Annotated in this window: 45 protein-coding genes and 1 pseudogene (1 of these 46 only partly in view); 41 read left to right on the forward strand and 5 right to left on the reverse strand. The window is 31.7% G+C overall.

Features of this window, described 5'->3' with window-relative positions; all coding sequences use genetic code 11:
- Window positions 1–91 precede the first annotated feature (91 nt).
- The 21 genes and pseudogenes from surE to N508_RS10515 all read left to right on the forward strand — a co-directional run bounded on the left by surE (window position 92) and on the right by N508_RS10515 (window position 23,327).
- On the forward strand, window positions 92–847 hold the full coding sequence (gene surE / locus N508_RS10420) for a 5'/3'-nucleotidase SurE (protein WP_040637271.1): 756 nt from the start codon (window positions 92–94) through the stop codon (window positions 845–847).
- On the forward strand, window positions 841–3,582 hold the full coding sequence (locus tag N508_RS10425) for a tetratricopeptide repeat protein (RefSeq protein WP_023276641.1): 2,742 nt from the start codon (window positions 841–843) through the stop codon (window positions 3,580–3,582). Before surE ends, N508_RS10425 begins: the two co-directional genes overlap by 7 nt.
- Window positions 3,583–3,596: 14 nt before the next feature.
- Window positions 3,597–4,205: a MotA/TolQ/ExbB proton channel family protein gene (locus tag N508_RS10430; RefSeq protein ID WP_023276642.1), complete on the forward strand. Its 609-nt coding sequence runs from the start codon at window positions 3,597–3,599 to the stop codon at window positions 4,203–4,205.
- 18 nt (window positions 4,206–4,223) lie between these two features.
- Window positions 4,224–4,628 carry an ExbD/TolR family protein gene (locus N508_RS10435; protein ID WP_023276643.1) on the forward strand — a complete coding sequence of 135 codons (405 nt, stop codon included), beginning with the start codon at window positions 4,224–4,226 and terminating at the stop codon, window positions 4,626–4,628.
- 3 nt (window positions 4,629–4,631) lie between these two features.
- Entirely contained in the window at window positions 4,632–5,501 is an 870-nt protein-coding gene (locus N508_RS10440; RefSeq protein ID WP_023276644.1) for a hypothetical protein, read from the forward strand.
- 491 nt (window positions 5,502–5,992) lie between these two features.
- Window positions 5,993–9,772: a phosphoribosylformylglycinamidine synthase gene (locus N508_RS10445; RefSeq protein WP_023276645.1), complete on the forward strand. Its 3,780-nt coding sequence runs from the start codon at window positions 5,993–5,995 to the stop codon at window positions 9,770–9,772.
- A gap of 19 nt (window positions 9,773–9,791) precedes the next feature.
- Window positions 9,792–11,177: a nitronate monooxygenase gene (locus N508_RS10450; protein WP_023276646.1), complete on the forward strand. Its 1,386-nt coding sequence runs from the start codon at window positions 9,792–9,794 to the stop codon at window positions 11,175–11,177.
- 270 nt (window positions 11,178–11,447) lie between these two features.
- Window positions 11,448–11,531 (forward strand): annotated as a pseudogene (locus N508_RS11015) (hypothetical protein); the annotation flags it as partial.
- A 279-nt stretch (window positions 11,532–11,810) separates the two neighbouring features.
- A complete protein-coding gene (locus N508_RS10455; protein ID WP_433962230.1) occupies window positions 11,811–12,665 on the forward strand; it encodes a branched-chain amino acid ABC transporter permease in 855 nt (284 codons plus the stop codon).
- Window position 12,666: 1 nt separating this feature from the next.
- A complete protein-coding gene (locus N508_RS10460) occupies window positions 12,667–13,503 on the forward strand; it encodes a branched-chain amino acid ABC transporter permease (protein ID WP_023276648.1) in 837 nt (278 codons plus the stop codon).
- A gap of 15 nt (window positions 13,504–13,518) precedes the next feature.
- Entirely contained in the window at window positions 13,519–14,292 is a 774-nt protein-coding gene (locus N508_RS10465; RefSeq protein ID WP_023276649.1) for an ABC transporter ATP-binding protein, read from the forward strand.
- Between the two features lies 1 nt (window position 14,293).
- Entirely contained in the window at window positions 14,294–14,998 is a 705-nt protein-coding gene (locus N508_RS10470) for an ABC transporter ATP-binding protein (RefSeq protein WP_023276650.1), read from the forward strand.
- A gap of 224 nt (window positions 14,999–15,222) precedes the next feature.
- A complete protein-coding gene (locus N508_RS10475; protein ID WP_023276651.1) occupies window positions 15,223–15,948 on the forward strand; it encodes a hypothetical protein in 726 nt (241 codons plus the stop codon).
- 136 nt (window positions 15,949–16,084) lie between these two features.
- A complete protein-coding gene (locus N508_RS10480; protein ID WP_143815591.1) occupies window positions 16,085–16,591 on the forward strand; it encodes a hypothetical protein in 507 nt (168 codons plus the stop codon).
- A gap of 97 nt (window positions 16,592–16,688) precedes the next feature.
- Complete coding sequence (locus tag N508_RS10485) at window positions 16,689–17,417, forward strand: IS3 family transposase (protein WP_143815590.1); 729 nt, start codon at window positions 16,689–16,691, stop codon at window positions 17,415–17,417.
- A gap of 127 nt (window positions 17,418–17,544) precedes the next feature.
- A complete protein-coding gene (locus N508_RS10490) occupies window positions 17,545–18,000 on the forward strand; it encodes a methylglyoxal synthase (RefSeq protein WP_023276654.1) in 456 nt (151 codons plus the stop codon).
- 81 nt (window positions 18,001–18,081) lie between these two features.
- Window positions 18,082–18,510: a hypothetical protein gene (locus N508_RS10495; protein ID WP_023276655.1), complete on the forward strand. Its 429-nt coding sequence runs from the start codon at window positions 18,082–18,084 to the stop codon at window positions 18,508–18,510.
- A 110-nt stretch (window positions 18,511–18,620) separates the two neighbouring features.
- Window positions 18,621–19,706, forward strand: coding sequence for an LptF/LptG family permease (locus tag N508_RS10500; protein WP_023276656.1), 1,086 nt, complete (start codon window positions 18,621–18,623; stop codon window positions 19,704–19,706).
- A 76-nt stretch (window positions 19,707–19,782) separates the two neighbouring features.
- Window positions 19,783–20,718 carry a lysylphosphatidylglycerol synthase transmembrane domain-containing protein gene (locus tag N508_RS10505; RefSeq protein WP_023276657.1) on the forward strand — a complete coding sequence of 312 codons (936 nt, stop codon included), beginning with the start codon at window positions 19,783–19,785 and terminating at the stop codon, window positions 20,716–20,718.
- The gene (locus tag N508_RS10510) at window positions 20,708–21,913 is read left to right on the forward strand and encodes a glycosyltransferase family 9 protein (RefSeq protein ID WP_023276658.1); all 1,206 of its coding nucleotides are present in this window, start codon (window positions 20,708–20,710) and stop codon (window positions 21,911–21,913) included. Before N508_RS10505 ends, N508_RS10510 begins: the two co-directional genes overlap by 11 nt.
- Entirely contained in the window at window positions 21,906–23,327 is a 1,422-nt protein-coding gene (locus N508_RS10515; protein ID WP_023276659.1) for an ArnT family glycosyltransferase, read from the forward strand. Before N508_RS10510 ends, N508_RS10515 begins: the two co-directional genes overlap by 8 nt.
- 1 nt (window position 23,328) lies before the next feature.
- Here N508_RS10515 and N508_RS10520 read toward each other — a convergent pair whose 3' ends face one another.
- The 5 genes from N508_RS10520 to N508_RS10540 form a co-directional block, all read right to left on the reverse strand.
- The gene (locus N508_RS10520) at window positions 23,329–25,017 is read right to left on the reverse strand and encodes a ComEC/Rec2 family competence protein (protein WP_023276660.1); all 1,689 of its coding nucleotides are present in this window, start codon (window positions 25,015–25,017) and stop codon (window positions 23,329–23,331) included.
- Window positions 25,018–25,346: 329 nt separating this feature from the next.
- Window positions 25,347–26,498, reverse strand: coding sequence for a DUF2974 domain-containing protein (locus N508_RS10525; RefSeq protein ID WP_023276661.1), 1,152 nt, complete (start codon window positions 26,496–26,498; stop codon window positions 25,347–25,349).
- Window positions 26,499–26,588: 90 nt separating this feature from the next.
- Window positions 26,589–27,389, reverse strand: a complete 801-nt coding sequence (locus tag N508_RS10530; RefSeq protein ID WP_023276662.1) for a MetQ/NlpA family ABC transporter substrate-binding protein — start codon at window positions 27,387–27,389, stop codon at window positions 26,589–26,591.
- Window positions 27,390–27,411: 22 nt separating this feature from the next.
- Window positions 27,412–28,083, reverse strand: coding sequence for a methionine ABC transporter permease (locus tag N508_RS10535; RefSeq protein ID WP_023276663.1), 672 nt, complete (start codon window positions 28,081–28,083; stop codon window positions 27,412–27,414).
- Between the two features lie 2 nt (window positions 28,084–28,085).
- Window positions 28,086–28,826, reverse strand: a complete 741-nt coding sequence (locus N508_RS10540) for a methionine ABC transporter ATP-binding protein (protein ID WP_023276664.1) — start codon at window positions 28,824–28,826, stop codon at window positions 28,086–28,088.
- A gap of 428 nt (window positions 28,827–29,254) precedes the next feature.
- Here N508_RS10540 and modA point away from each other — a divergent pair, with 428 nt between their 5' ends.
- The 20 genes from modA to N508_RS10640 form a co-directional block, all read left to right on the forward strand.
- The gene (gene modA, locus N508_RS10545; protein ID WP_023276665.1) at window positions 29,255–30,010 is read left to right on the forward strand and encodes a molybdate ABC transporter substrate-binding protein; all 756 of its coding nucleotides are present in this window, start codon (window positions 29,255–29,257) and stop codon (window positions 30,008–30,010) included.
- 20 nt (window positions 30,011–30,030) lie between these two features.
- A complete protein-coding gene (modB, locus tag N508_RS10550) occupies window positions 30,031–30,744 on the forward strand; it encodes a molybdate ABC transporter permease subunit (protein WP_023276666.1) in 714 nt (237 codons plus the stop codon).
- Complete coding sequence (gene modC, locus N508_RS10555) at window positions 30,744–31,829, forward strand: molybdenum ABC transporter ATP-binding protein (RefSeq protein WP_023276667.1); 1,086 nt, start codon at window positions 30,744–30,746, stop codon at window positions 31,827–31,829. Before modB ends, modC begins: the two co-directional genes overlap by 1 nt.
- Window positions 31,830–32,537: 708 nt before the next feature.
- Window positions 32,538–34,847 carry an ATP-binding protein gene (locus N508_RS10560; RefSeq protein ID WP_023276668.1) on the forward strand — a complete coding sequence of 770 codons (2,310 nt, stop codon included), beginning with the start codon at window positions 32,538–32,540 and terminating at the stop codon, window positions 34,845–34,847.
- A gap of 19 nt (window positions 34,848–34,866) precedes the next feature.
- Entirely contained in the window at window positions 34,867–35,952 is a 1,086-nt protein-coding gene (gene ribB, locus N508_RS10565; RefSeq protein WP_023276669.1) for a 3,4-dihydroxy-2-butanone-4-phosphate synthase, read from the forward strand.
- 84 nt (window positions 35,953–36,036) lie between these two features.
- Complete coding sequence (locus N508_RS10570) at window positions 36,037–36,219, forward strand: hypothetical protein (RefSeq protein ID WP_023276670.1); 183 nt, start codon at window positions 36,037–36,039, stop codon at window positions 36,217–36,219.
- A 132-nt stretch (window positions 36,220–36,351) separates the two neighbouring features.
- Window positions 36,352–38,352 (forward strand): flagellar hook-length control protein FliK, encoded by a 2,001-nt coding sequence (locus N508_RS10575; protein WP_023276671.1) that lies wholly within the window; start codon window positions 36,352–36,354, stop codon window positions 38,350–38,352.
- Between the two features lie 15 nt (window positions 38,353–38,367).
- Window positions 38,368–39,147, forward strand: a complete 780-nt coding sequence (locus N508_RS10580; protein WP_023276672.1) for a flagellar hook assembly protein FlgD — start codon at window positions 38,368–38,370, stop codon at window positions 39,145–39,147.
- Window positions 39,148–39,233: 86 nt separating this feature from the next.
- Complete coding sequence (locus tag N508_RS10585; RefSeq protein WP_023276673.1) at window positions 39,234–42,626, forward strand: flagellar hook-basal body complex protein; 3,393 nt, start codon at window positions 39,234–39,236, stop codon at window positions 42,624–42,626.
- Between the two features lie 745 nt (window positions 42,627–43,371).
- Window positions 43,372–47,010: a molybdopterin-containing oxidoreductase family protein gene (locus tag N508_RS10590; RefSeq protein ID WP_023276674.1), complete on the forward strand. Its 3,639-nt coding sequence runs from the start codon at window positions 43,372–43,374 to the stop codon at window positions 47,008–47,010.
- 11 nt (window positions 47,011–47,021) lie between these two features.
- Window positions 47,022–47,657: a 4Fe-4S dicluster domain-containing protein gene (locus N508_RS10595; RefSeq protein ID WP_023276675.1), complete on the forward strand. Its 636-nt coding sequence runs from the start codon at window positions 47,022–47,024 to the stop codon at window positions 47,655–47,657.
- 43 nt (window positions 47,658–47,700) lie between these two features.
- Window positions 47,701–48,387, forward strand: a complete 687-nt coding sequence (locus N508_RS10600) for a TorD/DmsD family molecular chaperone (RefSeq protein ID WP_023276676.1) — start codon at window positions 47,701–47,703, stop codon at window positions 48,385–48,387.
- A 17-nt stretch (window positions 48,388–48,404) separates the two neighbouring features.
- A complete protein-coding gene (locus N508_RS10605) occupies window positions 48,405–49,940 on the forward strand; it encodes a hypothetical protein (RefSeq protein WP_023276677.1) in 1,536 nt (511 codons plus the stop codon).
- Window positions 49,941–49,949: 9 nt separating this feature from the next.
- Window positions 49,950–50,441, forward strand: coding sequence for a hypothetical protein (locus N508_RS10610; protein ID WP_023275303.1), 492 nt, complete (start codon window positions 49,950–49,952; stop codon window positions 50,439–50,441).
- Between the two features lie 357 nt (window positions 50,442–50,798).
- Window positions 50,799–50,996 (forward strand): YqaE/Pmp3 family membrane protein, encoded by a 198-nt coding sequence (locus N508_RS10615; RefSeq protein ID WP_023276678.1) that lies wholly within the window; start codon window positions 50,799–50,801, stop codon window positions 50,994–50,996.
- Window positions 50,997–51,454: 458 nt separating this feature from the next.
- Window positions 51,455–51,964, forward strand: coding sequence for an Hcp family type VI secretion system effector (locus tag N508_RS10620; protein WP_023276679.1), 510 nt, complete (start codon window positions 51,455–51,457; stop codon window positions 51,962–51,964).
- A gap of 85 nt (window positions 51,965–52,049) precedes the next feature.
- The gene (locus tag N508_RS10625) at window positions 52,050–52,391 is read left to right on the forward strand and encodes a hypothetical protein (RefSeq protein ID WP_023276680.1); all 342 of its coding nucleotides are present in this window, start codon (window positions 52,050–52,052) and stop codon (window positions 52,389–52,391) included.
- A 40-nt stretch (window positions 52,392–52,431) separates the two neighbouring features.
- Window positions 52,432–54,852, forward strand: coding sequence for a type VI secretion system Vgr family protein (locus N508_RS10630; protein WP_251930617.1), 2,421 nt, complete (start codon window positions 52,432–52,434; stop codon window positions 54,850–54,852).
- A 13-nt stretch (window positions 54,853–54,865) separates the two neighbouring features.
- Window positions 54,866–56,131 carry a hypothetical protein gene (locus N508_RS10635; RefSeq protein WP_251930619.1) on the forward strand — a complete coding sequence of 422 codons (1,266 nt, stop codon included), beginning with the start codon at window positions 54,866–54,868 and terminating at the stop codon, window positions 56,129–56,131.
- Between the two features lie 9 nt (window positions 56,132–56,140).
- Window positions 56,141–57,671, forward strand: the 5' portion of a protein-coding gene (locus N508_RS10640) for an N-acetylmuramoyl-L-alanine amidase (protein WP_251930621.1). Its footprint extends 1,751 nt past the window's final position; 1,531 of the gene's 3,282 nt are visible here — the first part of the coding sequence; the start codon lies at window positions 56,141–56,143; its stop codon lies off the right edge, out of view.

The following is a 57,671-nucleotide window of genomic DNA, read 5'->3' on the forward strand; positions in this document are numbered from 1 at the left end:
CTAAATAAAAAATATAGGAAGTATTTTTTATTATTATTTATAAGGATTGCAAAATAAAATAAATAATGGTATAAACTATAATGGTAGAATTATGAATATACTTATAAGTAATGATGACGGCATATATGCAGACGGTATCCAAAGCCTTGCAAAAGCCTTAAAAAATATTGCTAATGTTACAGTTGCAGCACCTTTATATGAAAGAAGTGGAGCAAGCCAGTCTTTAACAATTCACCAGCCTGTGCATGTAAAAGAAGTGGTTAGAAATGGCGAATTTTTAGGCTATGGCATTAATGGCAGCCCTGCCGACTGTATAAAACTTGCTCTTTTTGATATATGCAGAGAAAAGCCTGATTATATTATTTCTGGTATTAATAAAGGTCCAAACAATGCATGTAATATACATTATTCCGGCACAGTTGGTGCAGCGGCAGAAGGTGCAGTTAATGGTATAATGTCATTTGCTGTAAGTTTAACAGGCTACCACCATAAAGATTATTCTGTCAGTGCTGATTTTATGAAAGATTTTATACAAAAAGCACACCTTATACCAAAAGCAAGCCTTTTGTATAATATAAATATTCCACCATTAAAAAGGGAAGAAATAAAAGGTGTCAGGTGGACTTATGCTTCCCAGTATTCATATCTTTTAAATTATGATAAAGGCATAGACCCTTTTGGAGAAAATTTTTACTGGCTTGCAGATTTCCGTGAGCCAGAACATATTGATAAATGGACAGATGACGGTGCATTAAGTGAAGATTATATATCTATTACTCCACTTTTAATGGACAGAACAGATTATAAAGCATTAGAACAGATACAAAAATTAGGAGATATATGGTGATAAATAGACTCCTTTCTTTTATATTTTTATTTTTATTAGTGTTTGCAGTCAGCAGTTTTGCTCAGGTTACTGTGCCAAACTATGCGTTTACTGGGCAGGAAATAACTAATTTTAAAGTCCGACCAAGCTATACTGCTATCCAGTTTAATTTTAGTATGCCAAGCCAGATGGATATTTATCTGCAAAAACGAAAAGAAGAATTATCAAGCGGCGATAAAAGAGATTATATGTCTGATGAGCCGGGCTTTATATATAAAGACCCAAATTCTGCACGGTTTACATCTTTATTTGTAGGAGCAAAAGCACTTCGTAATAATGTTGTAAAATCTTTTTTAAATAAATCATATATAGATACAGTCAATTCTTATCTTCGCTTTGAAAGCAAACTGCAAAAAAGTGAATATGCAGTAGAAACAAGATTTTTGTATGGATTAAGCCTTTTTTATACAGGCAGTCAGAAAGAAGCAGTAGATGTGCTTTTAGAAGTGCTTAAAACGGAAGGTGAATATTCTATACTTGCTCAAGATGCTTTATTTTTAATATCTTCTGAGCTTAAAAGGTATAGTATAATGGAAGAAACTGCATCTCTTGTTAATGATTTTACAGAGTATTCTATTTCTAAATGGATAGAGTATCTTTATTCAAAAGACAGGTTTGAAGATATTATTCAGCTGTTAAATAATTATCCTGTATTAGAAGCAGATTATCCAGTTTATAAGAATATCCGTATTACATGTTATTACTTTTTAAAACAGTATAAGAATATTGAAAAAATTGCAGATAATATTACAGATACTAATATTACACCTATTATTGCAGATAGTTTTATTATGAGCGGTAAAAATAACAAAGCTAAAAATTATATTAAGGAACTGCCGAAAAATGATATTTACTATCTGCTGACTGCTAAAATGGATATATCAGATGGCAGGCTTGCAAATGCCAGTGATAAGATTATGAATATTAAAAGTGATAATGAAAAGTTATCATTACTTTTTTATGCAGTAAGTGATAAGTTTGATAAAGTAACACCTGCATTTTTACAGAGTTTTAAGTTTAAAGACAGGGTTAATAATGACTATGTATATTTTTATACAGGTCTTAAATATTTTGAATATAAAGACTATGCAAACTCTATGCTTTTCTTTTCCATGATAGGCTTTAATAAAGAATTGATTAATTCATCATACTTTTATCAAGGTATGGCAAGCCTGCAGTTAGATATAAACAGAGCAGAGTATAATTTTAATAAGTTTGTAAATACTGGAAGCGATACTGAAAAACTTATGCTTGCAAAATTTATGCTTTCCCAGATTTATTTCTTAAAATCTAAATATGATGAAGCACTTATGCTTGTAGATGACTGCACGGCTCAATACTGCGAAGTGTTAAAAGGCGATTTATATCTTGCTTTAAATAATGAAGAAAAAGCATTTGAATATGTAAAAAATAAAACTGATGACAGGTCAAGGCTTATTAGAGCTAATGTTTACTATAATGATAAAAAATATAAAAGTGCTGTTGCAGAACTTGTAAAAATTAAAAAATCAACACCAGATTCTGAATTTTTACTTATGATGAGCCTTTTTAAAGAAAAACGAGTGCTGGATGCAGAAAAAATTATGAAAAACAATAAAGAGGATATTCGCATATTTTCTAATGGTATTCAGCAGCTTATATTAGCAGGGGAAGGCAGGAAAGCTCTTGCTTATATGGAAGGTTTAAAAGATTTATCGCCAGAATTTAAGCTTGAAAGAGCAAAACTTTTAGCAGCATATAATAAAATAAAAGAAGCAAAAGCAGATTATAACTCACTTATTATATCAGGCAGCTATCTTTATGAATCATTAAATGGACTTTTTGAAATTGCTAAAAATGAGAAAAAAGGCAAGTCATTTATAGATGAAAAACTGAGCTTTATAGAAAAAAGCAGTGAATTTGAAAATAAAGATATGATTATTTCTAAGTTTGCTGCTTATTCTTTGGAAGTCAATTCGCCAAACACCGCTATTGGCTATGTAAACTTTTTTATGGATAATTATCCCCAGTCTAAATATTATCCAGATGTTCTTGAAACAAGGGCAAAACTTTTCCGCTTAACAGGCAGATATGACAACTGTATTGCTGATGCAGATAAAATCATCTCAAAAGGTGGAGATATGGCAGAAGATGCTTTATTTATGAAAGCAGAGTGCATGGAAAATATTAATAAAAATAAGGCTATGGATATATATAAAGAAGTTGCAAAAACAAGCAAAAGATTTTCAAAGCCAGCTTACAGCAGAGTGGCAGGGCTTAGTAATAGTGCAGAAGATGTGCTTTGGGCATCAGAAAATTTAAAGCAGGGCTCACCAAATCTCTGGCAGGCAGGGTATTTAAGGTTTATAGATTTATCAGATAAAAAAGACTTTGATAAACATGCAGCATATATTGAAGAAATGGCAAAAACATCCACACCAGCAGTCCGCTCTGCATCATTATGGCGTATTGGAAAAAATCAGTTTGAAAATGGCAAAGTGGAAGATGCGGCAGCTAGTTTTATGAAAGGCTATTATCTTTTTCCTAATGAAAAATATGCTGCGGAGAACTTAATTGGTGCAAAAGCATCTTATACAAAAAGGAAAATGAAAAAAGAATTAGCAGTTGTAGAAAATATGCTGAAAAATTATAATATAAAAAATGAAAAGTCTACTTCAAATCAAAAAGTGAATATTAGTAGAAAAAATAATAAATAATTTAGGAGGATAAGATGTGGGAATTAATACAGAAAGGTGGTATTACAATGTATCCCATCATATTACTTTCTGTTATAGCTTTGGCAGTGTTTTTAGAAAGACTTATTAGTCTTCGTAAAGAAAAATATGTCCCTAAAGCATTTTATGAACAGCTTGTTAGTCTTTTAAAAAAGAGAAATATAAATGAAGCAGTAGAAGTATGTAAAGCTGATAAATCAGCTCTTGCAAGAATATCTGAAACTATTATAACTAATACTGATTTACCATTATCAAGGCTTTTAGAAGTGGCAGAAGAATCTGGCAGAAATGAGGCAGCAAAGTTAGATAAATTTCTGCCATCATTACAGACTATTGTTGCTATTGCACCACTGCTTGGTCTTTTAGGCACAGTTTTAGGTATGATTAAAATATTTGATGTAATAGCATTGCAGGGCACAGGAAATGCAGAAGCATTATCATCAGGTATTGCAGAAGCTCTGCTTACTACTGCTGCCGGGCTTGTTGTTGCTATTCCAGCACAAATTTTTTATTTTATTGCAAAAGCCAGAGCAGATGCAATAGGGGTGGCATTAGAAAAAGCATCATCAGAAGTAATGAACCTGCTTTTTAAAGAACATGAATAATAATATTTAGGTTAGTATATGCGTTTTCGTAATGAAAAAAAAGATACAAATATTATGATTAATATTACTTCACTAATTGATGTAGTCTTTATTCTGCTTATATTTTTTGCAGTAACTACATCATTTGTTACACCATCATCTATTAAGGTGGATTTACCAAAAGCAAAAGGCGAGGCAGTGGAGGAAAAGAAAAATATCCGCATAGCTGTTGACAGCACTGGTGCTTTATTTTTAGATGGTGAAGCTGTAAAAGATGAAGAACTTGAAAGCAAACTGAAAGTATTAAAAGATGTAAATCCTGAAGCACTTATAGTTATAGAAGCAGATGAAAAATCTCTCCATGGTAAAGTAGTATTTGTAATAGATAAGGCAAAAAGTGCAGATTATACAAGGTTTGCAATAGCTACTGAGGAAGTAAAATAGGCTGTGCGTTTACTTGCTGTTTTATTAGTTGTATCACTTGCTGTTCATTTAGGTTTACTTGCTGTTCCTTTATCTGAAAAAAAACTGGAAAAAAAGGAAGTAATACCAGTATCTATTGTGGACTATAAAACATTAGAGCAGAAAAAAGAACAGCCAGAAAAACAGAAGAAACCAAAGCCAAAACCTGTAGAGAAAAAGGCTGAAACAAAAAAAGATGTGAAGCAGGAGCCTAAAAAAGAAGTAAAAAAAGAAACTGCCAGTGTGGAAACTAAAAAGGCGGCAGATGCAAAACAGCAGGTAGAAAATAATAAAATACAGGAAAAACCTTTCCGTCCGCAAGGTGCAGATGACCCACTTGTGCTTCCAGATATTAATGTGCCGCTTACACCAAATAAAACTCTGCCAGAAATAGCTGTGCCTGATGTGCCAAAACCAAATATTAACAAGCAATTAGAAACAGCAGAAAACAAAAAAAATATTGATATATCAAAAGAACTTTCATCTTTAAGTGAAGCACAAAAAGAAATGCAGGTAGAAAATAGTATTGCGAGTGAAGTGCAGAAAGAAACAGTAAAGGCAGAAGATGCTGTAAAAGGTAATATTTATAATTTTGATATTGCACCAGCAGGAAACAGAAAGGTTGTTTATCTTCCGCCAGACCCTGTTTTTGCCCTTGCAAATGATACAAAAGTTACAGTCCGCTTTAATATAGATAAGGCAGGGAATACATTTAATATTATTTTTATTACACGCAGTTCCATAGATGTGGAAAAATTAGCTTCTGACTATGTAAGCCGTATGAAGTTTGATGCAATTATTGAAAACAGGGAAGATTTTGCACAAATTACAATGCAGTTTAAAGTTCAAAGATAATATTCTTATTTATTTTAAGCATTATATCAAATGTATAAATGCAAAATTATCACTTATTGCAGTTATTTTGAGCCTGTTTTTCAAGGTGAAAAATCTAGATTATTTATATTACAGCAGTGTATAATATATTTAAATTATCTAATTGCAGATACTTCGCTTAAAAATCAAGCTCAGTATGACTAGTGTAGGGACAGGAAGTCCCGTCTGAAAGTAAGCGAAGGGGCATTTACTGCTACCAAGCGTGTTTTAAAAAATACAGGGATGTATTTTTTAAGAAAATATAAATTTATTTACTTAGCCTTATCACTCTGAATATGATTTCATTTTATATCTGCATGTTATATAATTCAATAAATTAAAAATTGTTTTTATAATTTATAAAAATACCTGTTATTTTTATTTTCTATTTGAAAAAAAATAAAAATATCATTATAATACCTTTTTTAAAAAAATGCTGAAAATATTATTAAATAATATTGGGAGTATATATTATGGCTGTCAATCGTATCTATGTTACAAAAAGAAATGAGCATGCTGTTGAAGCATTAAGGCTTTTTAATATGCTTAAAAATGATGAATCAATTTCAGGGCTTGAAAAACTTACTATATTAAATAGATATGATGTGGAAGGCTTAAATGATGAACAGTTAAAGGAAACTCTTAATACTGTATTTTCTGAGCCTATGGTTGATGATATATATTTAGAAACATATCCTTTTGGCAGCAGTAAATATTTTTCTGTGGAGTATCTGCCCGGTCAGTATGACCAAAGGTCAGACAGTGCAGAGCAGTGTATAAAAGTTATGACAGGGGCTGAAAAAGTAACTGTAAGATGTGCTAAAACTTATGTGTTAGAAGGCAGTATTAGTGATGATGATGTTAAAAAAGTTATTAGTATTTTAGTTAATACTATTGACCAGAGAATTGCTTTAGAATTAAAGCCAGAAACTCTTGCATTAATTATGCCAGAGCCTGCACCTGTAAAAGAAGTAGATGGTTTTATAAATATGAATGAAAGCGAGCTTAATGGTTTAATATTATCCATGGGGCTTGCTATGAATATTGATGATATTAAGTTTTCTCAAAATTATTTTAAAAATCAGGAAAAAAGAAACCCGACTGAAACAGAGTTAAAGCTGCTTGATACATACTGGTCTGACCATTGCAGACATACCACATTTAATACTATTTTAGAAGATATTAAAATAGAAGACGGAAAATACAGCCGATTATTCAATGAAGTATTAGAAAAATACTATACTATGCGTAAAGAAATATATGGGGAAAGTATTAAAAACAAGCCTGTTTCTTTAATGGATATGGCAGTAATTGGTGCAAAAGATGCAAAAAGAAAAGGGCTGTTGAATAATTTAGAAGAAAGTGAAGAAAATAATGCATGCTCTATTGAGATAGATGTAAATATAGATGGTAGAAAAGAGCCATGGCTTTTACAGTTTAAAAATGAAACTCATAACCACCCTACAGAAATTGAGCCATTTGGTGGTGCTGCAACTTGTGTAGGCGGTGCAATCCGTGACCCGCTTTCTGGCAGAGCTTATGTATATCAGTCTATGCGTATTACTGGTGGTGCAGACCCTAGAATGCCAGTGGACGATTACTTAAAAGGCAAAAAACTGCCACAGAGAAAAATAGTTCAGGATGCTGCAAAAGGCTTTTCATCTTATGGCAACCAAATAGGGCTTACAACAGGATATGTTCAGGAATTTTATCATAATGGATTTACTGCTAAAAGGCTTGAAACTGGTGCAGTAATAGGTGCATGCCCTAAAAAAGCAGTCCGAAGAGAAAGCCCAAGTGTTAATGATTTAATTATACTTCTTGGTGGCAGAACTGGCAGAGATGGGGTAGGTGGTGCAACAGGCTCATCAAAAGAGCATGATGCATCATCTATTGAAATATGCGGAGCAGAAGTGCAGAAAGGTAATGCACCAGAAGAACATAAAATACAACGGCTTTTCAGAAAAGAAAATGTTTCTGCAATGATTAAAAAATGCAACGATTTTGGAGCAGGTGGAGTTGCTGTTGCAATAGGCGAACTTGCTGATGGGTTAGAGATAGACTTAAATAAAGTGCCAAAAAAATATGAAGGTTTGACAGGCACAGAAACAGCACTTTCAGAATCTCAGGAGCGTATGGCTGTTGTTATTGATGCAGCTGATTTAGAAAGCTTTATAAACGAGTGCCGCAAAGAAAATTTAGAAGCAACTCTTGTTGCAAAAGTTACTGACAGCAAAAGGCTTAAAATGGTGCATGATGGGAAAATAATAGTAGATATATCAAGAGAATTTCTTGATTCTGCAGGGGTAGCAAGATACCAAAAAGCATATATTTCAAGCCCTGAAAAAACAAACTATATAGAAAATAAAAAATGCGGCTCATTTAAAGAGCTTGTTGAAAATACATTATCAGATTTAAATGTATGCTCTCAAAAAGGGCTGGTAGAAATGTTTGACTCTACTATCGGAGCATCAAGTGTTGTAACACCATTTGGCGGTAAAACTGGCAATACACCTGCTCAAAGTATGGTTGCAAAAATACCAGTGCAAAGTGGGGATACAACAACTGTTTCTATTATGGCTTCAGGTTATAATCCATTTATTATGGAGTGGAGCCCATTTCATGGTGCTTATTTTGCAGTTGTGGAATCTGTTGCAAAAATTGCATCAGCAGGTGGCAGACTTGAAGATATCCGCCTTTCATTTCAGGAATATTTTGAAAGGCTTATGCAGGATGAAAAACGCTGGGGCAAACCAGCAGCTGCATTACTTGGAGCATTAAAGGTTCAGTATGATTTAGGACTTGCAGCAATAGGCGGTAAAGACAGTATGTCTGGCACATTTAAAGACAGTGATACAGGCAGAGAAATAAATGTTCCGCCTACGCTGATATCTTTTGCAGCAGCTCCAGCTGATTTATCAAATATAGTAACTAACCAGATAGAGTTAGACGGCGGAAATGTATATTTATTAAAAACTCCACTTTCAAGTGATGATTTATTAGATATTAAAGCATTTAAAGAAAACTTAAAAACATTAGAAAAATTAATTGCAGATAAGGTTGTAAAAACAGTGCATACTGTTACAAACGGCGGTGTTATAGAAGCACTTGTAAAAATGGCTTTTGGTAATATGGCAGGTCTTAATATTAAAAATATCTCACTTAATGAATTATCATTCCCATTTTACGGCAGTTTTTTAATACAGACTAAAAAAAGCTATGATATTAAAGGCATTAATAATATTACAGAAATTGCAGAGTTAAATCATAATCAGGAATTATCATATAATAATGAAAAAGTTTCATTAGCAGATGCTCTTGTGTTGTGGCAAAGTCCATTAGAGCATATTTTTCCAAGTAAAGTGTCTGGTGAAAGTATCATCATTAAACCGCAGGATTATTTGCAGAGAAGCAGTTTGAAAAAAGCAAAAGTTATTATTAAACCACAGGTGACAGTGCTTGCTTTACCCGGAACAAATTGTGAATATGATACTAAGCGTATTTTTGAGCATGCTGGCAGCCGCACTGTTGAGCCATTTATTTTTAGAAATATGTGTGTAGAAGATGCTTATTCATCATGTAATGAGTTTGCAGAATTAGTAAATAAATCACAAATATTAGTTCTTCCCGGTGGATTTAGTGCAGGGGATGAGCCTGAGGGTTCTGGTAAATTTTATGTATCAGTTTTGAAAAATGATAAAGTAAGAAAGGCTGTTGATGATTTAATTAATAAGAGAGACGGCTTGATTATAGGTATATGCAACGGTTTTCAGGCATTAATTAAAACAGGTATATTAACTTATGGTCATATTTGTGATTTAAGTGAAGAAGATGCAACTCTTTCTTTTAATACAATAGGCAGACATGTTTCTCAAATGGTGCATACAAGAGTAACATCTCTTAATTCACCATGGATGAATTTAAGAAATATAGGTGAAATAGATATTGTTCCCGTATCACATGGCGAGGGCAGGTTTACAGCTCCGCAGAAATTGATTGACAAACTTTTTGAAAATGGTCAGGTATTGTTCCAGTATACTGATTTAGCAGGAAATATTACAATGGATTCTCCGTATAATCCTAACGGCTCTGTAATGGCGATAGAGGGTATCTGTTCGCCATGCGGCAGAGCGTTAGGCAAAATGGGGCACAGTGAGCGTTTTGGTAATGGTGTTCATATTAACAATAATTATGGCAATATGAACCAGCGTTTATTTGAAGCCGGTGTGAAATATTTTACAGGAGAAGAATAAATATAGAAACGAGGTAAAAATGAGTAGTTATCCATTAATTATTCAAGGTGGTATGGGTATAGCAGTAAGCAGCTATCATCTTGCAAAGGCTGTTTCTATGGCTGGTCAGCTTGGTGTTGTTTCTGGCACAGCAATTGATGCAGTAATGGCTATGCGTCTTCATTATGGTGATATTTTAGGGAATGTTAGAAGAAGTTTAAATAACTTTCCTGTTAAAGAAATAGGTCAGCAGATGATAGATAAGTTTTATAACACTAATAATAAAATTAAGCAGATGTTTAAATTTACTATGCCGTCACTTAATATGAGTCAGGAAAAAGAAAATGAAATAGTTACTGCTAATTTTTCAGAAATATTTTTAGCAAAAGAAGGTCATAAAGGCATTGTTGGCATAAATTTTTTAGAAAAGATACAGTTTCCTAATTTAGCAGGAATATATGGTGCTTTGCTTGCAGGTATTGATTATATTATTATGGGTGCAGGTATTCCAAAAGAGATACCTGCTGTTATAGAAAAACTTACAAGGCATGAAAAAGTAGAATATACATGTAATGTGGAAAATGCAAAAGAGCCTAAAAAAATGGTTTTTGACCCATCAAGGTTTGGTCTTTCTAATTTAAAATTAAAACGCCCTAAATTTCTTGCTATTATTTCATCAAATATTTTAGCAGCTACTTTAATGAAAAAATCACCAGTATCACCAGACGGTTTTATTATAGAAGGTCATCAGGCTGGCGGTCATAATGCTCCACCAAGAGTATCAGGCGTATTTAATGAAAATGGCGAGCCATTATATGGCGAAAAAGATATTGTAGATTTAGAAAAAGTAAAAGAATTAAATGTCCCTTTCTGGCTTGCAGGCTCTTACGGCACAAAAGAAGGGCTTAAAAAGGCATTAGCAGCAGGTGCAGCAGGTATTCAGGCAGGAACAGTTTTTGCTTTTACAAAAGAAGCAGGCTTTACTGATGATATAAAGCAGAAAGTAATTTCGTCTGATAGTATTAATATAAAAACAGACCCGCTTGCTTCTCCAACAGGGTTTCCATTTAAAGTGGCAGATATTGCAGGTTCTTTATCAGATAATGAAATATATAATAAAAGACAGCGTGTATGCAACCTTGGATATTTACGCACAGCATATGAAAAAGATGATGGCTCAATAGGTTACAGGTGTGCAGCAGAGCCTGTTGAAATGTATGTAAAAAAGGGCGGCAGAGAAGAAAATACAAGGGGCAGAAAATGCTTATGTAATGCATTAATGGCAGCTGCAGGTTTCCCTTTAACATGTAAATCAGGTGAAGAAGAAAAGCCGCTTATAACAATGGGAGATGATTATAAATCTGTAATCAGCAGACCTTATGGATACAGTGCTGAAGATGTGGTAAAAGAAATCACAGGTAAGTAGTGCTGTAAACTATTTATATTGTTCAATTTATTTCAATTTTAATGTTGTCTGAAAGGGTGTTAAACCTTTTCAGACATTTTTTTAAAACTTTTTATGAAAAAAAATGTTAAAAATCACTGTATTTTTTTTATTTTTTATGATAAAATAATCGCTTATAAAAATACCAAATAATATGAAATATGGGGAATTAGTATTGTGGAAATAATTCAGCAGCTTTTAAATGGTTTAACTGTGGGCGGCATTTATGCACTTATTGCTCTTGGTTATACTATGGTTTATGGTATCATCAAGTTAATTAATTTTGCACATGGTGATATTTTTATGATAGGTGCTTTTGCAGGCTTTTTTGCTATCACTTTAATTACAGATTTATTTATCGGCACATTTTTAGCATCATCTGTTGGTGCATTTATTTCAGAATATAAGTTGATAGCGGCTATATTATCATCTATTATTTTCTGCGGTCTGCTGGGGATTTTTGTTGAGCGTGTTGCATACAGACCATTAAGAGAAGGTTCGCCTAAAACGATTATAGGCTCAGCTGTAGGGCTTGCTTTTATTATATTTGCAGCAGTTTTTGGAAAAGGCAGCTTTCAAATGGATACAGCACTATTATTTCTTGTTATTCTTGGTATGTTATCTATCTTATCATTTGCTTATATTAGATATGCAGGCAATAATATTAAATCTTTAAATAAAGAAAATATTAACCAAAAAATTATATTTTATACTGTTTTATATGTTACAGCACTTGTTATATTAGCATATCTTGCATGGTATTTTGATATAGAGATTATGGTATTTTTATCATTTGCTTTTGTTCTGCTTGTTTACTGGCTTGTAGTCAGCAGAGTAAAATCAACAAATGCAGGCGGCAATTCTCGTATTAATGCCTTAATAAGTGCTATTGGTATGTCTATGATACTTTCAAATATGGTAATGCTTTTAAGAGGCACAAGTGACCAGCCTTATAGAATGGGATTTTTTACAGGCACTATTAATATTGGTTCATTTAGTGTTTCTTCATTACAAATATTTATTATTGCATTTTCATTTATTTTAATGGGAATATTATTTTATATTATCCATAAAACAAAATTTGGGCTTTCTATGCGAGCTGTATCATATAATTTAAATGCTGCAAGGCTTATGGGTATAAACCCTGATAAAGTTATTGCTATGACATTTGTAATAGGCTCAGCATTAGCAGGGGTTGCAGGTGTGCTTGTCGGCACATATTATCAGTCAGTAAGCCCAAATATTGGTATGATGTATGGTTTAAAAGCCTTTGTTGCTGCAGTATTAGGCGGTATAGGCAGTATTCCCGGTGCTGTTGTTGGCGGCATTATTTTAGGTATTGCAGAAGTTGTTGGTATTGCATTTTTATCATCATCTTATAAAGATGCAATAGCTTTTGGTATATTAATACTTATTCTTATAATCAAGCCAACAGGTATATTTGGCAAAACAATGAAAGAGAAGGTGTAATATGAGTATAGATATTGTTAATATATTAATATTTTCTGGTATTAATATTATTACAGTTTTAGGGCTTAATTTAATTACTGGTGTTACTGGACAGCTTTCTTTAGGACATTCTGCATTTTTCAGTATTGGTGCATATACATCAGCTCTTTTAATGTTAATGCTAGGTGTTCCTTTTGGTGCAGCATTAGTTATTGCTACATTAATGGCAGGTTTAATAGGCGGTTTATTTGGTATACCAATACTCAGACTTCGCGGTGATTATCTTGCTATTGCTACACTTGGTTTTTGTGAGATAGTCCGTGTTGTAATTTTAAATTTAAAAGTAACTATTCATGGATCAGAAAAACTGCTTTCAACAAGTTTAGGTGGCATTCCGGGCAATACTAATCTTATATTAGTGCTTTGCCTTGTAGTGCTTGCTACATTATTTATGATAGCATTAGAACGCTCAAAATTTGGACTTGCTCTTAGAAGTATCAGAGAAGATGAAGTCGCATCTCAAATGATGGGTATAGATATTGCCCGCCATAAAATATTATCATTTGCAATAGGCTCAGCATTTGCAGGGCTTGGCGGTGCTTTATATGCAAGCTATATGACAGTAATAAGCCCGGGAGATTTTGGATTTATGCGTTCTATTGAAATGCTTTGTATGCTTGTTTTAGGTGGTATGGGCAGTATTGTTGGTGTTATTGCTGGCACAACAGTTTTAACAGCTATACCAGAATTATTAAGATTTGCTCAGGAATATAGAATGATAATGTATGGTATTGTTTTAATATTTATGATGGTATTTCGCCCAAGAGGACTTTTTGGCAGTATTAGAGTAAATGTGTAGAGTTGGTGGTATGATATGTCAGATAATACAATATTAGAATTACAAAATGTATCATTAACATTTGGCGGCTTAAAGGCAGTAAGCGATGTAAACTTTAAAATGAAAAATAATGAAATTTTAAGCCTTATAGGTCCAAACGGTGCAGGCAAAACTTCTACTTTTAACTTAATTACAGGTGTATATACTGCAACAAGCGGTGATATATTATATAAAGGTAAAAATTTAAAAAAATATAAACCACATCAGATTACTAATCTGGGTATTGCAAGAACATTTCAAAATATCAGGCTTTTTAAACAGTTGACAGTGCTTGAAAATATTATGCTTGCTATGGACCACAGGCGAAAAATAAACTTTTTCTCATCTTTATTACCGTTTGGTGCAGGTAAAAAAGAATTTGAAAATACAAGAGAACAGGCTGTTGAATATTTAAAATATGCAAATTTAGCAGAGTATAAAGACCAGAGAGCAGAAAATTTATCTTATGGTAAACAAAGAGAGCTTGAAATATGCCGTGCTATTGCAACAGGTGCAGATTTACTTTTATTAGATGAGCCTGCTGCAGGTTTAAATCCGTCAGAAACGGCAGGGCTTATGGAAAATATTAGAAATATTAAAAATAATTTAAATAAGTCAATATTTTTAATTGAGCATGATATGAAGCTTGTTATGGGTATATCAGATAGAATTGTTGTGTTTGATTATGGTCAGAAGATTGCTGAAGGCACAGCTGAAGAAATAAGGAATAATCCTGCTGTTATTAAAGCATATTTAGGAAAGGGGGAATAATATGTTAAAACTTAATTCTATCCAGACTAAATATGGCAGTATATATGCACTTAAAGGTATAGATTTAGTAGTAAATCAAGGGGAAATTGTAACTATTATTGGTGCTAATGGTGCAGGAAAAAGCACAACATTAAACACTATATCCGGGTTAGTCCGCTCTATTTCAGGAAGTATTGAATTTAATGGGGTAGATATTACTCACATGCCTACAGATAAAATTGTTGAAAGCGGGCTTATTCAAGTGCCAGAAGGCAGGGAAATATTTCCAAACTTAACAGTTATGGAAAACCTTAAATTAGGTGCTTTTTTAAGAAAAGATAAGCAAGGCATAAAAGAAGATATAGAAAAAGTTACAACATTTTTTCCACGCCTTGCAGAGCGTTTTAGTCAGCTTGGCGGCACATTATCTGGTGGCGAACAGCAGATGCTGGCAATTGCAAGAGCATTAATGAGTAAACCAAAATTATTATTAATGGATGAGCCTTCTTTAGGGTTAGCACCTATATTTGTGCAGGATATTTTTAATATTGTTCAAAAGATTAATGAGCAGGGCACAACAGTATTACTTGTAGAGCAGAATGCAACACTTGCTCTTTCTATTGCTCATAGAGGCTATGTAATGGAAACAGGCAATATAGTAATGGAAGATAAAGCATGCAATTTAATGGATAATGAAAGTGTAAAAGCTGCATATCTTGGTTTTTAACAAACTGAAATTATATTATAATCATAATTATTTTACTAACAGAAAAGTTTTAATGCTTTTATATAAAATTTATAATTGGATGTTTATTATGGAAATATATTAATATTGCAGCAGTTCTATATTTTTATGTATTTTTAATAATACATTGTAAAATATAAAATGACGGGTTAAATATATACTATTTTAGTATTTTATAAATAATAAACTTATGATAGGAAAAATTAATGAAAAAAATATTTTTATTATTTAGTATTGCAGTATTTTTGTATTTATTTACAGGATGTTTGGAAGAAACATCATTATTTAATGCAGATTTTCCACCATTTAATAATATTCCAGATAAATTTCAAGGTTTTTCAGGCACATATAAGGTCACATTTTTTGGTTCAGAATTTACAAGGGGAAATATTGTTAGTAATGCAGAACTGCTTAATACATATAATGATTATTATGTTACTAATAACTGCCAGAAAGCTAAGGAGCTTTTCCCTGATATTATCAATAAAAATGGAAAAAATCAATGTGATGAATCTACGGAAATTAATTTATTAACTGATAATGCAGTCATATATGTATTTAATAATCAAATTTCTTTAAAGATAAAAATACAGGCAGCAAAGGGCATAGCATATAAATATTTAACTTATAAATACCAGTATATTACTTTTGCCCCATCTGATGATTTAAAGGGTAATGAAATAGAAGAATATTATTATGATTCAGTAAATAATGATATATCTGTTACAGCATATAAACACTCAGATGATAACCATATGATTACAAAACAAGATGAAAAAACTGTTAAAATAGAAGTAATTTATAATAGAAAAGATATTAATCTGGATACACCAGGCGATAGTATAAATGTTAAAACAAAAAATACATTTATACTAGAAAAATTAGATAATAATACTATTGAACTTATCAATAATAATGATTATTCTTTTTAATATTCATTTAATAAATTTTTATAAAATATTAAAATATCTATATTTATGAACTTACCCAAAAAAGTTGGACAAGCCATATAAGGAGATTATATGGTAAGAAAATACAGCTATGAGTTTAAGAAGTTTATAGTTTATAGTGACAGTCTTAGAAAGCGGTATAATGAGTGCCAGTGAATTATCAAGACGCTTAAAAATACATAAAGGAGTAGTATGCAGAATATATAATAAATATAAGTGTTTAGGAGATGAAGGTTTAAAATATACCTACACTCGTAAAAAATATACAATTGAATTTAAAATAAAAGTGTTAAAGTATAAGTTAGAAAATAATTTAACTTATGAACAGGCATCATTACACTTTAATATTCCATCATCTAAAGTAATATATGACTGGAATAAGTTTTGCAGTAAGTTTATTGGAGATAATATGTCAGATAAGAATATCCTGAACATTAAAAAGAGTAAACACTCAAACTCTACTGATATTAAACTCACTAAATCAGAGTATAGTGAAGAAGTAAGACAATTAAAAGAGAGAATATCAGAACTTGAAAAAGAGCTTTATTACAAGTCAGCGGAGACTGCATATTTAAAAAAGCTGGAAGCCTTAATGCAGGAGAAGCAGGAGAAAAGACAGAAATAATAATGTCATTAAGGCAATACTACAAATTAGATACTCTGTTGTTAGCAAGTAATATGAAACGAAGCACATACTATTATAATATTAAAATGCTTATAAAATAGATAAATATGCATCAGCGAAGACAGCAATATTAGAGATATATGAAAAGTCTAATAAGACTTACGGCTATCCAAGAATATCAAAGGCATTAGAGAAACTGGGTTATACTTATGACAGGAAGACCGTGTATAAATTGATGAAAGAACTAAAAATATCATCAATAATCAGAATTAAAAGGAGGTATAAAAGAGGTAAACTAAGCTGTATATGTGAGAATAAATTAAATAGAGAATTTACAAGTGATAGACCATGTTTAAAATGGGTAACAGATGTAACAGAGATAAAAATAAATAATGAGAAGTTGAACTTATCAGTCATAATGGATTTATATAACAGAGAAGTCAAAGCATACAGCATAAGTAAATATAATAATGAAGATATGGTAATTGATAGTTTAAAGCAGGCAATATGTAAGACACAAGATTTAACAGGTTTAATGATACATTCAGACCAGGGTATATTATATCAGGCTAATCAATTTAGAAAGTTATTAAAGGAAAATAATATAGAGCAGAGTATGTCAAGGCGTGGCAACTGCTATGATAATGCTGTTATGGAAAGTTTCTTTGCTACTTTAAAATGTGAATTTGTTTATATAAACAAATTTGAAAATACTGAACAGTTTAAATATGAACTTGAAAAATATATTGATTTCTATAATAATTACAGAATCAAAGCCAATGGACTTACTCCATTACAGGATAATAAATTTATTAAGGTGGCTTAGTTCAAAATTTTCGGGTAAGTTCATTCATATACCTTAAATTATCAAAAAAATAGTTGTTGTATTAAATTAAAAACAGGTATATAATCATTTATTTAAAATAATATATCTATAAGGAGTTATTTAAGGTATGAAAAAAATCAAATCTATTGGTCTTGTAGCTCATGATGCAAGAAAAAGAGATATGGTGGAATGGGTAGAATTTAACTACAAAAGATTAATGCCACATAAATTAATATGTACAGGCACAACTGGCCGTTTAGTAGAAGAAGTATTTTTACGCAGAGAGCCAGATAAAGCATCTGATATTATTAAGTTAAAATCAGGTCCACTTGGCGGCGACCAGCAAATGGGCTCTTTAATAGCAAGTGGGCATGTAGATATTTTAATATTTTTTATAGACCCTATGACTACTCAGCCACATGATGTGGATATTAAAGCATTAGAGCGTTTATGTTCAGTGTATAATGTAGTAATCGCATGCACTCGTTCAACTGCAGATTTTGTTATATCTTCTCACCTTTTTGAAGAAGATTATGAGCCTGTAACTATTGATTATACAAACTACCTTACTCGTAATGTATAATTTTTTCAGCTTTATTTGTAACTATTCATATATTAATGCGTCTTATGCTTTATAGGATATAGGTATTATAAGGAGTTACAAATGAAGCACATATCTTTTTTACTATTACTTTTCAGTATTTTTCTTGCAGGTGTAAATTTTGCAATGGCAGATGATTTTTATTACAGTGGTTCGCCATCATATAATCCATACAATGGTTATACAGTTATGAGCCTGCCACCACCACCTCCAATGAGCTCTGTGCCTTTTTATGTTAGAGATGATTATGATGATTATATAGAAGATTATTATAAATGTATATTAGGTTATGAGTATAAAGGTCTAACTTGCAGATATTGGAGAAATTATGCAGAAAAAAATGGTTTTTATCAAAAAACTACACCAATTCAGGGCAGTAATACTCAAAATAATATGCAGAATAATAGTAATACTAAACCAAATAATAATCAAAATACTCAGCAAACTGACAGTGTTAAGAATGTGCCTGAGCCATATACCCCTCAGCATTAAGTTTTATAGCTGCTGAAAATCAAATTGTTTCAGCAGCTTTTTTAATTGAATTATTTTTATTTTTATAGTATAAGTCCTTGTAGTTTTATCAAAAATATTCAGGGTTATTTGTGAGTAAATTCAGCTTGTATTTATTAAAATTATTTTTGAAAAATTTAGCTGTTGTATCTTTATTTGTTATGATACTTCTGTGGCTTTCTTCTGCTTATGGAAACCTTAATATATTAGACGGATATGACTATTCTGCTGTTGATTTTATTGTGGTAGGGATATACAGTACGATTTTGGGAATTAATCCTATTATACCGATAATTATTTCTGTAAGTATTATTGTTACAATGATAATACTCATGCGTAGTAATGAGCTGCTTGCATATATGGTTATAGGCGGCTCTCTTGCAAGGCTTTCTATTCCCCTTGTTTTAATAGGTGTAGTTATAAGCTCTTTTATGTTGTTTATGGACTATAAGGCTGTTCCAGAAGTACGTGAAGTCCGTGAAAATATGTTAAAAACTATGCGTGATATGCCTGTATCAAATAATGCCAGTGGCTTTTATGATACATGGTTTTTAGATAAAAATCAGGTTATTACCCATATATCTCTTGTTTCTATATCAGAAAAAACTATCTATGGTGTTGATGAATATATATTAGATAAAAATGGCAGAATATCTAATATTAATAAAACAGAAAAACTTGTAAAAGAAGATGATAAGTGGGTTGCATATAATACTCAGCAGATGAGTATATTAAGCAATCCGCCTGAAATTAAACATATTGATAGAAATGTATTAAATGATGATTCGTGGGACAGGCTTATATCTATATCTACCAGTGATATTCGTGCATATACACCTACTGAGTTATATACATTAATACAGCTTTTCAGAGAAAAGGGTATAAATACTGATACATTAGAGCTTAATTTATACTATAAATTTGCCTATGCAGTTTCTGTTATAGTTTTGATTATTTTGCTTTATCCTATATCTATTAATTTTTCAAGAAATTATTCTATTGTAAAAAATGCGTCTCTTACATTTTCAATTTCACTTGTATTTATATTAGTGCAGCACAGCAGCCGCTCACTTGGTTCAAGTGGGATTATACCCCCAATTGCTGCAACATTTGGACCTATTATCATATTTTTATGTATTGGAATATTTCTAATATATTATAGAAGTCTTGCAAAATAAAATATGAAAACTAGAAAACTCTTTTACTTATCAATAAAATATGGTATATAATTTTGGTAATTAAATGGAGGAATAAATGGGGCAAAAGTTAAAGTTTGCAGTTCGTCTTTTAGTTAGTATTTTTTTGCTTGGTATTTTAATATATATTGCAGGTCCTGCACAAATATATAAGGAATTAATAAACAGCAGACTAGATTATAATTTTGCAGGCTTCATTTTAATATTAACAGGCACTTTTGTTGCTGTATACCGCTGGTATATAATTATGAATGAGCTTGATTTTCCTAAAACTCCATTTTTATTTTATTTTAAAAGTTATTTCAGGGGTATATTTTTTAATCAGCTGCTGCCTTCATCTATTGGCGGCGATGCTGTTAAAGTAATAGATACAGCAAAACAGTTAGGATGTAAAAAACGGGAAGCATTTGTTGGTGTATTAATAGACAGAGGGCTTGGTATTGCAGGTATTTTCCTTTTAAACCTTATTTTTAACAATATGGCACAAGGTTTTCTGCCAAAATCAAGCTATTATATATTAAATATAATATCTTTTTCTGGGACAGCAGGTTTTATTGTTTTTATGTTTTTGCATAAAATAGAATATTTAAACAGATTTAAATTTTATCAAGTTATAAGTATTCCATCAAAAGCACTATGGACTGTTATGGCTGGTTTTAAAAAAACTTTTTTGCAGGTAATCTTGTCATTATCTATACATATATTTACTTTTGCAGGTGTATATATGATAGCAAGGGCTTTTGGGGTGGATTTGCCGCTCTATGCTTTTATGGTAATAATGCCGCCTGTAATACTGCTTACAATTATCCCTATTTCGCTTGCAGGCTGGGGTGTTAGAGAAGTCAGTATGGTAAGCCTTTTAAGTTATTCTGGTATTGCTCAGGAAACTGCTTTATCTATATCTATTATTTTTGGATTTACTTATGTAATACAAGGTCTTCTTGGATTATATTTTTTTATAAACAGTAAAAAGGAGATAAATAATGAAAGTTGATACAATGAGATTTGTAGATAAATATTTTGGAGTGCCACTTTGTTTGATTGGCACTGCCATTTTTAAGATTTTTGGACGACCTAAAAAAAATGTTAAGCCTAAAAATATACTTTTTATAGAGCTTTCAGAAATGGGTAGTGCAATACTTGTAGACCCTGCTATGCAGAAAGCAAAAAAGGCTTTTGATGCAGACTTATTTTTCTTAATATTTAAAAAAAATAAACCATCATTACAGCTTTTAAATACGGTAGATGATAAAAATATTTTTACAATCAATGCAGATGGTATCATTTCTCTTATTAAAGATACATGGAAGTTTTTATTTTGGGCGAGAAAAAGAAAAATAGATACTTGTATAGATTTAGAATTATTTTCACGATATTCTGGTCTTTTAGCAGGTTTTGCAGGTGCAGATAACATAGTTGCATTTAATAATTTTCATGGGGAAGGTCTTTATAAAGGCAATATGGTTACTCATAAAGTCATGTATAACAGCCATATACATATATCCAAAAATTTTATAGCTATGGTTAATGCTCTTATGTCTGATAAAAAAGAACTGCCTTATTCTAAAACGAAAATATATGACAGTGAAATAGTGCTTAGAAAAGCAGAAATAAGCGAAGAATTGAAAGAAAAGGTAGCCGCAAAGATACAAAGGATTATACCAGAATATAATGGGGGGGGGAATAAACTTATTTTAATAAACCCTAATGCAAGCGAGCTTTTGCCACAAAGAAGGTGGGACAAGAATAAATATAAAGATTTAATAAATAGAATATTAGAAGAATATAAAGATGTGTATGTATTAATTACTGGTGCTCCTAATGAGAAAAAGGAAGCAGAACAGCTTGCGCATCAGTGCGGGGATAGATGTTTCAGCTTTGCTGGTGCTGTAAAATTTTCAGAATTAATTGGTTTGTATGAATTATCTAAAATTATGATAACAAATGATTCAGGTCCTGCACATTTTGCGGCAGTTACAAGTATGCCAACAATAGTTATATTTGGTCCAGAAACACCAGCATTATACAGCTCCCTTGGTAAAACAAGACCAGTATATGCTAACCTTGCATGCTCTCCGTGTGTTAGTGCTGCAAACCACAGAAAAACTCCATGTAAAGATAATGTATGCCTGCAAATGATTACAGTTGATGAAGTATTTAATGTATTTAAGGAAGAATATAATGGATAAGTCAGTAGTTAAGCTAAATCAGCGGACAATATTAGCGATTTTAATAGTTTTCAGTATTTTACAGGCACTTTATAATGCTCTTTTGCCTATTTATCTTGATGAAGCATATTACTGGGTATGGGCAATGCGTCCAGAATTCAGCTATTATGACCATCCTGGTATGGTTGCCTGGATGATTTATCCATTTACATTTATAGCAAATAATGAGTTTACTATTCGCTTATCTACTGTAATTGCAATGTCTGTTACAGTATGGTATCTCGTGAAAGTCAGTTTAGAAGCATTTCAGAATGATGAAGAAAAAAATACTGCATGGTATGTATTTTTTATTTTTATTGCAAATCCTGCAGTGCATATGGGTTATGTTTTTATTACACCAGATTCACCGCTTATGATGTTCTGGGCAGCTGGTCTTTACTATACATTTATGGCATTAAAATATGGCAAAACTAAGGATTTTATTATATCAGGTTTTCTTGTGGGAGCTATGATGCTTAGTAAGTATGCAGGTATTTTATTTCCTGCTGCTGTATTTTTATATATATTAATATGCAGGCGTGATGTATTAAAAGATTACAGACTTTGGGTTTCGCTTATTATTGCAATACTCTGCCTTTTTCCTATTTTTTACTGGAATTATCAGTATGACTGGATAAGTATAAAGTTTCAGTATGAGCATGGCACAAGTTCTGGTTTTTCATTTGCAGGCTGGGATTTTATTCTTTTTATATTAGGTAGTTTATTTGTTATACCTACACCTGTTTTTGGCTATGTATTTTTAAAATATTTATGGCTTAAAGATTATCTTCATAATAAAGAAGTGTTGTTTTTTATCTTTTTAGCTCTAGTTCCAATGCTTTTCTTTTTTTATAAAGGTTTTTTTAAGAAAATGGAGCTTAACTGGATTATTCCTGCATTTATTTCAAGTATTATATTAATAGGTTATGCTGTTGCAAAGTATAATATGAAAAAAACATTTAAATATGGTATTATTTTTTCATTAGTTTTAGTTGTTATATTAAAACTTGCACCTGTGCTGCCTTTTCCAGCACATTTAAATATTGCTGAAAGGCTTATAGGATATAAAGAAGCTGTAATTCAGTTTGAAAAATATATTAAAGATGATGATTTAATATTCAGCAACCATTTAACTACTGCATCAATGCTTACTTTTTATCTGCCAGAGCATCCATTAACTCATATTAATGTTCCGTCAAGATTTAGTCAGTATACTATATGGGATGAAACTGATGGGATATTTAATTATGATAAAGAAGGGGTATATTTTGGCAAAGATGATGCATATAATTTTTTAAAAGAAAAATACAGCTCTGTCATACCTTTGGAAGTGATAAAAGTAACTCCATATAATGCTTTTGAAAAAACATTTTATGTATACAGATGTATTCCTTAAATTATTTTACATAAAATGAGCCATATTTACTTATTTCTATAATAGATTTATCACTTATATTATTTTTCCAGATAATATGAGTGATATTATCATGAATATCATTATTTTTTATAGAATTAGAACGAGTATGGTAAAAATAGCTGCATTTTTTATTATATTCATTTAAGCACAGGTTAGTAAAGTTGTCTTTTCCTATATTTTTTATTTTTATATAGTTATTTTTGCCACCAAAAACAGTAATAGAGCCATAATCAAATACTTTTACACCATATTTTGCAGCTGTTGGCATAAAATTATAACGAAATCCAGCTTCACTTCCTTGATAAAATATTTCTTTTTTATTATTTGAAAAAACAATAAACCCTTTATCTTGTGGAGAAATTTCAGGAAAGATATATTTAGGTGGCTTTTCTGCAGGATAGAAAATAATTAAAAGGCTTAAAAGTGATAGTATTTTTTTTCTGCCAGTCATAAACAAAGTCCAAACAGTAAAGAATATAGTAAAAGCCATTATATAAAACGGAATTGTTTTAAAAATAAAGCTGAAATATGTTATTTTAGCAATAAAATATACCATATTATTTGATATATTTTCTATTATTAAAAGTGGGGCGGCTGCTGTATTTGGAGCAATTAAAGCAAAAATTGCAAAAAGAATATGCAGATATATAACTGGCGAAACAATCATTGTGGATAATATACTTAAATGGTTAGTTGTGCCAAAAACATACATAGAAAGGGGAGCTGTAATTAATGTGGCAGCAGTTCCTGTAATAATTGCAGTTTTAATAATACCATATCCAGATTTCATCATATAAATAATGCCAAAAACTGCACCAAAAGACATTAAAAATGATATATTATTAATAGATGCAGGTGATACAAGTAAAAATAATCCTGCAATAAATAAAATAAATTTTTTAGAATTAACCTTTAAATCAAAAACATAAGCCATCATAATAATTGCTGCAAAAATAGAAGCACGGATAACTGTAATATTAAAGCCGCCCAGCATAATTAAAAATAATGCACCGAATGATGCAGCGATAAAGCGTATTTTTAAAGGCAGGAAAAAAAGCACAGATAAAAAGATAGCTGTAACTATTGCTACATGGCTTCCACTCATAGAAAGCAGGTGAAAAAGTCCTGATATAGTGTAAGCATCTTTTAAATTATCACTGATAAATTTTTTATCGCCTAAAATTAATGCTTGTGCAACAGTGATTTTCCCGCCAGAAGAATAAAATAAGTAGTTTGACATATCACTTCTAAACTGAAGTATTTTAGAGATAACAGGTGCTTGAAAAACAGAAAGTTTGCCGTCATATATATATACTGGCTTAAAAAATGGTTTTGATTTTTCTTTATCTATATAAAAATTGCCAAATAAAATATTACCGGGGAATATTTTAATATTTTTATTAATGTAACATTTACCACTTCCAAACTGAACTGAATTAATTTTTTCATATTCTACTGTATCTACAACTATAAAGTAAGAATTGATAGTTAAATGTATTACTATAAAAACTAATGCAAAAAATAAATTGTAAGGTTTATTTATTGTAAAAATAACAGCTGATAAGCCAGTTATTATAAAAAGTATTTTAGAAAATGGATACAGCAGTGCAGAAATAACAGCAAGTATTAAAAATATATAAGTTTTTGGTATCTTTTTTATTTTTTCCATATTTTATTATATAAAAGAATAAAAAATATTAAAAGTAATAATTTTGGCGAATTATATTGTCTCTTTAATTTATATAATATAAAAATGAGAAAACAACAGTAAATGGCAGTTAACTTACTCAAAAATACAACTTGTCATCCTTAGCTTGTTTCCGTGTCATATATATAATTAAGATTTTTCGCCTTAAAATCAGGCTCAAAATGACTGGTAGTGTGAAAACTGTGGACTTACTTAAAAAACTTATACTAATACACATAATGAATATAGCAGGAGAGTGCAAAGCAAATAAGGTCATACTGAGCTTTATTTATAAGCGATGTATCTGTATTTTATTTAAATCCTGCCACAATAGCATTTTTTGCACTTTTTATAAGCATAGAAAATGCAGTAGAAAGTATTTCTTTTGATTTATCATCAAGCTGGTTTATTTTCTTTCCTATTTTTACAGCATTTGCAAAAATGTTTTCTGCCATTTCTGAAAAAGATTTTGCCTTTGATGCCCCTATTACTTCCCATAGTAAATCAATAAACTGCTCTCTTTGCTCTATTGTCATATCATTAAGCCACTGCCTGAGAGTAGTATCTATTAATTGAGAGCTTGATGTTGTGCCTTCCATTTTTACAAAATCAGGTCCAAGCACTTCCCATGAATAAGGGTCATGCTGCATAATAAGTGTTTCGTTGCTTTTTATAACTATATACTCTTCTTCATGTTCTAAAAGCATACCTATAATAGAAGTCTGTGGAACAATAGTATCTATTTTATCCTGCATAGCATTATATTCTTTTGTTTTAAGTCTGCTTGATTTAAAACCCGGTCCGTCATTATTATATACTTTTATAATTCTATCCTGCACACTTTTATCAATATATAGTGAGGAATAAACTGCCAGATTGCCGCCTTTTGAATGTCCGCCTATATGCAAAGGCATATTTATCAGGGAAGAAACTGTTTCAAGATATTTTAATGCTTCAACCTGTGCAGGCACTTTATCCATAAAGCTCATATTAAAATCTTCTTTCCAGCCAACAAGGCTTGTATCTGTTCCGCGGTAGGCAATATAGGCAGTATTGTCTTCCATAATAATAGTTATAGCAGCAAACTGAGTTTCTATATTTTCATCATATTTATCAACATAATACATTAGCTTCATATTACCAAATCGTTTTGAATTAGCAAGTTTTACAGCCATTTCAATATCTTTTGATATTTTCACATGATGATTTTCGTCTGTTTGTATATTCATATCAGCAACTGCATCATGTATTGTAATATATTTTTTTTCTGATGAATTATCCTGTGTAAATAAGCCTGTAAATTTATTTGATATAGATGGTTTTGTATAGGAAAGTTCTGGCACAATATTTTTGAATGTAAGGTATACAAGGTTTGAAAGTATTAAGTTATCAACATTGTTGAAAGGTGCCTGCACTACATTTAAATCTCCCCGCCATAAAATATAATCTTCAATATTTGCCATAAGTGTATCTCTCTTATAATCTTTATATAAAAAAGTAAATATTATATTGATTACTGCCTTATAGTTTATTTTTATAAGGCAGCATATTTATTAATTTAAAGGAATTACTACACCATTATAAGTATCTTGAATATACTGTTTTACAGGTTCGCTTTTTAATATTTCAATAATTTTTTGTATTTGCGGATTATTTAAATCTTGTTCTCTGACTGCAACAATATTGCCAAAAGTAGAAGCAGAATGAGATGAGTTTGATTCGCCTACGATTACTTTATCAAGGACACCTGCACCAAGAGCATAGTTGCCGTTAATAACTGCAAAATCTAAATCAGGCAGGCTTACAGGCAGTTGAGCAGCTTCCATTGCTTTAATAATTATGTTTTTAGGGTTATCAATAATATCAAGTTCTGTTGCTTCAAAGCCTTTATTTTTATTGATTTTTAATATACCAAGGTCATCAAGCAGTAATAATGCTCTTGCTCCATTTGTAGGGTCATTTGGTATGCCAATAATTGCACCATTTTTTATATCTTCAATATTTGAGCTTTTTCCTGCATATATACCTAATGGTTCAAAATGGATTTTGCCAGCAGAAACAAGGTGATTTTTTAACTTATTTTTTTTGTTAAAATCTATTAAATATGGTTCATGCTGCATATAGTTTGCCTGAATATCGTTACTGTCTAATGCAGTATTTGGGATAATGTAATCACTCATTTCCAAAACTTTTACTTTTATACCAGCTTTTTCAAAATAAGGCTGAGCAAAATAAAGTATTTCAGCATGTGGTGTAGGTGAAGCACCTATAATTATTTCATTTGCTGATTGTTTTTTACATCCAGCAGTTACAGCAAGTGCTGCAAATGATAAAATTAACAATATTTTTTTCATTATTAATTCTCCTTACAATTTATTAATTTCTATTTCTTTTATCAGCTTTAAAAGCCCAGATATTGCATAACAACTGGATAAGCACAACAAGTATAATAAGCAGAATAACTGTGCTGTATCGCATTGATTCAATATATCTTTGGTAGCCATAAGTAATGGCAATATTTCCAAGACCGCCTGCACCAATTATACCAGTAATTGCAGTGTAGCTTAATATTGTAATAGAGCTTATGGAAAGCCCTCTGATTAAAGATGGCTTGCTTTCTACAAGCATTACTTTTGTAATAATCTGGAAATTTGAAGCACCCATACATTTTGCTGCTTCAACAAGCCCTCTGTCTACTTCTTCTATACTTTGTTCTACAATTCTTGCAACAAATGGAGTAGCTGCAATAATTAGTGGGATATTTGCAGCATTTGGTCCAATAGATGTGCCAGCTATAAGCCTTGTAAAAGGCACAATAAAAACCATAAGTATAACAAAAGGGACACTTCTTAATATATTTACAACCCAGCCTGCTGCATAGTTAAAGGTAGGAGATGAAGCTATTCCGCCTTTTTTAGTAATAGAAAGAGCAACACCAAGTGGAACCCCTAAAAGATAAGAAAAGAAAGTGGATACCACAGTCATATATATAGTTTCCCATGTAGCTTTTATCAGTAAAGCTCCATACTGGTCAATAAATGCTTCCATAATTATATATCCTCCATACCTAAAAGCATTTTAGTTACATCATGGGAAGGATTTGTAAATACATCTTTTGTAAGCCCCATTTCTACAAATCTTCCTTCATTAATAACAGCAACTTTATTGCATATTGCTTTTACCGCAGACATTTCATGAGTGATAATGATAATGGTAGTATTAAGGCGTTTATTAATTTCTTTTAAAAGGTTAAGCACCTGTTTTGTAGTAAGAGCATCTAATGCACTTGTTGGCTCATCACATAATAATGCTTCTGGGTTTGTAGCAAGGGCTCTGGCAATAGCCACTCTCTGCCTTTGCCCCCCTGAAAGCTGAGTTGGATAAAAATCTGCTTTATCATCAATGTTTACAAGTATTAAAAGTTCCTGCACTCTTTTTTTGATTTGACTTTTTTCCATTCCAGCTATTTCCATAGGAAAAGCAACATTTTTTGCAACAGTTTCCTGCATTAAAAGATTATAGTGCTGGAATACTACCCCCATTTTTCTTCTGGCTTTTCTAAGTTCCTGATGGTTCAGCGTAAGTATATCGTTGCCATCAATAAATATACTGCCGCTGTCAGGTCTTTCTAAAAGTGTAATGCACCTAAGCAGTGTAGATTTACCTGCTCCGCTCATGCCAATAATGCCAAAAATATCCCCATCATACATTTCTATATTAATATCATTAAGAGCAGTTACTTTGCCGTTTTTACCATTAAATCTTTTTGATAGGTTATCAATTTTAATCATCTTTTTGCTAAACAGCTCCAAATTAAGAAATAATTATTTACTATATATATTCTTGCCTATACAGTCAATAAAAAAATTTGCGGGCAAATTTTACTAATCATTTTGCCATATATATTTTATTTCATGAACTGTTTCTCTTTTCTCATTATTTTTGTTGGAAATATTATCTTTATAAAAAATCATTTGATAAAAATTTTAAACTGCTTTAAAAATTTACCCTCTGCATAAATTGGATGCTGGCAGAGGGTTAAAGCAAAAATTGGAGTTAAATATTGGGAAACTAACTTTAATATCGTTATATATTAAAATATATATAGTGTCAATAAGAAAATGAAAAAATAATTAATATATTAAAAAAACAATAGTTTCTATTGACTTTACAGTTAGTAAGTGATATATATTAAAAAATATTACGAAAGGAGATAATTATGAAAAAGTTATTCATTTTTTTAGTTTCATTGCTTATAATAATACCTGCTGTTTCATTTGCAGCAGATAAAGTTATAGTTTTTGCAGCATCATCTACTACTAATATGATAGATGAAGTTTTAGCTGTTTATAATAAAAAAGGCGGCAATGCTTATGGAAGCTATGCTGCTTCTGGTGCATTAGCTAAGCAGATACAGTCTGGTGCTCCAGCAGGCATTTTTATATCAGCAAATAAAGAGTGGATGGATAAGCTTGAAAAAGAAGGTTCAGTAGATGAAAGCAGCCGCAAAAATCTTTTTGGCAATAAACTTGTTTTGATAACTAATAAAAAAAATAATATAAAAGTTGATTTCAGCAAAAAAGTAGATTTTACATCTATTTTACAAAATGAAAAACTGGTTATAGGTGCTCCAGAAAGTGTGCCTGCAGGGCAGTATGCAAAACAGTCTTTTACAAAATTAGGATATTGGGATAGTCTGCAAAAAAATATTGTAACAGCAGCAAATGTTAGAGATGCACTTGCTTTTGTTTCCCGTGGAGAAGCATTATTAGGTGTTGTTTTTGGAACAGATGCAGCTGCTGATAAAAATGTTACAGTAGTGGCAGAGTTTCCAGAAAATACTCATAATGATATAAGCTATCCTGTTGCAGTAATAAAAGATAACAGCAATCAGGAAGTGAAAAAACTTTATAACTTTTTAATAAGTGATGAAGCAAAAAAAATCTATGAAAAATATGGATTTAAAGTTTATTAAAATATAATATTAAGTGCAGAATGTTAGAGATTTTTACTTTAAGCCAAGCAGAGCTATCTGCTGTAAAATTAAGTATTCTTGTTGGGTTTTGGTCAGTTGCAGCAAGCCTGCCATTTGGTATATTTTTTGGCTGGCTTTTAGCACGGTATGATTTTTTAGGCAAATCTATACTTGACGGGTTTCTGCATCTGCCCCTTGTTGTGCCGCCAGTTGTAACAGGCTATATTCTTTTAATACTTTTTGGCAGAAAAAATGGTGTGTTTGGCCCATGGCTTTATGATATATTTGGAATTTCTTTTGCTTTTAACTGGAAAGGTGCAGCTCTTGCCAGTGCTGTTGTATCATTTCCTTTAATGGTGCGTGCTGTAAGGCTTTCTATTGAATCTATTGATACAGGACTTGAGCAGGCAGCTAAAACACTAGGGGCAGGGTATATGAAAATATTTTTTACTATTACATTTCCCCTTGCATTACCCGGTATTATATCTGGTATAGTGCTTGCTTTTGCACGCAGTCTTGGAGAGTTTGGAGCAACTGTTACATTTGTTGGAAATACACAAGGAGCAACACAGACACTTCCACTTGCACTTTCAGCTGTTTTGCAGGTGCCTGATAGTGAATTTTATGCTGCCCGCCTTGCAGTAATTTCATTAGTTATAGCTTTCAGCTCATTGATAATTTCTGAATATTTTGCTTGCAGGGCAAAAAAATATAAGCAGTCTGGCAGGATATAATGTTTAAAATAGATGTAGAGAAACAGCTTGGAAATATTTTAATAAAATGCAGCTTTGAGATAGCTAAACCATGTATAACAGCAATATGCGGTTGTTCTGGGGCAGGCAAAACAAGTATTATTAATATGGCAGCAGGCTTAATTACTCCAGATAAAGGCATTATTTCATATAATGGCAGAGAGTTTTATAATTCAGAAAAAAAAATAAATATACCTGCAAATAAAAGGTTTACAGGCTGTGTTTTTCAAGAATCAAGGCTTTTTCCAAATATGAAAGTTAAGAAAAATCTGCTTTATGGTATGATGAGAAAAAGTCCGTCTTCTTTAAACTGTAATTTAGATGATGTATGTTCTCTTCTTGGTATTTCTCATCTGCTTGAAAGATACCCGCAGAATTTATCAGGCGGTGAAAAACAGCGTGTAGCAATAGGCAGAGCACTTCTTTCAAACCCTGAAATACTTTTAATGGATGAACCACTTGCATCTCTTGATGAAATAAGGCGGTCTGAATTAATTTCATACATAAATCTTATTCAAAAGCATTATAAACTGCCTGTATTATATGTTACTCATTCTGTAGATGAAATACTGCAGCTTGCTGATATGGCTTTATATATGGAGCAGGGTGTATCAAAATATTTTGGCAGTGTAGTAGATGTATTAAACAATGCTGCAATAAAAGCAAACCGTCATAACAGTTTTAATACTATATTTGAAGGTGAAGTAGAAAAATATGATGAAGAAAGCAGCACTGCATTAATCAAGTTTGGCGGCGGATATGTGGAATCATCATGTGAAAAGGTGGAAAATGGCAGGAAAATAAGATTTTCAGTAAATATTCATGATGTAGTTTTAAGCATTAAGCAGCCAGAAGGCATAAGTATCCGTAATATATACAAAGGTAAAGTTATAGAGATAGTAAAACAGCCTAATAATTTTTATGATATTTTAATAGATATTGGTGATAAAATATGGGCAAGAATATCAAAAGGTGCATATAGCGAGCTTGATATTATAGAAGAAAGTATAATTTTTGTAATGATTAAAAGTGCCGCTATTTCAGATACTTTAAAATTAGTTCATTAAAATGGTGTTTATTAATTTTATATTGGACTTATCAAAATAAATTTATATTAAAAAATTCATCCGTGAATTTTTTAAAACACGCTCTGCCGAAGCAGGTTCGGCTATCGCTCACTAAAGACGGCTCGTCCTGAGCCTGCTTCCCTGTCATACTGAGCCTGCAAGGCGAAGTATCTAAAAAGCTGGATAGTTTAAATATATTATGCACTGCTTAAATATATATAATTTAGATTTTTCACCTGTAAAATTGGGCTCAAAATGAACTTAATAAGTTTATATTAAAAAATACATCCTTGTATTTTTTAAAACACGCTCTGCCGAAACAAGTTCGGCTATCGCTCACTAAAGACGGCTCGTCCTGAGCCTGCTTCCCTGTCATACTGAGCCTGCAAGGCGAAGTATCTAAAAAGCTGGATAGTTTAAATATATTATGCACTGCTTAAATATATATAATTTAGATTTTTCACCTGTAAAATTGGGCTCAAAATGAACTTAATAAGTTTATATTAAAAAATTCATCCGTGAATTTTTTGAAACACACTCTGCCGAAGCAGGTTAGGCTATCGCTTACTAAAGATGGCTCGTCCTGAGCCTATGAACTTACACAAAAAAATATACAAAGTAAAATTTACCTGCTTTTTTAGGGTATTATTTTATTTGTATGTAAAATTTCTTATTAACAATCTTATAAATATATGTTAAAATAGACATATGAAAAAAATATTTATTAGCGAAGTAATTAAGTATGCATTGATTATCAGCATAAGTGTTATTGCATTAGTATGGGCGTCTCTTTCTCGTTTAACTATGGCGACCCTTGAACGCACACTTGAGAGTTATCTTCAAAGCAGTATAAATATTATTGATTATGATAAATCTCAGCATAATATGATGTTAAATGAATATAAATCATCTACATTAGTAACAGCGTCAGATATTGCTCTTTTAATAAAAGCTGATAACTCTTATTTAACAAATCAAGCCAAACTTAATGAACTCCGCAGAACATTAAAATTAGATGAAATCTTGGTTACTGATGTTAATATGCAGATAGTGGCATTATCATCTTCTAATGCAGCTATACAGTCAAGCTGTGTCCATTTTAATGATTTTGTTTCAGGGATACATCAAAATAATTTTCAAAAATATACAGAGCCTTCTTTTTGCGATAGATATAAAGAGTTTATGCAATATACAGGTGTTTCAAGACTTGATAAAAATGGTATTATAATAACAGGAAGAAAAAGTTCTAATATAAGCAGTATTAATAAATCATCTATAATGGATAATTTATCATCTATATATTCTATATATAAAAATGGTTTTATTGTGGTTATAGATAAAAATTTGCATACAATTATCAGTTATAAGGATAATAAATTTTTAGGAATAAATATTGCTGATTTAGGTTTAAATATTGACGCTCTGCGTTCATCAATGGATGTATCAAAAGTAATGCTTGAAGGATATGATGCTTTTGCACTGTTAAGAGACAGTGGTGATTATTCATTTATCGCTGTTGCATTTAAAAAAGATGTATATTCTAGTGTATATGTATATTTATTTATAATTATTATATCTATTGCTTTAATGGTAATTTTTATGCAGTTATTTATGCTGCAGGTTGTAAATCAGCATATTATCAGTGGAATATCATATATTATATGCTGCTTAGACTCCATAACAAAAGATAATCTTGATACTAAGGTTGAATTGAATACATGTGATGAGTTTTCAATTCTTTCAGACAGTATTAATTCTATGGTAAGTCGTTTACGCAATCTTCTTTTATCTGAAAAACAGCTTGTGCAGGAAAAAGCATATCTTGCTGCTGTAAAAGGTGATTTTTTAGCTATGATGAGCCATGAAATAAGGACACCTTTAAATGTTATTATTGGTATGGCACAGATTGGTATGCGTTCTAATTTTGATGATAATAAAAAAAGAGATACTTTTGCTGATATTAATATGGCATCTACTCACTTATTAGGGCTTTTAAATGACATATTAGATATATCAAAAATTGATGCTGGAAAATTAGTATTGTCAAATTATCCATTTTCCATAGAAGAAGATATTACTTATTTGCAGCTTTTAATATCAGCAAAAGCTCGTGAGCAGGAATTATCACTGCTTGTAGAAACAGATGGTATTGAAAATGTTATTGTTAATGGCGATAAATTAAGGCTTAATCAAGTATTACTAAATCTGTTATCTAATGCTATGAAGTTTACAGAAAAAAACAAACAGATTACATTATCAGTAAAAGTGCTTAATAAAACAGATGAAAATATTTCTATTCGCTTTATGGTAGTAGATGAAGGGATAGGAATGAGCAGGGAAAAACTTGATAAAATATTTAATCCTTTTGAGCAGGCAGATACAAGTATTACAAGAAGTTTTGGTGGAACTGGTTTAGGGCTTAGTATTTCTAAAAGTATAGTAGAATTAATGGGTGGAAAAATTAATGTAGAAAGTAAACTTGGTCAGGGCAGCCGTTTTTGGTTTGATGTTACTTTTGATTATGGTGTATTAGATAATGCAGACAGCAGTGAAACTTCTTTATTAGAAGAAGGCTCGCTTTCTCAATACAGAGCGTTAATAGTTGATGATGCATTACTAAATAGAAAAATACTTTATACATTTTTAGAAAAAACAGGTATAAAAATGGAGGAAGCTGCAAGTGGTGAAGAAGCTATTGAAAAATATATGGATTCACCAGTGGGCTTCTATAACATAATATTTATGGATATTCATATGCCTAATATGAATGGCTATGAAACTGCTGAAAAAATAAGGCGTTCTAATAAAATGGACGCTTTAACAGTCCCTATTATAGCTGTTACTGCTGATGCTTTTAAAGAAACAGAAGAAAGAGTTTTATTGTGTGGTATGAATGGGTTTATTTTCAAACCACTAAATTTTGCAAAACTTAGCGATGTTGTGAAAAAAGTATTAGGCAATCAGTTAAATACAAATGAAAGAATAATGGTATGGAATAAAATTAATAATCTTGATTAAGGGTTTGGAGTATTGTTTAATGGAAAGAGTTAGAGTTTCAGCAGAAACTGCTGTTCAAATTATAAAAAATGGTGGTATGCTTATACTTACTGATGATGAAACAAGAGAAAATGAAGGTGATTTAGTTGTAGCTTCAGAGTTTATTACAGCTGAGCACATTAATTTTATGGCAAAATACGGCAAAGGTTTAATTTGTGTAAGCCTGCCAGCAGAAAGATGTGATGAACTGCAGCTTTCAGCTATGGTGCAGGAAAATACATGTAAGTTTGGCACAGCATTTACTGTTTCTGTGGAAGCAAGGGAAGGGGTAACAACGGGTATTTCTGCCTATGACAGAGCAGTTACTATTAAAACATTGATTAATCCTAATGCTACATTTAGAGATATAGTAACACCCGGTCATATGTTCCCACTAAGAGCAAAAAAAGGCGGCGTTCTTGTCCGTGCTGGTCAGACAGAAGGTTCTTATGATTTAGCAAGAATGGCAGGACTTTATCCAAGTGGTGTAATTTGTGAAATTATGGATGATGATGGTTCTATGGCAAGAATGCCTAGACTTGTAGAATTTGCAAAAGAGCATAATATTAAAATTGTTACTGTGGCAGATTTAATTAAATACAGGCTTGAGCATGAGCCTATTGTTCAGGAAATAGAAACAGCACTTATGCCTTCAGCTTATGGCAGTTTTAGTATTAAAGGTTTTTTAAATACAAGTGATGAAAAAGAAGCTGTTGCCATAATTAAAGGCGATATTTCAGGCGATGAGCCTGTATATGTGAGAGTTCATTCTCAATGTTTGACAGGTGATATTTTTGCGTCATCAGTATGCGGCTGCGGCACAAAACTTCATAATGCACTTCATATAATAGAGCAAAAAGGCAGGGGTGTAGTGCTTTATATTTATAAAGATACATCAAAAACTGGTTTTTTAAGCTCACCAGAGGGAATGTTAAGCCCCCATAGTCCTAATGAAACAAATGCAGAAGGGTTTGGTTTTGGTGCTATGTGTTTAAGAATGTTAGGGCTTAAGAAAATTAAATTATTAGGAAGCAGCCCAAAAACATTAAATCTTCTTGCCAGTTATGGATTAGAAATAGTTGAATAATTTTTAGTGTAAATTTTACTTTTCTTTTTATTTTTTCAAATTTTGGCTTGATATTTGCTTGTATTGCAGTGTGGAGGTTTGATTATGATGAATTTCAACACTGTAAACAAAGCAAATACTGCCCAGTCTTTATTGCCATCTTTTTCAGAAACTACTGATATATCAGGAAAATCTTTCCAATCTATTTTTAAAACTGTGAAAGATAATTCTTATGATAATTCTTTAAATCCATACAGCAGAAAAGATAATAATTACCAATCATATTAGGAAAATAATTCTTATTCTGATACAAAAAAACACAGCAGCAAAGTATCAGAAAGCAAATACAGCAGGGATAATAATGACTATAACAGCAGAGATGATAAAAGATATAGTCAGGATAAAGAAAATTATGAAGCAGTGGAAAGAGCTGTATATAGAGATGACAGTCCGTCAAGCAAAAACATAAAAGATACAAATACAATTCAAGAGCAGAATATATTTGAAAGAAAAGATTTTAAAGCTGTGCAGAATAGTCAGGCAGAAACAGGCAGTAATAAAGGTATTGTTTATAATCAGGAAATTGTATCAAACCAAGATATGCAGTTAGAAGCTAATCAGGAAGATACTATATCTTTTAAAGATATTTTAGCACTGCTTCAAACAACAGTGAAAAATAATACTGGTGAAGAATCAGCAAATGAGGAATCAGCAGCACAGGAAAATATTAATTTATTAACAGATACAAATACAGATACCAATATTAATACTGATATTAATAATAATATTAATATTAATACCAATACTAATACTAATACTAATACTAATACTAATACTAATACTAATGATGATACATTATTGCAGAATATTAATACAGCAGTATCTGAGCTGAATATTCCTGATGATTTAAAAATAAAGTTTCATAATTTTATTTCATTACTTAAAAATATAGAGCAGCCTGATTTACAGGGATTTGTAGAATATATTGGTGCATTATCTGAAGATATAAATATATCAGATATTAATGTGGAAAATATTTCACTTGAAGAAATTTCTGAAAAAATATTAGGTGTAGAAACAGACAGCGGTTCATTAGAAAAAGCATATACAGCATTGCAGGAAAAAATTTCAGAGTTTACAAATCTGCCAAAAGAAAGTTATGTAGATATAGTTGAAACAGAAAAAACTGAAATTAAAGATATAATTACTTCTTTAACAAATGATAAACCAGAAAATACAGAAATTATTAATAACCTTTCTGCTTTAATAGATGAGGCTGTAAAAGAAACTGCTTTACCATCAAATAATGAAAAATTAGAGCTTGCTAAAAATATTATTACGGTAGTTAAAGCTGCTGCAGAAAATATTTTATCTCAGCCTGATACTGTATCATCTGATAATATATTAGAAAATACTTCTGCAGAAAAAGAAGCAGTAGTTATAGATAATGAAATTTCTGGTGATTATGTAAAACAAACAGCACAGTTAGATGAAGATAATACTTTATTTAAACAGTCGTCTGATAAAAAAATATTACAGGATACTGCAAAAGATACATTTAAAGATGTTGTTACAGAAAATATGCAGGATAGTGCAAAAGAAAGTGCAAAAAAAATTGTCAAAGAAACACTTAAAGATGTTGTGAAAGAAATTATGAAAGATACTATTAAAGATACAGCTAAACAGGCAGATACTATTTCAGTAAAAGATGTGCAGAAGGAATTTAAAACAGCTAATGTGGAAGTTACTGAAAGTTTAAGAGGTGAACATAATGCAAAAGCTGAAATAAAAGCACAAACTGTTAATTTGGCAGAAACAGATAAAAATTTACAAAATAATTTAAACCAGAAAGAAATGATGATGGTTAAAAATAATGCAGAGGAAAATTTTTCTACATCTCAAAATGATAAGGGAAATAATTTCAATTATTTTCTAAAATCATCAGCTGAAGTGCAGTCAAAATACGATACAGCTCAAAGCAAAGAAACTCAAGCTCCATATAATATGAAAGAGCCACGAGATATTGAAAGGCTTGTCCGCACAATGCAGTCATCAGTTAGTAAAGGTCAGTCAAAATTAACTGTTGTATTAACACCTGAAAATTTAGGCAGAATGCAGATACAGTTAAGTGAAAGCGGCGGTAAGATTACTGCAAAATTTTTATCAGATAATGAGAGCAGCCATAAATTAATAATGGCTCAAAGTGATTTGTTAAAAAACCAGTTATCAGAAAAAGGTATTGTAGTTGATAATATGGAGTTTGCATTTAATGATGCTATGAGTAAGCAGCAAAATAATGATGAGCATGGCAGGAAAACTTCTAAACAAAACCAGAAAGGCAAAAATTTTAGAAATCAGGAAGATAATTTAGAAGTTGGCACAGAAGTTGCTAATAATAAACCAACAGGCATATATGCCTAAGATAAGAGGAAAAAAATGCAACCACATTTATTCGGGCAAATGGAGCCAACAACAATTAATCAGCAGAAGAACAAAACAGATAAGGGTGTAGGTAAATCTGAGCTTGACCAACAGGATTTTTTAAAACTGCTTGTTACTCAGTTGCAGAATCAAGACCCTTTAAACCCAACTGACCAAGCTGAATTTATGAGTCAAACAACAGCATTTTCTCAATTAAATGAGATGACAAGTATGAATTCAAGTTTAGAAAAAATGCTTGAGTTGTTAAGTATGCAGGCTTATAACAACAGTTCACTAACAGCTGGTGCTGGTTTTATTGGTAAAGAAATTGAATATCAAACTAATACTGTAACAGTTGGTGGCGACAGCTTGAAAAATATTTCTTTCTATCTTGATGGTGACGCATTATCAGAAAAAACTCAAATCAATATTTATAATGAAGAGGGTGCATGTGTTGCTATTGTAAAACCAGATAAAAACTTAACATCAGGACAGAATACTATCCACTGGGACGGAAAAGGTGTTGGTGGTGTTGAAGTTCCAGACGGCACTTATTACTTTGAAGTGGAAGCTTTTAATTCAGCTGGTGAAAAAGTGGCTGTTCAGGAATACGGCACAGGTGTTGTTAAAGGTGTTAAAATGTCAAATGGAGTGCTTTACTTTGATATTGGTGAGGGTGTTGTATCTAGTGAATATGTTTACTCTGTTAGGGAGCCGGGTTCTTCTGGTGAAAATAATAATGATTCATCAAATGGTGACTCTGCTGGCAGTGATAAAGATAAGAAAACAAATTAATTAAAAAAATAAATAATAAAGTTAAGTATACAGATAAGTTTGAATGGAGCGTCAAATTTATCTGTCAGGCATTCGGAGGTGCTTTTATGTTAAGGTCAATGTATAATGCAGTAAGTGGATTGGATGGAAATCAAAAAGCTATGGATGTTTTAGGTAACAACATTGCAAATGTAAATACAATAGGTTTCAAAATGGGTCGTGCTGTATTTCAGGACTTGATGAGCCAAACATTAATTGGAGGTAAAACTCCAACTGATTCAAGAGGTGGTATCAACCCTCGTCAAGTTGGTAATGGTGTTTATTTAGCAGCAGTAGATAATATATTTACTTCTGGTGTGTTAAAATCTACTAACAGCACAACAGATTTAGCAATTCAGGGAGCTGGTTTTTTTGTAGTCCGTGGTGAAGGTGTAAATGAAAACTTTTATACAAGAGCTGGTGACTTTAACTTTGATAATACTAATACATTAACAACCCCATCAGGTTACAGGGTTCAAGGGTGGATGTCTAACCCAGATACTGGTGAATTAAACAAGCAGGTGGGTGTGGGTGATATTGTTTTAGGGACAAATTATCAGGTGATGAAACCAAAAGCATCAACAAAAATTAATATGTCAGGTGCATTAGATACTACTGCAACAGCTTCAACAGTAACTTATGGCAAACTTTTAACTCAAGCTTCTGCTAAACAGGATATTAATACAATGCTTAGTTCTGGTGGTGCTGCTATGGATTTAGCAGATGGGGAAAAAGTAAGAATTTCTGCAAATCCATCTCTTTATACTCCAATGAGCCAGTTATCTGATAAAAATGGCACATCGTTAGGAGTTAGTGAACTTAATGGTAATGTTACTTTTAGAATTAATGGTTCATCTTATTCTTTAAACTATAATTCTCTTGGTGGCGGCTCTTTAAATGATGGTAAATATACTACAATTGAGGATTTTCTGCAGGAAGTAAACAATATTTTTATGCAGGCAACAAAAGAACATGTTGATACAGCTACTAACACAGCAGGAACTCCAATTGCAACAATGACTTTTAAAGATGGTAAATTTGCTATTGAGGCAAACTATGGTCATCAGTTTGAAATTAATGGCATCAGCGGTTCATCTAAATTAGCCGCACTTCTTTCTCCACTTGCGACTACATATAATGCAGGTAAAACAGAATATTCTTCTGAATTAACTTATCAAAAAGAAGTAACATATAAAGAAGATTTTACTTCTGTTGAACAGTTAACAGATAGAATTACAAACTCTATCAATGGTGGAGTTGTGCCAGGTGGTTTCAGTGCTGAATTTTTGGAAAATGATTTTGGCTTAGAAGAAGGTGAAGGAATATCATTTAATGATATTACAGTTTATGACCCTGTAACAAATTCTGCAATAGCAACTTTACAAATAGGGCCTTTTACATATACTGAAACTGTAAATCCTACTATTAGAAACCAATTCCATACTATTCAGGAATTAGGCAGATTAATAACAGATGAAGTTAATAATGCATTGCAAAATTCTGGTGTTGCTAATCTTACTACAAAAGTATCTTTTGGACTTGATGGCAACAGATTAAGCTTTTCAGTAACAGGTGCAAGTCATTCAATATCATTTGGGGAAAGCACTCTGCATCAGGCGATAGGCAGCACTGCTCAGCCTAACACATATTTAAAAATGATTTTTGACAACTCATTAAATACTTATGGTGCAAATAATGTTGTTACACCTAAACAGTTAAATGATGCAGTGTCTACTGTTGATATTGAAGCAATAGCTGGTAAAGGCAGAATAGTTTATAATTTTGAAGATACAGATGACAATACACTTGTTGATATGTCTACAAATAAACTTCACATGCAGAATAAAGAAAATCTTATATTCAGAATTCAAGGTATGACAAACCCTATTATTTTAGAATACAATACAGCTGGAACTGCTGTTACTCCTCCTGCAACTGCATCGTTTTCAAGTTCTGCAACACTAGCAACAGCATTACAAACTGCAATTAATGCTGCAGGTGGTAATTTTATAGGTGCAACTGTTGCATATAATCAAGCAACTAATGAGTTTACAGTAACCGCTGCAGCTGGTCAAACTATAGCTTTTACAAGAATAGAAACTACTGCTAAAACTCCATTTTTACAGGAAATGTTATCAAATGGTTTAGTAGGGCAGACTATTTCAGACCAAGGTTATACTATAGATGGTGAATCAAATATTGTAGATAATATTACAGGTCTTGATATTACAAAAGCAAATAAAGGTGAAATCTTTAATGAAAATATGTTTGAAGGAAATGTTACTGGCACATTGGGTATAGGTAAATCATTTACTTCTAAACAGTTTTTAACAACTGCTGATGAAACAACATTGATGATGAACCTTTTTGATGAAAATGGTAACTATATGAACTTTGTAGAAAACCAATCTACACTGGAAATTAAAGGAAGTATCAATAATGAGCAAATTACTAATAATGGCTATTTTTCAATAGGTGCTACAAGTTCACTTGCAGATTATATGCTTGCTATTGAAAAATTTGTAGATTTAAATGGCGGCCATAATACTTTTGATAATGTTACAATAGAAAATGGAGTTATCAAAGTAGTTGGAGAAAAGGGTAAAAGAAATAATCTTGATTATTTAACTATTACTGCAACAGGCGGTTCTGAAACATCTAATATGATTTTTAATAACACTATGCAGGGCACAGCAACTGCAGCAACTGGCGGTATAGCTTATAGAACTATGGAAATATATGATGAACAGGGCAATAAGCATAATATTAATTTTACATACAGCTTATGGAATGAAGAATTAAATGAATGGAGAATGGAAATAGAGACAGACGACCCATTAAATGATGTTGCAATTAATGGAGCAAGCCAAAATGAACTTATTATAAGGTTTAATGCTGATGGAACTTTAAGCCATATGTATGACAGATTTACTACTCCATCAAAAGTAATATCCAACCCTACACTTAGGTTCTCTGCTGCAAATGGGACAAATATTATTGACCCAATAGCCTTAAACTTAGGAACAGCAGGTGAAAATGATGGATTATCAATAGCTGCAAATGGTGGAGGCATTACAAGAGCATCAACAGATGGTTATACTGTTGGCGACCTTGAAAATAGAATGTTTAACCCTGCAGGTGAGATTATCGGAACATATACAAATGGTCAGACACGAGTATTAGGTCAAATTGCTCTGGCAACTTTCGTAAACGAAAGAGGTTTGGAAAAAGTGGGTGATACTATGTTTCAGGCAACAGGTGCATCTGGTCAAGCAACAATAGGCGAGCCTATCACAGGTGACAGAGGTGAAATTGCAGCATCTATGCTTGAAAATTCAAATGTTGATTTATCAACAGAACTTGTAAATATGATAACAACTCAAAGAGCATATCAATCAAACTCTAAAGTTATCTCTACCTCCGATGAGATGATTCAAGAGTTACTTAACATGAAGCGTTAAGATAGATAGTTGATTAAAATATTTCCTTAGGATAAGCCATTCGCTCCGGCTGGTCCTAGGGGATTTCAAAGCATTTTCCGCAAAAGAGAAACAACTCAGTGTCGGGCTTTGATTCGCATATGAAATGCTGGGGTGTGAGTGTATACGCGCATGTACTTCACCCCCTCATTTCTATTTCATAATTTCATTTATAATCCAGTGGTTTCATTTTTATATTGAACTTTTTTGGGTAAGTTCATTTTATAATATCTATAAAACCATTCCCTTATGTCATATTAAGCCATAAGGCGAAATATCTAAAATGGTAATATTATAAAATTTTTGCAAATATAAATAATTAATATTCTAGATTATTTGCTATGCTCATAATAGGCAATGGGTTGTATGGATTTATGGTAAAATTTTTTATAACCGTTTTATATTTTTCATTCATATTACATATTAAAAAAGAAATTATAATAAAACTTACATAGTTAAGCATAACTTTATGGTATTTTTTAAAAAAAAAATAATCAGTAATTATTTTCTTCAGCTAGATATTCAAAGCCTATATCTGCATATAATTTTTGTTTAATAAAAAGATTAAAATTGTCTTAATTATTGATAATATTAAATAAAAAAAACTGCATTTATATTGACAAAAGTATTATATTTGTTAAATTTGCAGAAAAAGTGTAATTTATAAGTTGATAAAGATTTATTTTTGAGTATATTAAAGATACAAAAAAACTTGGAGGCAAAGAAGATGGGAAAAGAAACTAATGTTTTAAAATCATTAGAAGAAAGCTCAGTGTCAAGACGATCCTTTTTAAAAGGCCTTGCAGCAATGGGTGCCATTGGTGCTGTGGCTGGCTGCTCTAAAGACAGCGGTTCAGAAATCATATATGGGGGGGGGAATTTAGGAAATGTAATATCTCCCGAAGACCTTTCTAACCCAAAAATCTATTACACATCCTGCGTTCATAACTGTGGCACAGGCATTCGCTGTGTTTCAAAATTACATGTAGTAAATGGAAGAATAGTCCGAGTTACATCAGATGACAGCGATTATGCATTTGATGGAACTTATAGAAATAAAGAGCAGTATAACGATGCTCGTTCATTAACCTGCCCTAAGGGTAGAGCTATTAAATACCGTGCTCATCATCCTGCAAAGCTTCGCTACGCTTTAAAGCAGACTAAGGGGCGGGGTGACTTATCTGGCTTTATTAGAATTCCTGTTGATGAAGCCTTAAAAGAAATTGCAACAAAATATAGAAAAACTGTTGAAAGGTATGGTCCTGGTGCAGTCCATAATATTTATGGCACATCAGGCGGTTACAGCAGTCAGGGAACTTATGCAAGTTACAGCTCTACAAGGTCTGCACTTACTCCAGCTGGAGCAAGAGGCGGCTATGGAGACTACAGTTATTATCAATATCACTTTGGCTCAGTTATTGTAGGTCACCCAGGTTCATGTGGTGCATATACTAAATCATCAAATGTTTCATGGCAGTTTCCTGCAATTGCAGGCGTTGTAAAAAATGTTGTTTCTTGGGGAGCAAATATTCTTACAACAGTAAACTCTGCCAGCTGGTCTTATATTAGAGCATTTGAAAAATTAAAAGAACGCGGTGGCAGAGCATGGTTTATTGGACCAGAACTTACAGATACTGGTGTTACATGCCATACTGACTGGATACAATCTCGTAACTATACAGATGTTGCATTAATTATGGGTATGCTTTATGAAATGCTTGTAAATACATTTGATTCAAATGGTGCAATAAAAAAATCATCTAAAGCATTAGATATAGATTATATAGATACAATGGTGCATGGTTTCTTTGCATCTCCAGAATACTATGTTAATACAACTACTGGTCAAATAGTAAAAGAAAAACCAGCTGATACTACTGGTTATCGTCATATAGAAGCTGTTGAAGCAGGTAAATGTTTAGCATCATACATATTAGGTGGAAATGCAGCACTTATTGGAAACCCAAAATATAATGCAAACTCTACAAACTATACAGCAAAAAAATATCATGAATTCAGCAATAATATGCCAAGGGTTGGTAAAGTATCTTGGAAAGTAACAAAAGGTGCAGGAACTGAATATCAATATAAAAAAGATTTTAATGTGCCAAAAACTCCAGAATGGGCTGAAAAAATTACTGGTGTTCCAGCAGCTAAAATAAGAGAGCTTGCAAATATGTATACAGACCCAGAACAGCACCCAATATTTAATGAATGGGCTGGCGGCACACAAAAGCAGTTAAATGGTTCTATCCAGCTTTGGGCAATTACTGCACTTATGGCTATCACAAAAACATTTGGTTTAAGCGGTGAAACTTTTAGTGGTGCATGGGCTACTACAAACTCTCGTGGTCCAGTTGCAGATACTGATACTAATAATTACCTTGATTTTTCATCAATTACTGTTGGTAATGCTGGAACTACTGCAAATAGTTCTAATGACTATACAGGTGAAGTATCTATTTCTGATAGGACAGTTAATAGTATTTCATGTAAAGAATGGTTTAATGGTATTAAGATAGCTTTCAAAGACTATCTAACTCCAGAAAGAGGCTATACTGGTGAAAATATTCCAGACTGGGATATGAGTAAAAGATATTATTCAAATGACGGTGGTGTTAAATCACTTGTGATGTTTGAAAGAGATACTACAAATAAAGACCAACTTCAAACAGAAGTAATAAATGGTAAAACATACTATAAAGTAAAAAAAGATGCAAACGGTAATCCAATATTTTCAGGTATCCGTATGATATTAAATGCTGGTGGTGCAATTATGGTTAACCAGCACATGAATACAAATGATTTAACTGCAATGTATAAAGCAATACCTGCATTAAACTCACAAGAAGGAGGCGGCTATACTAATGCAGACAGCCTTTGCCTTGTAACATTTGATTTATTTATGTCACCAACTGCAAGATATATGGACTATGTATTGCCAGCAGTTTCTCAACTTGAAGCAGTAGGCAGGGAAGTATTTGGCGGTCAGTATAAAGCAATGTATAGACCACCTGTTGTAGAACCATTAGGTGATGCTCTTGACAGCTGGACAATGACTTATAAAGCATGGGTTGCTCAAAGCCAGCTTGGTGAAATAAGTTATGGTGAAAGAACTACAACAGGTATTAGTGCTGCTCCAAGTAAATATACTAATAATTCAAGCTTTAAACCTATAAGAAATTATTTTGATGCAGAAGTGGATAAAGCAACTGCGGACCCTGCTTCAAAATACTATGGTATGACAAGAGATGAAGTTTATGGTGCACAATTTACACCTGCTAAAAATAATGATGAATATATCTGCACTTCGTTATATGAAACAAAAGGAACAACTACAAGCTGGGCTCGTGGTGACAGCGATACATCAGAAGGTGCCCGTAACAATATTTCACAAGTTGGTCAAATTAGAAAGAACCTTGATACATATCTTAAAGGAGATATGACAGCTCCATTTATATTTACAACGGAAAATAGTGTCCAAAATAAATTTGATGGAAGCACATATTTAAGTGCTGCAAACAGTGAAGCTTCTTTGCTTGATACTTCTTCAAGACCAGAAATGTCTGGTAAATTCCAAATTTATAATGGCAGAGTTCAGTGGGATTATGAACATGCTTTTGAAAAATACCATGGATGGCTGCCTGCTGAAAATCGCGGACAGGAAAATAAAGACCCAGAAGGTGATTTAAAAGTTTATCCAATACCAATGTATTTTAACTTTGAAGACTGTTTCAAAGAATCTTACAATGGTTTTAAAAAGGTGGATTCTGCTACTGGTAAAGCACAAGCTGGTCCAAATGCAGCATTTTTTGCAGGAACAGGAAGAGACAAACCTCTTACAATGAGCACAACTCATGATAGATTTAGAGTTCACTCTACCCATGATGAAAACCCACTTTTACGAGAGCTTAACCATAGAACTATAAACGGTGGCTGGGCAAGTGGTAATGACTGGAAAGAATACTGCATAGTTCCAGAAAGACAAACAGTAAATTCTGCAGCTGCTTATGAATCACCTATGATAAGCTCTGCAATTTATAACAAAAACAGAGAAACTGCATCATGGCATGAGATATGGATAAATACTCAGGATGCAGCAGAACGCGGTATTACTGACGGTATGCTTTGCCGTGTAGAAAACCCTATTGGTAAAATAAGAGTTATTGCTCGTGTTACAGACCGTTGTATTCCGGGACATTTAAACCTGCACCAAGGTGGCTGGTATGACCCTAATACTGACGGAGTAGATGATGGTGGTAATGCTAATACATTAATAGCATCAACTCCATCAAGATATGACCATGGTAACGCTCAGCAGTCTGCTTATGTTATCATTAAACCTGAAACAGAATTTAATATATAAAGGATACGATTATGGCTATAGAAAAAATACAATATGCTTTTTATTTTGACCAAACAAGATGTATGTCATGTAATTCCTGCACAGTAGCATGTAAAGACTGGAATCAAGTAGAGCCGGGACCTGTTGCATGGCGTAAACAGTTTACTTATGAAAAAGATGGTGGATTTTTCCCATTATCTATGGGCTGCAATCACTGTGAAGAGCCTGCATGTAAAAATGTATGTCCATATAATGCTATCATTAAAACAGATGATGGTATTGTATATGTTAACAGGGACTTATGTCAGGGAGCATTAAGCTGTATTTCTGCATGTCCATTTGCAAAACCACAAATAGCTTTAGATAAACAAGAGCCAAACGCATTTGAAAGCTGGAAAGTTCAACACCCTATGCAGAAATGTGATATGTGTAAAGAAAGACTTGATAAAGGTGAAAAACCAGCATGTGTTGCAAGCTGTGTAGGAAGAGCATTAGATTTTGGCACAAAAGATTATATATTAAGCACATATCGTAGTGCTGTTCAGCTTAATTATAGTGATTTCCCTTATGCTTATGTAAATAATACTAATGATACTAAGCCATCTTTCTATGTAAAGAAAAAAACATCAATTAGTGTAACAAAAGCATCAAGCAATTATGTAAAATAAATAAAAGGGAGCTAAAACTCCCTTAGTGAAAAGGTATAAAATAATGGAAAGCTCTTTAAAAAGTGAAATTCATTCGGCAAGAGGCAGTGTTTATTTATTTTTAAGAAACTGTTTGTATGATATGCCAAATGAAACATTTTATAAAATGATAGAAGATATGTTGTCTCAGTTAAGTCAGGTTGTAAATGGAAGTGAAAATAAAGATATGAAAAATGGCTATAATGGGATGCTTAACTTTATAAATACAATAAATAGTATATCTGGAAAAGAGTTAGATGAATTAAATCTGCATATCAGCAGAGAATATACATCATGCTTATGTTTACCAGGAACTGCACAGCAGGAAGAATCCTATTATATTTCTGAGGACCATATATTAAAACAAGAGTCAAATGATGATATGATTAAACTGTTCCATAAATATGGATTTTCAATATCAGCAGAATTGCAGGCGGATTATGATAATGTTTGCATAGAGCTGGCATTTATGAGCAAACTTGCATATATGAGTGCAGATACAGAAAATAAAGATGAATACTATAATCTAATATTAGAGCAGTTAAATTTTCATAAAAATCACTTTGATAAATGGATATACCATTTTTATGATAAATTAATAGGGCAAAAGATAATAGAAAGCAAATTATACAGATATATTGCTGAATTTTCCAAAGGTTTTATACGAGAAGATAAACTGCTGCTTGAAGACTTAAACAGCAGCAATAACTAATTAAGGAGCCAATGCCTATGAAACGGCTGATGTTAAATACATTATGTATGTTAGCTTTTGTGTTCCCAGCATATTCCTATGTTGGCGATTCTTATGTAACCCCAGACAGCTGGAGCAGACATGTGAATGCCAATGGTATCAAAGCAAGCCTTAATGGTCTCAGCTTTGGAGATACAGGCATATTAAAAATAGGGTTAACAACAAGAGCTGCATTTAAATTTGGAGAAGATGAAGACTGGTCAATTTATCAGTATGCCCGTCTGAGATTAAGTGAAACGAAACTAGGTCAAGGCACAGTGAATGTAAACTTAAATATTCGTGGAGCTTATGACAGTCTTCCAGATATTGGTGGCAGCACAATGGACGGCCAGTCATCAATCTATTCAGGAAGTTCATATAACCAGTTTTATGACGGCTTATATACTTCCCGCAAATATGATGAATATACCCGCTTAAATGGTAAATATGATGGTAATTTTAGAATATATCAGGCTAATGTAGAGTTTAAAGGAGTAGTGCCGTATACAGATATAACAGCAGGCAGAATATATTTAAACAATCTAGATATGTATAAAATAGACGGCGGCAGTTTCCATTTTGATACCTGTGACTATTTTAAGCTTGATATATACGGCGGTCTGCCTGTCAGCTATTACAGCAATTTAAAAACATCTTTAATAGGAGCAGCGATAGAAGTTCCAGTAACGATAAGCGGCACAAAAATCAGAGCCGAGTATAACTACTTTATACATGAAGATGGCGGAGACTTTAACACCCATACTGCCAGAGGCAGAATAGACCAGAGCTTATCCTTTCCCGATATAATATCATCCAATATCTATCTGGAAGGCGCCATAATAGGTAAAGCTATGCTTTATGAAGCAGGTCTGGATGCGAATATAGATATAAGCCGCACAGGCATATCAGCCTACATAGCAGGTCAGTATGATAAGAATAAAGGCGATATAAACCCGTATATATCCATGTATGAAAATATGTTAGGCGGCAGCAGTGAATATGTAATGGGCGGAGTAATGGTTACACAGGGAATAACTGACTATTTAATATTAGGAATAGGCTGGGAAACACGATTTAATTTCAGTGAAAGCTATGGCGACAGAGACTACCAGAGAGTATTCGGCAATATAGACCTTGTGGGTTTACTCCATAAAAACAATTATTTAAGTTTAATAGTAGACTGGTATGATGTAGCAGCATATAAGAGACAGGACAGCAATTCTAAAGTAATGGGAGGTTTTCGTATAACTCAGGTATTTACAGAGAGACTAGAAGCATGGGCAGGAGTAAATGTTCAGAACTATCAGTATAGAAACAGCCCAATAAAATCCTACCCGCAGTATGGAGAAGATATGGTTAGTTTACAAGACAGAAATGAAAATACCACAATGGCATATATTGGAGCGATGTATCGCCCAATAGACTGGTGTGTGTTACAGGTTGATTATAGTTATGAATATGCAGACCTTTTTAAAAGTGCTGACTTACAGCCAGATATTCATACATTAAGTATCTGGGCAAACTTTATCTGGTAGGTGCATAATATGAAAAAGAATTTATTACTAATCATCTTATTATTTCTTCTTACAGCAGGTGTAACATCAGCAGTAGATTCCACTAAGCCGTCTACCCATAACAGCAGCTGGGAGCAGAAGCATGGTCAGGCAGCCAAAACTAATATGAGCGAATGCATAATGTGCCATGAAGAACGAGTAGAATGTATATCCTGTCATGAAGATACTGCTCCAAGAAACCATACAGTAACCTTTGTGAATAAAACACACGGGTTAGAATCCAGATGGAACAGAACAACATGTCAGACATGTCATAAAGAAGATTTCTGTGACAGCTGTCATGAGACATCCTATCCAATGAGCCATGCCCGAGCAGGATTTGTATCAGGAGCAGGCTCCCACTGTGGCACAAGCTGTGTAGTTCCCGTAGGCAGCTGGAATAACACCCCATCTAAAAACTGTCTTGTATGTCACAAAACAAGACCTGTAACAAAATCAGGTGCTCTGCATACTGTGAAGTAATAATAGTATCTATTTCAAATAGATAACTAAATATAATAAACAAACCGCCTTAATATTTAAGGCGGTATATTCAAAGTATACAATTTTGCATATATTGTGTCAAATGCATTAATTAATTCTTTTTTATATTTTGAATTAGTTTTAAAAAATTAGATAAGCAGAATTAATTAAAAATGTAGTTTTACCTACACTTTCCAAGATGCAGGCGGGTTTCTGCTTATTTCTGCTTTATTACTGCTGCTGCAAATATTACACAAAATATTATAAAGCAGTTAGTGCAGATAAAATATTTCTTGCAATTACTATTCCTGCAATGTATATACATTTATATAAAAAAATTTAAAAAGGATACAAATTATGAGACTTTTATTAGCTATATTCTTGCCATTTTTAGTGTTTTTTACAATAGGCAGACCATTTGCAGGGATTATTTGTTTAATTTTGCAAATTACATTAATAGGCTGGCTTCCAGCTGCTCTTTGGGCTGTTTATGCTTTAAGTCAATATAAGACTGATAAAAAGATTAAACAGGCAATGCAGTCTCAATCAAATTAAATAAGTTTAAAAATCAAAAAGAGAGTTAAGAAGCTCTCTTTTTTTAAAAAATCAGCAGTCAAAAATGCTGCACTGCTTAAAACTATGTAACTCTATCTAAAATATTCACATTTATTATATATTAATTTATTTGATAAGTCAGGAATTTATTTCCTGCATCACCCCCTATTTTTTGAGTAAAACTTTAAAATTATATAAATATAGCTGTTAAACAAAAAAATAAGTTTAAAGTAGAAATATTTTATAAAAAATTATAGTAAATAAACAAAAACCGCTTTTATATTTTTAGTATAAAAATGACTATTTATGCCATAAATGAGCTTTTTTCCTATATATATAAAATAGTTACAGTATTTTAAAATAAAAAAATTTTTTTGGGGGAATAATGTAATAAATTCTATTGACTATATAATTTACTAGTGTTAACATATTAGATATAATAAAAAGGAGGTATATATATGAGCAGTCCCGTATATATAAAAATTGAAGGAGCTACACAAGGTTTAATTACAAGTGGAGCGTCAACAGAAGACAGTATAGGCAATCGTTATCAAGCAGGTCATGAAGATGAAATATTGGCACAGGAAGTAACCCATGTAGTAACAGTTCCAACAGACCCACAAAGTGGTCAGCCAAGTGGCCAAAGAGTTCATAAGCCATTTGTGTTTACCTGCTCATTAAATAAATCAGTTCCTCTTTTATATAATGCCTTAACAAAAGGCGAAAAACTTAATAGTGTAGAAGTTCACTGGTATAGAACAGCAACAGGTGGCGGTCAGGAACACTTTTTTTCAACAATTTTTGAAGATGCAGTAATAACAGACATATCATTAGTAATGCCTAATGCACAAGACCCATCTAACAGTGATAAGACAGAACAGTTTCAAGTAAGTCTTAACTATCGTAAAATTGTCTGGGAGCATGTAGCCAGTGGAACAAGCGGCAGTGATGACTGGAGAAATGCTTAATACATCTGTATAGTAACATAATTATATATTATAATAAGGGTTGAAGTATAATAATTTACTTTAACCCAATATGCAGGTGTGTATTATGAAACCATTATTAGAAAATGATAAGCTGGTATGTGCTCATCAAGGAATAGTGCAGTTAAAATCAGATAAAGGTAAAGATTTATTAGTAGATGATAATGGAGTAATAACAGAAAGCGACCTGATGAATTCTCCAATAAGTGGTTGCAGCCACAACATATTAGGTGTCCCCAAGCCCTGCACAAAAATAGTTCAAATTCCACCCAATGCATTAAGTGAAACATTAGAAGTTAATGGCGAGAGAGTAGTTTTAGAAGATATGGTAAGTATGATAATGACAGATAATGGAGTTCCACTTCAATTACAAGGCAGTCAGGAGAAATCATTAGAGTTAGATAAGTAGTAGTATATATAATATAGTTTTTTATAGGGGGTGATTACTTATGTCATCATCTAATCAAGTATCAGAGTTAATCTTTACAGGCAGGGAAATAGATAACTATAAATTCCGAGTAGTAGAAGCCAGGATATTAGAGCGTTTAGATTATCCCTTTGAAATAGAGTGTATATGCTATTATGAAAGCATAAACAACGAGCCTGATGAAAAAACTGGTGTAAGTAATCTAATAGATAGAAATATTCGTCTTTATTTGAACGACCCATCCTATACTAATAATAAAAATCGTCCATTACAAAGTAAACTTTTTATAGGAGTAGTAAGTGAGATAATTTATTTAGGCAATAAGGAACTTCCGTCCAATTATTCTACAAATAATAAATATTATTACCGTTTTAAATTAAATTCCCAGTTAATAAGATTAAGCTATAATAGAGCATACAGAATATATAACAATAAAAGTGTGTTAGAAGTATTAAATCATTTATTTGAAAGGTCAAGAGGAGCAATAAGCGTTCAGATAGATTTTTCGCGAGTTCAGAATTATTTTCCAGTAGAAGAGTATATAACCCAGTATAATGAAAGTGATTTAGATTTTTTATTACGACTATGCAGCAGATATGGTATATATATATCTGAAAGTGATAAAGGCATTAATTTTTATGATTCAGTATATAAGGCAGATTTCAGCACAAGTAATAATGAATATGTTAATGAAGAAGTAAGTAAACATGTAATGTATCCTTATAACCCATCCAGTGATAATTATTTATCAAGCCACTGTATATCAAGCATAGAGTATGGAATAAGAGGAAGAAACTTATGGAGTATCTTCAGCACATCAGAATCCAGTAACCCATCAAGACATCAAGCAGGTATCAGTGAAAATTACTGGGATACAAGGGAGATAGATAACCGAGATAAAGTAACAACTTATGCATCAAATATAAATAATTATCACCCAAGTTTTACTAATATAAATTATCAAAATGGTTTACAGTTTCAAGCCACATTAAATGTATTAAGTAATCATATAGAATCATTGAATATAAAAGCCAGAAGCAATATATTAGAGTTAAATACCAATGATGTAATAACGATAACTAATATAGAGGGCAGAGAATCAAGTTATAAGATAATCGTTATAGTTCATTATTATCATGATAAAAGTGAGCAGGGTGGCAGAATATTAGAGCATGAGCCGTCTTTATATTCGATGTATAGCAATGAATTATCATTAATCCCCAATACAATGCCTTATGCAATGAAAGTAATAGAGAAACCACGAGCCTTAGGTATTACGACAGGAGTAGTAACAGGCAATAGTGAAGATATAAACAGTGAAAGAAACAGTATAGTAGTAGATGATTATGGCAGAGTAAGAGTTCAGTTTGCCAGTAATGTTGTTCAGGGCAGATATGATGAGGAAGTATTCAGCGGCAAATATTTATTTACACACAGCTGTTATTTAAGATATACCAGCCCTGCTGCCAGCAGCCATTCAGGATTTATAGCAGTTCCTCGTGTAGGAGATGAGGTAGTAGTAAGTTTTATAGACGGCGACCCTGACAGGCCAATAATCACAGGCAGTTTATATAATCATGAAACTCCATCACTTATTCAAAATGAGATACTGTTGAATAAACATAAGACATCTTTATCCTCAAAAACGGTGGGATTAAATGAGAGAGGCAGAAATGAGCTGACAATGAGTAATCTTCCTAATAGTGAAGAAATCTATTTGAAAGCAGAAAGGGATTATAAAGAGTTAGTGCAGAATGACTATGAGCAGAGTATCTTAAATAACAAGACAAGCAAAGTAAGCGGCATTCATAATGAAAGTATATTACAGTCACATATCCAGAATATAGCAGGTTTAAAAGATGTAAATGTAGGCGGCGAATATTTAACAGTAGTAGCATTAAGCAAGGATACAGCAGTAGGGTTATCTAATACCTTAAATGTGGGTGCAGAAAATACACTTCGTGTAGCAGGAGACAGCAAAGAAAGTGTAGGCAGGGATAAAAATGTAAATGTGGCTGGAGATTATACAGTAAGTGTGGACGGAGAATATGAACACACAATTAGAGGTAATTTAGAAAATAGTGTATTAGGTAGTATAGATATAACAAGTGATGCAGGTATAAATATATCCAGCGACAGCCATTATAATATGACAGTAGGCACGGATATTGATATTTATGCAGAACGAAATACTACTATGCAGAGCAAAAGGCATTTATCATTACATTCTAATTCTTCTGATATGCAGTTTAATAATTTAGATATAATTACTGGTGATATGTTATCATTATATTCTAAAGGTAAATTTCAAATTAAAGTCAGTGATGATATTTCTATATTTTCTGATGGAAGTAACATAATTTTTCAAATAAAAGATATGGAAGTTATTTTTAATGAAAATGGAGTAGATATTAATAATGGTTCATTATCAATAAAAAAATAAGTTGGAGTTATCTATGAATAATAATACTATTAATTTTTCTGATTATGATACAGTACTTGATATATATACAGTAATAGCCGAAAAATATATTTTATTTACAGATAAAGATTTAATTGATTTATCAATGAAAGATAATAAACAATACTCTGCATTTGGCATAACTATACCCAATAAGATTATTAAAGAGTCAATCAATTATTTAAATGCAGATAAAAGTATATTTTCAAATATTGTTAGAAAATATCCATATATTCAATTAATATTACTTTATTGGATGTATAATAAAATGTATGAAGTAGACAAAAAAAAAGGTGGAATAATTGATGGGGAGATATATGATTTTCAATATGAAACAATCAAATATACATATTTTGTATACCCATTTGAAATATATGACAATATTGCAAAGCGTTTAGATTATGGTAAATATTATGATTTGGAGTTAGTTAGTAAATATATTCAACAATTTGAGAGAAAAACAATAAAAGTTCGTGATTTCTCTAATAAATATAACATAATTTCTTACAGTGCTGATGATATAAATGCAGTATTATTATATGATAAGTTAGAGTATTTCAGTATATATGATTTAGTCTATGATAGTCTGTATGCAATTATATTAAGCAGTTTTTTTGGAGCAGCTGTTAATGGCAGTCAAAAGTTATTATTACCAATAAACCAGTCAGATTTTAAATATGAAGAGTATAGTTATAAGGCACTTTATAAAACATTAAGAAGTATTTATCCTAAAGCGAAGGATACAATTATTAAGTTAGTATGTAAATATCCTATCCTTGATAAAGAAAATAGTTTGATTGTAAAAAGTAAACCCAGTGAATTTTTTAATGAATCCACATTTACAGGAAGTGAGTTTGACAATAAAATTTTTAATATGGGCATAGGTTATGATGAAGCCTATGAAATATCAGCTAGAAGTGTAGAATATGCACAGGCAAATAGTTGGGGAGATGTAGAATTATATGAAAATTATTTGATTGAATGTGCACAAAGCTTATGTCCACCTTATAAAAAAGATGGTTATTTTTCATATAAAGAATATGAAGAAGCTACAGGCTCTTTTTTTTATGCAAGTCATAATTTTGCATCATATTCTCCATCATTTTATTTATATAGATATTTACGAGGTTATATTTGGCGAGGTCAAAGCTATAGTTATAATGAATATCGTTTAATTAATAGAATATATGCATATTTATATAGAAAATATTCAGGTTTACAATTAATGACCCTATTGTTCATAAATGCTTATTGCAGATAAGGTGTAAATATGAAAAATATCAATTTATCTATTGAAGACTTTAGTGAGTTATCATATGCTTTAATTAAGCAGGAAGAAGTGGTTGCAGACAAAAAATTTGATGGTCATATGTATTCAGATACAGAGAATAAAATAACTATAGGCATAGGTTTCAATATAGAGGCAAATGGTATTCTCCCTATAATTTGTGCTAAGAAGATGAATTTATTAGTAAGTCCATCTACAAACAAATCTTATATATTAAGTGAAATTTTGGTTAATAAAACTGATGAAGAGGTTATTAATAAGATTGTAAATTGTATTCACTCTGTAATCAAAGAATTTCATAGTAATAATAGAATATATGCAAATGATAAGCAGGATTTAACTATAACTGTATCACAAGTACCACAGGAGGCTATTGATTATATTAATAGAACCATACAAACTACACCATCATCAAAAGCAAAGAAACAGAAGAAACAGCAGACATTAAAACAAAATATAAGAAATGGTGATACAAAGCATTCAAGAGCTTTACAATTGGAAAAAGCAGTAAATAAAAAAATTAGTGATACTATAACCCAGATAAATAGTAGTAAACAATATGCAAAACATTATGAAACATTTGAATTAATATTAACATCAGAAGATGCAAAAGAAATATTTATATTTTTATCAAGAAGATTTCATGGAGACTTAATTAATAGTTTATTATCTGGTAAAAATGGATTAAAAGTATTTAAAGATGGTCAATTAAATGAATATTCTAAATTAATAATTTCTTTTCTATGTGGTCATTATCAAATGCCTGCAAAATTTAATAAATATAATGACCCAACAGACTTTTTTCATAATGCAATAAATAAAAACAATAGTAGATTTTTAACATGGTTTGGTATTCGCTATTATATAGATTTAGTTTCAGCAAGTAAAAATAAACAATATAATAGCTATATCAAACGCAGGTTACATGAAGCAGCATTATTTGAGTTGGTGGAAAGAAAAGAAAATGGAACAATAGATATGTATCAAACATCTAAAGATATATTTACTCATTTAAATATAATATTTAAGTTTATTAAATCAGATGATAATGTTCCATTATATGGTTATAAGAATAAAACATTTTTGGAATTTATTACAACTCATAATTATAGTCACTTAATAGATAAAGTTGCTGCAAATAAAAAAAATAATATATCTTTTTCTACAAATGAAGAATATTCATCTGTTTTTAAAAATGTTACTAAAATTCAGGATTTAAAAAATTGTCTTCATGATAGTATGAGTATTGATGAAAATAAGTATTTTCAATCAATTTTAGATTTTGCAAAACATGATGACATTTTTAAACCATTTTTACTTTATATAAATGAAAAATTCAGCAAGAATATATTAAATATTGGTTTTAAGTTAAATGAGATTTATGTAGTTTCTAATACTAATTTAAAAGATTTTCAAAACCTTTTAAAAAAATATTTTAATAGTGAAAGCACTGAACAGAAGAATATTTTATTAATATCACAATTAAACTGGGGAATGCATCAAAGGTTTGATA

It is taken from the genome of Mucispirillum schaedleri ASF457, assembly GCF_000487995.2.
Taxonomy (GTDB): domain Bacteria; phylum Chrysiogenota; class Deferribacteres; order Deferribacterales; family Mucispirillaceae; genus Mucispirillum; species Mucispirillum schaedleri.

Bases quoted from the DNA above. Each gene is read 5' to 3' on its own strand.
- N508_RS10535 (WP_023276663.1), bottom strand. From the start codon at position 28,083: ATGGAAGCATTTATTGACCAGTATGGAGCTTTACTGATAAAAGCTACA.
- N508_RS10530 (WP_023276662.1), bottom strand. From the start codon at position 27,389: ATGAAAAAAATATTGTTAATTTTATCATTTGCAGCACTTGCTGTAACT.
- N508_RS10620 (WP_023276679.1), top strand. From the start codon at position 51,455: ATGAGCAGTCCCGTATATATAAAAATTGAAGGAGCTACACAAGGTTTA.
- N508_RS10505 (WP_023276657.1), top strand. From the start codon at position 19,783: ATGGGGCAAAAGTTAAAGTTTGCAGTTCGTCTTTTAGTTAGTATTTTT.
- N508_RS10515 (WP_023276659.1), top strand. From the start codon at position 21,906: ATGGATAAGTCAGTAGTTAAGCTAAATCAGCGGACAATATTAGCGATT.
- N508_RS10495 (WP_023276655.1), top strand. From the start codon at position 18,082: ATGAAGCACATATCTTTTTTACTATTACTTTTCAGTATTTTTCTTGCA.
- N508_RS10430 (WP_023276642.1), top strand. From the start codon at position 3,597: ATGTGGGAATTAATACAGAAAGGTGGTATTACAATGTATCCCATCATA.
- N508_RS10425 (WP_023276641.1), top strand. From the start codon at position 841: ATGGTGATAAATAGACTCCTTTCTTTTATATTTTTATTTTTATTAGTG.
- modB (WP_023276666.1), top strand. From the start codon at position 30,031: ATGTTAGAGATTTTTACTTTAAGCCAAGCAGAGCTATCTGCTGTAAAA.
- N508_RS10635 (WP_251930619.1), top strand. From the start codon at position 54,866: ATGAATAATAATACTATTAATTTTTCTGATTATGATACAGTACTTGAT.
- N508_RS10490 (WP_023276654.1), top strand. From the start codon at position 17,545: ATGAAAAAAATCAAATCTATTGGTCTTGTAGCTCATGATGCAAGAAAA.
- N508_RS10520 (WP_023276660.1), bottom strand. From the start codon at position 25,017: ATGGAAAAAATAAAAAAGATACCAAAAACTTATATATTTTTAATACTT.
- N508_RS10435 (WP_023276643.1), top strand. From the start codon at position 4,224: ATGCGTTTTCGTAATGAAAAAAAAGATACAAATATTATGATTAATATT.
- N508_RS10470 (WP_023276650.1), top strand. From the start codon at position 14,294: ATGTTAAAACTTAATTCTATCCAGACTAAATATGGCAGTATATATGCA.
- N508_RS10475 (WP_023276651.1), top strand. From the start codon at position 15,223: ATGAAAAAAATATTTTTATTATTTAGTATTGCAGTATTTTTGTATTTA.
- N508_RS10600 (WP_023276676.1), top strand. From the start codon at position 47,701: ATGGAAAGCTCTTTAAAAAGTGAAATTCATTCGGCAAGAGGCAGTGTT.
- modA (WP_023276665.1), top strand. From the start codon at position 29,255: ATGAAAAAGTTATTCATTTTTTTAGTTTCATTGCTTATAATAATACCT.
- N508_RS10570 (WP_023276670.1), top strand. From the start codon at position 36,037: ATGATGAATTTCAACACTGTAAACAAAGCAAATACTGCCCAGTCTTTA.
- N508_RS10630 (WP_251930617.1), top strand. From the start codon at position 52,432: ATGTCATCATCTAATCAAGTATCAGAGTTAATCTTTACAGGCAGGGAA.
- N508_RS10525 (WP_023276661.1), bottom strand. From the start codon at position 26,498: ATGGCAAATATTGAAGATTATATTTTATGGCGGGGAGATTTAAATGTA.
- N508_RS10615 (WP_023276678.1), top strand. From the start codon at position 50,799: ATGAGACTTTTATTAGCTATATTCTTGCCATTTTTAGTGTTTTTTACA.
- N508_RS10595 (WP_023276675.1), top strand. From the start codon at position 47,022: ATGGCTATAGAAAAAATACAATATGCTTTTTATTTTGACCAAACAAGA.
- N508_RS10510 (WP_023276658.1), top strand. From the start codon at position 20,708: ATGAAAGTTGATACAATGAGATTTGTAGATAAATATTTTGGAGTGCCA.
- N508_RS10585 (WP_023276673.1), top strand. From the start codon at position 39,234: ATGTTAAGGTCAATGTATAATGCAGTAAGTGGATTGGATGGAAATCAA.
- N508_RS10450 (WP_023276646.1), top strand. From the start codon at position 9,792: ATGAGTAGTTATCCATTAATTATTCAAGGTGGTATGGGTATAGCAGTA.
- modC (WP_023276667.1), top strand. From the start codon at position 30,744: ATGTTTAAAATAGATGTAGAGAAACAGCTTGGAAATATTTTAATAAAA.
- N508_RS10445 (WP_023276645.1), top strand. From the start codon at position 5,993: ATGGCTGTCAATCGTATCTATGTTACAAAAAGAAATGAGCATGCTGTT.
- N508_RS10605 (WP_023276677.1), top strand. From the start codon at position 48,405: ATGAAACGGCTGATGTTAAATACATTATGTATGTTAGCTTTTGTGTTC.
- N508_RS10610 (WP_023275303.1), top strand. From the start codon at position 49,950: ATGAAAAAGAATTTATTACTAATCATCTTATTATTTCTTCTTACAGCA.
- ribB (WP_023276669.1), top strand. From the start codon at position 34,867: ATGGAAAGAGTTAGAGTTTCAGCAGAAACTGCTGTTCAAATTATAAAA.
- N508_RS10560 (WP_023276668.1), top strand. From the start codon at position 32,538: ATGAAAAAAATATTTATTAGCGAAGTAATTAAGTATGCATTGATTATC.
- N508_RS10460 (WP_023276648.1), top strand. From the start codon at position 12,667: ATGAGTATAGATATTGTTAATATATTAATATTTTCTGGTATTAATATT.
- surE (WP_040637271.1), top strand. From the start codon at position 92: ATGAATATACTTATAAGTAATGATGACGGCATATATGCAGACGGTATC.
- N508_RS10455 (WP_433962230.1), top strand. From the start codon at position 11,811: ATGTTATCTATCTTATCATTTGCTTATATTAGATATGCAGGCAATAAT.
- N508_RS10625 (WP_023276680.1), top strand. From the start codon at position 52,050: ATGAAACCATTATTAGAAAATGATAAGCTGGTATGTGCTCATCAAGGA.
- N508_RS10590 (WP_023276674.1), top strand. From the start codon at position 43,372: ATGGGAAAAGAAACTAATGTTTTAAAATCATTAGAAGAAAGCTCAGTG.
- N508_RS10580 (WP_023276672.1), top strand. From the start codon at position 38,368: ATGCAACCACATTTATTCGGGCAAATGGAGCCAACAACAATTAATCAG.
- N508_RS10465 (WP_023276649.1), top strand. From the start codon at position 13,519: ATGTCAGATAATACAATATTAGAATTACAAAATGTATCATTAACATTT.
- N508_RS10540 (WP_023276664.1), bottom strand. From the start codon at position 28,826: ATGATTAAAATTGATAACCTATCAAAAAGATTTAATGGTAAAAACGGC.